The sequence below is a fragment of the Gordonia sp. 852002-50816_SCH5313054-c genome, from assembly GCF_001665925.1.
Classification (GTDB): Bacteria; Actinomycetota; Actinomycetes; order Mycobacteriales; family Mycobacteriaceae; genus Gordonia; species Gordonia jacobaea.
Map to the genome: position 1 here is coordinate 1 of NZ_LZTE01000053.1, position 57,671 is coordinate 57,671.

The window sequence follows — 57,671 nt, forward strand, 5'->3', positions numbered from 1 at the left end:
ATGCGATCGTCGGCAGCGTCAGATGTGTATAAGAGACACGGTGTTGGACGCGTGGGCCAAACCGGGCATGAACAATCCGGACGACCCGGAGTCGCCGGTCGGGCCGATCACGACCGCGAATGCTGAACAGGTCGCGGCGGCCGCGCTGCGTGATGAACGCTCACCAGCGCAACGCAACCACGACGCCTTCTCCGCACTCCTGCAGCAAGTACTTGAATCAGGGATGTTGGGCAACACCCACCGGGGGTTACCGATCCAGGTCATCGTCACCACCAGCCTGCACGAGTTGGAAGCGCAGGCGGGGATCGCGCAAACCACGTCCGGAACACTGCTCCCGATCGGTGATGTGATCGAGATGGCCGCCTCGGCCGGGGCGAGCCAGTATTTGGCGGTGTTCGGTGAGCACACCAGCGTGCCCCTGTATTTCGGTCGGTCGAAGCGGATCGCGTCGCTGGGGCAACGGTTGGCCTCGTTCGCCTCACCCGGCGGGAAGATGTGTTCGGCCCCGGGCTGTAATCAGCCCGCGAGCAGGGTGCAGATGCATCACGCCGCGAAAGACTGGGCCGACGGCGGCTTGACCGATATCGACCAACTCGTCCCGGCATGCGATGTGCACAACCGGAGAGTCGGCCCGAAACCTGGCCAGTTCACCACCCGCATGATCACCGACGGCCCCGACACCGGGCGGGTTGCGTGGCGGCTCAACGCCAAGCCCGGTATGCCGGAGAATCCGGAACGCATCAACCGCATCGCGGACGTTAAAGCTGATTTCCGCGACTACCTTGCCGCCGAACACACCAACAACGAAGCAGCAGCGGCTGCACGCGCGGCCGGTACCGGGACCGGGATCGCCTCGGACACAGCCGATACCGGGATCGTCGCGCGAGCCTCCGGTACAGCGGACGCCGAGATCGTCGCGGACGCAGTCGGCGCCTGGATGGTGTCGCCGACATCGATGCCGGACCCGCCCCGCGGGCGGGTCGAGCTCGCGTTGGTGGGCGCAATGCCCTCCGGCGACACCGTTCGTCTCAGCTCGCGGGTCGACATCCGATGGAACCTCGCTGATCCACCCGACCCCGAGCCACCCACAGACCCGGACGCGCCAACGGGCCCAGCTCCACCAGGCGGCCTCATCGCACCCCACGGCGTCGACCCGCCAGACAGCCTCGGCCCACCGCTGGCCGACGCCGCCTGACCACCGCGCCATCCCGGGCGAACCGTCGAATCTGGTTGTGCCGCAACCCGTCTACACCCCGCCACCACGCATCGGTGGCGGGGCAGACGTGGTCGCTCGGGGCAGGTCCCAGTAGAGGGAGCGTGGTCAGATGCCGTCCACGATCACATATTCGGCGTTGGCTGCGCCGTTCGATGACGTCGCGATTGCTGTCACGAGTGCGCCGTACGGGATGCGCCACGCGGAGTGTTGTCGCTTGAGCTCGGCTGCGGGAATCTCGACCGATGCTGTGAAGCTCGATCCCTCGCGGTCGATCGGAACAGCATCTCCGTCGACGAACACCTGTAGCAGGTCGGCGTCGGATGACCCCGAGATCTCGATGACCGCAAACTGCGCATCGCGTCGAGCGGATGCTGTCAGTTCTAGCGCTGGGACGTCGCCGCCGGCCTCGGCGCCCGGGCGCATCAGGGGGCGCATCAGTGAAGGGAGCTCCGGCGTCGAGGTAGGGGCGGTGCGGCGTCGAGACGCGTGCTCGTAGGCCCAGCCGTAGGCGAGTAGGGCGTTGTCGTCGTAGGCGCGTCCGGCGAATGTCAGGTTCACGGGCATTCCGATGTCACTCATCGTGCCCATCGTGACGTTGACAGTCGGAATGCCGTAGTGACGGATCATGGTGTTGCCGGTCGACACCCACACCCCGTTTGCCATGGCACGTTCGTGTGATTCCGGATTGGTGTCGGCGTCCGCGGGTCCGACGTCGAGCGCAGAGGGAAACACCAGTGCGTCGAGGCCGAGTTCGTCGAGCCACTCCTCGAGGTCGACGCGGCGCATCTCCTCGAGCCCGCGGATGCCCTCGGCCAGATCGGGAATCTCATCGAGCGTTGGGATTCCGCGTGCGGCGCGCTCGGGGTACTCGCTGATGTCCAGGTTGTACCGCGCGTAATACCCGTGCAGTTCATCGGGAATCGCGCCGTCGGGCAGTGGGAAGATCAACGGCCCGTCGACGTCGGCGAGGCGGTTCAGTGCGGGGTCGCCGTTGGCCTCCAAGAAATCGTTCCACGACCAGACGGTGAGGTCCCACATCTCCGCGTCGAAGAATCCTTCCGGGAGGATTCCGCGGGCATAGCCGTCGCGGGCGTCGGGTCGGTCGAGTTCGTAGTTGGTCAGGGCGGGGAAGTCGACGTCGATTATCTCGGCGCCCGCTGCCTCCAGGTCTGCTCGTGCGCGGTTCCACAGCTCGATGACCGAGGGTCGTGGTGTGATCGGCCAGCCCGCGTCGGGGTCGTCGCCCAGGATGATGCGGGGTATGCCGAAACGCTTGCCCCGCAGGGCATTGTCATCGCGGAGGTCCAGGTACGACTCTGGCCGCACCGACGATGCCGCGGGCAATTCCACCCATGGCTGCGTGCGCCAGAAGTCTCCTCGTGTGTCGTTGTCATCCGTGACGAGCACATCGAGCAGGGCGAGCATGTCGTCGACCGTACGAGTTTGTGGCACAACGACATCCATTGTCGGCGTCAACGGCCAGTTGCCACGCACCGAGATCACGCCGCGCGACGGCGTGTACGCGACGAGCGCGTTGTTCGACGCGGGGGAGCGGCCACTCGACCATGTCTCTTCGCCGAGGCCGAACGCCGCAAGGCTCGCAGCTGTCGACACGCCAGAACCGTTCGACGAGCCGGACAGGTACGCGGCCGCGAGATAGTCGCTGTTGTAAGGACTCTCGGCCCGTCCGTACACGCCCCGCTGCATACCGCCATTGGCCATCGGAGGCATGTTGGTGAGGCCGAGGCAGATTGCGCCGGCAGCCCGCAGACGTTCGACGGCGAACGCGTCTGAGCCCGCGACGAGATGCGCGAACGCAGGCGAACCCGACGCCACGGTGAGGCCCTGCACCCGGTAGCTGTCCTTCGCGGTGTACGGGATGCCGTCGAACGGACCGTACGCCTCGCCACGGGCACGACGTTCGTCCGATGCGCGCGCTTCGTCGAACATCGTCGGGTTGAGAACGGGAATCGCGTTGAGCGTCAACCTGTGTCTATCGTATCGGCCAATGCGGTTCAGGTACCCACAGACGAGTTCGACGCTGGTGACCGCGCCTGATTCCAGCGCGGCACTCAGTTCGGCTATCGATGCCTCCACCAGTGGTGGGGTTTGTGTCGGGGACGTCATGACGTGGCGCCGACGGCTGGTTGTTGCTGTGTGATGCAGTGGATTCCACCGCCGCGTGCCAGGATCTCGCGTGCGTCGATGGTCACCACGCGCCGGCCGGGGTAGACCGACGCCAGGATCTCGGCCGCGCGCGCGTCGGCCTCCGGTTCACCGTAACCACAGGCGACGACACCACCATTGACGACGAGGTGGTTGATGTAGCTGTAGTCGACGAAGCCCTCGGAGTCCCGAATCGTGTTGGGAGCGGGCAGATCGACGATGTTCCACGATCGTCCGGCTGCGTCGGTGGTGCCTTCGAAGAACTCGCGCAAGCCTTTGGTGACTGCGTGGTCGGGATGGTCGGGATTCGGCTGGTGGTGCAGCAGCAGCGTCCCGGGGGAGGGAATGGTCGCGACCATGTCGACATGACCGCGCGTGCCGAACCGCTCGTAGTCGCGGGTCAGGCCGCGGGGGAGCCAGATGACCTTCCTTGCGCCGATCGTGCGTTCGAGCTCGGCTTCGATCGTCTCGCGCGTGGCGTAGGGGTTTCGATAGGGGTCGAGTTGGACCGTCTCGGTGACGAGAACGGTGCCCTCGCCGTCGACGTGGATGGCGCCGCCCTCCTGGACGAGCATCGAGCTGACAACTGGGACACCTGCCCGGCCTGCGACCACGCGCCCGATCTGACGATCGTTGGTCCACTCGGCCCACTCCTGTGCGCCCCAACCGTTGAACGTCCATGTGACAGCGCCGAGTTGGCCTGCGTCGTCGATGACGAAGGTCGGCCCGATGTCGCGCATCCACGCGTCGTCGAGCGGCGCTTCGACGATCTCGATCTCCTCCGAGAGCATGGCACGCGCACGTGTCGTCTCTGTCGGGTCGACGACCATGACGACCTGCTCGAACTGCGCGACCGTATTGGCAACCTCGCTCCACGCGGCGTACGCGGTCTCGGCGTCGGCCGCGCTTTCGGCGAGGGTGGTGTTGGTCCGTGGAAACGCCATCCACACACGCTCGTGGGGGGCGGTCTCGGCGGGCATTGTCCAGGACATATTCGGAGCCTTTCGTTATTGATCGAGCAATCAATAACTAGAACGGTAAGGGGTGCGGGTCGGGCCGTCAAGTGGAACGAACGAATTATTGATTCTGTGATCAATAGCGGTTGACTAGGTGGTGGCCAGGCACGATGATCGCTGGGTGATGGTCTCGAAGAGCCGGACGCGCGCACCCCGCAAGTCGCCCGAGGAACGGACGGATGAGATCCGCACCGCCGCATGTCAGGTCGCTCGTGCCGATGGGCTTCCAGGGCTGACCCTGAGGTCTGTCGGCGCACGGGCAGGTGTGGCGCCCGCGCTCGTCGCACACTACGAGCCGAGTATGGACGAGCTCGTCGCGTCCACGTTCTCGGCGATCACCAGCGCGGAGGTCGACGACATCACCGAACTCATTGCCACCGAACCGAACTCAACGTCGAAGCTGCGGACCTTGATCGCGACGCTGACGGAGCCGGGCCGCGACGATGTCACGATCGTATGGGCCGACGCCTTCAGTCTTGGCAGGGTGAATCACCCTCTCGCTGCCGCAGTTCGGGACGTCATGGGCCGTTGGCAGTCACTGGTGTCCGAGCTCATCAGCGAGGGTGTCGACGCGGGCGAGTTCGTCACCGACGACGCGGCCGACGTCGCGTGGCAGTTCCTCGGGATGATCGACGGCGTCAACTCGCACGCGCTGGTGCACTACGCGGGTGCTCCCGACAGAGGGCGTCTGGTTCGGCGCGCGATGGAGAACGAGCTCGGACTCGCACGCGGAACCCTGCAGTAGGCCGGGCTGGGACATCACATCGAGTCGAGCCTGCCGGACAGCCGCTCGACCGTCCGAAACAGTGCCGCGTGATCGAGGCCGCCGTCGCCGTTGGCCCGCGCCGACGCCATGAGTGTCGCGACGAGGGAGCCGATCGGGAGAGCCAATCCTGCCTCGCGTGCCGAGGCGGTGACGATCCCGAGGTCCTTGTGGTGCAGGTCGATTCGCGCTCCCGGTGCGAAGTCTCGATCGATCATCCGACGTGCCTTGTGGTCGAGCACTGTCGATCCCGCGAGTCCTCCGCCGAGGACTTCGACCGCTGCGGTGGTCTGCACCCCGCTGGCCTCGAGGTAGACGAGTGCCTCGGCGAGTGCGGCGATATTGGCGGCCACGATCAATTGATTGGCCGCTTTGACCAATTGTCCACTGCCGCTTGGTCCCACGTGTACGACGGTCGAACCGACAGCATGCAGGAGGGGCGCCGCTGCCTCGACCGCCTGGTCTGAGCCGCCGACCATGATCGACAGGGTCGCATTGACTGCGCCCTCCTCGCCGCCCGACACCGGAGCGTCGAGAAACAAATGGCCGCGCTCAGCCGCCTGGTCGGCCAACCGGACCGCGACGTCGGGTCTGACGGTCGAGAAGTCGACGATGACGGTGCCCGGCTTGGCGTGCGCGAACACTCCATCTGGTCCATTCATCGTCTGCTCGACATCGGGGGAGTCGGGGAGCACCGTGGCGACGATGTCGGCATCGGCGACCGCCTTGGGGACGGAGTGCACTGCGGTTCCACCGGCCTCGACGAGTGCCGCGGCTTTGGACGGTGTGCGGTTGTAGCCGACGACGCGGTGTCCTGCGCGAACCGCGTTGACGGACATCGGACTGCCCATCACGCCGAGTCCGATGAACGCGAGGGTTGTCATGATGAGGTGCTCCTCCGTGGTGCGGTGATCCGAGTGCCGTGTCTCAGTGTGCGCCGTCTGCGAACTCCGCGATCCACGAGAACGGGTCGGGCAGCGTCGGGCGATACTCGAGACTGATCCATCCCTGGTATCCGGCTTCGTCGAGCGCACCCAGGTATCGCGCGAAGTCCATTGTGCCCGTGCCTGGTTCGCCACGGCCAGGGGCGTCGGCGATCTGCACATGACCGATCCGCCCGGTGTGGTGCGAGAGCACGTGGTCGAGGTCGTCGCCGTTCGTCGACAGGTGGTAGAGATCAGCGAGGAGCGCGACGTTGTCAATCCGGTGCTCGCGTCGAACGGCGTCGGCCACTGCGAGCGCATCATCGGCGAGGCGGAGCGGATAGTCCGGGATCGCACTGAGTGGTTCGAGGAGGATCTGCGCGCCGATCGTCGCAGCGGCACGAGCCGCGATGGCAAGGTTGTCGACTGCCAGTGAGTCTTGTTCGGCGATGTCGAGTCCTGCCATGCGGTTGCCGTAGAGCGAATTGAAACCCACGGTTCGCAGACGTGCACCGATGCCGACCGCGACGTCGATGCTGTCGACGAACTCGCGCGTCCTGGGCGGATGCGACAACAGCCCACGCTCACCCGCCGCGAGATCACCCGCTGCGAGGTTGAGGTGGGTGAGGCGTACCCCGGCGTCGTCGATCGCCGTCACGAACTCGTCGACCTCTCGATCGGCAGGGACAGCGTCGTCGAACGGCCACCAGAATTCGACGGCATCGAAACCCGCATCGCGCGCCGCCTGGGGTCTGCGCAGCAACGGTAGGTCGGTGAACAGCATCGAGCAGTTCACAGTCAGTCGGTGGGGGTTCATCGCGGCTCCCTCGTCTGGGGTCAACTCGGCTGACGTGACGTTGCTCGCGACTGTTTTACCGTCATTGGTGGGCGTCTCCCAAATGGCCCAAATGGTTAGCCTTGCTGAGGTTGTCCAGGGCCCAATCTGACGGTGTGCGAGGTGGCCATTTTCAGCGAGGGAGTCGGTGTCCGCACTCGGCGCGGTCTGAGATCGTGGCTGTCGACCAATCAGTAGAGATTGCCTCCGCTGCCGGGCAGAAACCGCGTGCGGCCAGGGCGTTCCGCGTATCGTGCTGCCATGCGACGGTGGCGGGTCCTCCTCATCCTCAGCGCTGCACAGTTCATCATGGTGCTCGACACAACGGTCATGAACGTGTCGGTGTCGCAGGTCGTTGCCGACCTCGGCACGACGTTGACCCAAGTCCAACTCGCGATCACCCTCTACACACTGGTCATGGGATCGTTCATGCTCTTCGGCGGTCGCCTCGGCGATATGTTCGGCAGGCGGAGGGTTTTCGCCATCGGGCTCATCGTGTACGGAATCGGTTCGCTCATCACGGCATTCAGCCAGAACATCGGCATGCTGTTGTTCGGATGGTCCTTCGTTGAGGGCGCCGGAGCCGTCATGGTGATGCCTGCGATCATTTCGTTGACGGCGTCGAACTATTCGGGTCGCGACCGCGCAACCGCCTATAGCGCCCTCGGCGGTATTGCCGCAGCCGGCGCGGCGGCCGGTCCGTTGATCGGCGGATGGGTGACTGAAGCACTCACCTGGCGGGTGGTGTTCGCCGCGGAGACCGTCGTGTGCATCCTCGTCGTGCTTGCGGTGCGCGCCATCGCCGACGACGAGAAGGCCGAGCCCGGGGGGATGGACTGGGTCGGAACCGCGTTGTCGGTAGCGGGACTCGGGCTCATCGTGATCGCGCTGCTGCAGGCAGGCACCTGGGGCTTCATCAGGCCGCGAGGCGCACTGACAATCGGTGACGTGAGAGTGACACCGTTCGGTTTCTCGGTGGTGCCGTTCATGATTGCGCTCGGCGTCTTTGTGCTCATCGGTCTTGTCTCCTGGGAGCGTCGTGTCATCGACCGTGGCGGCACACCGCTGCTTCACCCCGCGTTGCTTCGAAAACTGCAGCTGCGCAACGGATTGATCATGCTGCTCGCGCAGCAGACCATTATCGGCGGGATGTTCTTCATCATCCCGATCTACCTGCAGTACGCACTGCAGATGAACGCGTTCGAGACAGGAGTGAAGCTCGCGCCCATGTCGGTGGCCATGCTGATCGCGGCGTTCGCCAGCCCGAAACTGGCTGCGACGCAGTCGCCGCGGCGGATGGTCAGAATCGGTCTGGTGCTTGTGATCGTCGGTTGCGTACTTCTGGTGACCACCATCGATCCCGAGCTCAACAGTGTTGTGTTCGCCATCGGCATGGCCATCTTCGGCGCCGGATTCGGTTTCATAGCAGCACAACTCGGCAACGTGATCATGTCGTCGGTGGGCAATCGTGACCGTGGTGAAGCGGGCGGCTTGCAGGGCACGGCCCAGAACATCGGGACATCCGTGGGCGTTGCGCTGCTCGGTGCGCTACTTGTCGCCGCGCTCAGTTCGGGCTTCAATACGGCAGCTCAGGCAGACTCGACGATTTCGGCGCAGACGAAGAGTCAGATCAACGACGCGACGGCGAACGGCGTCGAAATCCTCGGACGAGACCAGCTCGAGGCGGTTGCTCAGGAGCACGATATTCCCGCCGGTGAGGTGTCGACACTTGTCGACGACTACGTCAACGCCCAGTTGGAGGCGATCAAGATGGCGATCCTGCTGGCCGTATTCTTGGCGTTGCTCGGACTAGTTGTCGCTCAACGACTTCCGACGGTTCCCGGCGCAGAATTGGGCAAGGATGAGCCAGCCGCGGCGGGAAAGTGATCGCGGCTCGAGTCTCATCGCAGGTGCCTCAGGACTCATCGCAGGTGCAGTGTGCGACCCGAGAGCGATCAGTCGTTGCTCGAATCCGAAGGGTTCGAGCCCGTGCTGTCGTAGCTGATCATGCCGTCGTGATCCTGCGGCTTGTCGTGCTTGAGCTTGTAGATGAGGCCGATGACGCCGGCAACGACGAGCAGTGTGAAGAAGATGAATCCCATGGCGATCTCCAGGGGCCTGCGACGATGTGCGCCGATCAGCGCACATCGTCGAGAATACTGCCCCGAGGGGTCAGGGGTTGGAGGTCAGGGGTTGACCCCGCGCGATGCCAACCACGCCTGCGGGTTGATCTTCTGCTGGTTCTTGTCCCAGACCTCGTAATGCAGGTGCGGGCCGGTGGACTGTCCACGATTGCCGACGGTGGCGATCGTCTGGCCGACGTGAACCTTCTGGCCCGCCCTGACGAAGCTCTCGTTGACGTGTCCGTAGACACCGGTCGTGCCGTCGTCCTGGCGAACACGAACCCACATCCCGAAGCCCGACGCCGGGCCCGATTCGAGGACGGTGCCGTCGGTGACGGCGTGGATCGGAGTGCCGACGCGGTTGGCAATGTCGACGCCGTTGTGATGCGATCCCCAGCGGGCGCCATACCCGGAGGTCACGGTGCCGGTGGTCGGTGCAACGGCACGCTTCTTGCCCGGGACCCCCGCATTCGGGGGCAACGCGTTGCGGGTGAGTTCCTCTAGCTGCGGTGGCAGCTTGATGTTTTCCGGAAGCTTGATGTTCTCTGGCAGCTTGATGTTCTCCGGCAACGCCACGGTCGGTGCTGCGGGCTTCGGAGCCGGCTTTGCGGCGGCCTGCGCCGCGCCAACGGAACCGAGGCCGATCACTCCGGTGATCGCGGCGACGGTCGCGGTCTTCAGCTTGAGGGTGTGCGCGTTGTTGGAAGCTGCGCGGTGCTGACCACGGCTGGCGCGAGGTGGCGAGTCAAAGACCGCACGCGTCGCGTTCGGGATCGAGTCACGGTCGGTCAATCGGTGGTGAGGCACTGCTATACGTCCGCTCTGGGGTTGGTAACGCTTTGATATCGGAATGGACACGGCGAGACTATCAGACGCGCGGCTTGGGCGACATGTCGTGTTTGCCGGAGAGGCTCAGATCCGGTATCGTCGCAGGTCAAGGCAGTGGAGGGCGTTATGAATCGTTCGCGCGGCCAGGTTGTGCCGGCTCCTTCGCCGGTCCCGCCCGTGACCACCATCGACGACGTGGTGGCTGCCCTCGACGACATCATTTCGTGGTCGGTGAGCACACCGAGTCGTCTCGGCTACTTCGCTGCGCTCTACAAGCGCATCACTCTTGCCGTGGGTGCTGCCATAGAGCGCGGGTATTTCGACGACGGCCCGCGGATGGAGCGTCTCGATGTCGCTTTCGCCGCCCGATACTTTGAGGCTTTCAACGGCTATCACCATCCCGGCACCTTCTCGAAGCCAACTCGCTCCTGGCGCATCACGTTCGACCATGCACCCGATCCCGCGCCGATCATGGTGCAGCACATGCTCGCCGGGATCACTGCACATATCGTGTTGGACTTGGGAATCGCGGCGGTCGAGGTCGCCGGCCGACGCGGGCTTCGGGATATCGAGCGCGATTTCACGACGATCAACGCGGTGCTTGCGAGCCAGGTCAATGGTGTTGTCGACGACATCAACGAACTTTCGCCCGCGCTGGCCGAGATCTATACCGTCCTCAAGCAGAATCAGATCTTTGCGATCAATGAGGCGATCAAGGTCCTCCGCGACAGTGCGTGGCGGTTCGCGTTGCTGTTGGCAGTCGAGCCCGGGTTCGCCCGTGGCCCTACCATTCTCGCGCGCGACCTGGTGGTCGCACGCCAGTGCTTGGCCGTCTTCGATCCGACGGGCGTCGTCGGCGTCCTTGATAGCGCCGTCACCCGGATCGCCGCTCGGGAGAGCCGGGGTGTGGCGCACAACGTCGAGGTGCTTGCCGACGTGGCCGCGACGCCCGCTCCGATCGAGACGGAACTGTAGGGGTCAGAGCCCGAGTTCGATCATCCGCTTGGTGATCCGATCGTCGGTGGTCGCGACCGGTTCGCCGGTGGCCACCCAGGGGTCGCCTCCGAAGTAGGTAGCCATGATCTTCTCCGCGGTGCGGGTGGCGAGCGCCTGGGTGGTCAGGGTGGGGTTGGGTCCGCCGAGTGAGTTGGCGAGAACCGAGTTGTCCGCGATGAAAATTCGGTCGACGAATCGCGCCTCACCGCTGGGGCGCGTCACGGAATTGCGGGCCGACTCGCCCATGCGCATCGACGAGTGCACGTGGAGGAGCAGGGGAGCCCAGTCCAGCCGATATACCTTTCGCGCGCCGGCTTTCCGGAGGAGTTGCGCCGCCTTCGTCGTGATGTACTCGCGGTTGCGTCGGGTCGGGGCCGACCGCTTGCGAATGTCGATGTCGACTTTCGCGACAGCACCGTGGGAGTCAGCCGGGAAAAGTGAAGGCACTATTCGACATTCGGGCTCGACGTGGTCGTCGGTGATGCACAAGACGTTCAGCATCCGGTCGATTCCGTGGGCCATGAAGTCGCGGAGTTCGTCCCCGGCCAGTCGTCCGGTGGGGCCGTCCCATGCGCCCCGCATCCCGCGGCCGTTGGTGTACTGGCCGCGAATACCGCTGTTGGACAACGTCATCGTGAACGCCTGGATCGCCGGGGTGACTCCGGAGTTCTCCAAGCATCCATATCCGGGGAACTCGACCCGTGCACAAGAATTGGCACCCCGCGTGTTGCCGGTGTCCTCATCGAAAAGACCTACCACCCAGTCGAACCAGTGGTCGGTGTGTCCGCGACCGACCCAGCCGTTCGGGTTCGGCAATCCACTGTTGAACCACAGCCGCGGGCTCTCTGTAGCGCCGCCGGCCATCACCACGACCTGGGCGTCTTCACGATGTCGCACCCCGGTGACGTTGTCTCGCCATGTCACTCCGGTGGCGCGGACGCGTCCGCGGCGTTCCTCTGTGTGAATTTGCTCGACGAACGACTCCGCGCGCAGTTCCATGGCCTTGCCGCCGCGACGAACCGCATCAGCGGCAAGGCCGAGCGGAACGTAACTGTTGTCGGTCGATCGGCGGGCGAAGAGGTTCCGTGGTGCGCGCGCTGGTTGGTAGCAACCCTGAAAACAGTGGCCGCAGAAGGTGCAACCCGTTGCCTGCGGGTAGGCGAGAAGGTTGGAATCTGTTGTGCGGCCGGCATTTCCGCCTGGATGCAAAATACAGTTCGGCTGCGGTCGAAAAGCTGCGCGGGTCGTGTCCCGTGATCGTTGCAGCGGCAATCCCAAGCCTTCGCAGCCTCGGAAGAAGAGCGCCTCTTTGGTCCCCATCGGGGCAGGCTTGACCGGCAGGCTCGCTTCCACCCACTCGAGATACGGAACGAGTTCGCGGTAGGTGAAGGGGAAGCGATGCGCGGTGTCGTACAGGGCGGCGTCGGCACCGCGGTAGCCGGCGAACACGCCGGGATACGGTCGCGGACTGTTGCCGAAGAAGTGTTGAGTGGTGCCGCCCACCCCACCCAATTCCCAGACGAAGCTGTTCTGTGCCCATTCGCGGTGCCAGTACGGTGTGGACCGGTCGCCCGGTCCGAAGCGGAGGAAACCGGCTGTGGGGTCGTTGGCGTCGAACTCGAGATGCGACCACTGTTTGGCGGGGTTCGCGTGGCGCGGACCACCTTCGAGCAGCAACACGTCGAGGCCCTGTCCGGCGAGTTCGGCGGCGACCACCGGGCCACCCCCACCAGCGCCGATCACAATGACGTCACGCACTCAGAACTCCTCGAATCCCTTGTAATAGCCGATGAAATCGTCGTGGCCGTCTACGAGCCCGTTGGGCCGGTATCCGGTGATGTTCCAACTGACAGGACGCCGAGAGACGCCGTGCGGTGTAGTCGTAGAGCCGATGCTCGCTCCACACGGTGAACGCCGAACCGTCGAGCAGGATGCCCCCGACGAAGCGCAACAGGCCCGCGCCGGACCCGCGCAGCGGTTGCGGTAGCGCATTGTCGAAGACGGCGAGTAGATCGGCAGCAGGTTGTTCGACCAACTCGAACGCACGGGCTTTCGTCTGAAAGTTGGCGTTGGCGAAGGGTGAGGCAAACGGACCCGCAAGCGGTGCGCCGACGAGTAGCGCTGCGACATCCATGACCAACCCGGCGATCAGGGACAGCGGAAAGGTGCGGTCGTTGTCGCTGACGCCGAGCGCGCGGTCGACTGCCGAGGCCACCTTGTCGTCGGGAAGCTGCAGCGGCGTGACGGCCAGGTCGGTGAGCGTCACCGACAGTGCCACTGCCAGTGGCCGGAGAAGCTGGTCGCCCTGCGGTAGAAAGCGGTCCACCAGGCCGACGAATTCGTCGGCCGCACCATCAGACATCGCACCGGGGCCGCGCCCGGTGACACCCTGCTGCTTCGAGTACCGGTCGTCACCTGGCATCACCATGACCGACACGCCACGGAGCGCATCGCGCGACGCTATGCGCAGCCCCCCCGAGTATCTGTCTCGCGATGGGCGGCATGTCCAGATAGCCGTCGGGCGGGGATGGCGCGGCGCGCGCCGCGGGTGTGCGCGACAACGCGAGAACCACTGTGGCAAGACCAGACGCCCCTAACAACTGACGCCGACTGATCCCGCGGGAACCCGCGGAAGAATCGGACATCTACAGCATCGCCGTGTTGTGGGTCACATTGCGAGGCTACGGCACGAGCGCCGGGAAAGTCGCTTTTGCCGCGGGGCGTCGTCGGAACTCAGGTGAACTGATCTGACGTCGAGACAGTTCGGAACTCGTTGACGGCGGTGGGCGCTGAGGCGCGAGTCAGCCGACGGCCCGCACGAACTCCTGTGCGGCCGGTGGCACCGGTGCGTCGTCGACGAATTCTTCACGCGCGCTGATGATCAGTGCGACGGCAGCCAGGGCTATCCACAACCCGGAGATGACGGCCTAGGTGAGCACATTCTGTTTGCGGTAGTGCACGACGGTTGCGGCAAATTCCCGGAGGAATCCCGACGGCAGGTAGTACCAGGCGGTGGGGGAGCCGACGACGATCGCCCCTGGAATGCCCAACTCACGGCTCAGCGATGCGCTACGCAGTACGTGGAAATTGTTCGTCACGACGATCATCTGGGCGGAGTTGATTCCCTGATCGGCCAACAGCTGTAGCGAATTCTCCAAGTTCTCGCGGGTGTTGGTCGATGCGTCCTCGAGGAGTACCGCGTCGGCCGGTACGTGAGTTTCCTCAGCGAGGTACCGGGCCATGGCAGATGCCTCGCTGACCACCTCGTCGTTGCCCCTGCCTCCGGACACCACGATCCATGGCTGACGGCCTGCCGCGACCAGATCGTCGTAGACGCGTACCGCTCGGTCGAGCCGGCTCGCCAGAAGCGGGGTAACGCGATCGCCGTTGAGCCCTGCACCCAGTACGACGATCACTTCGCTGTCAGTGATACGCCCATTCACCCTCGGATATACGACCGCGTAGGTCGTGTACGCCATCAGTTCGGCGACGATGATTGCCCCGGGAATGATGCCCAGCGGTACGACAACCAGCTGCCAGTCACCGTAGATGGCGGAAAACATCCACCACCACACAAGAGCCAGGGTCGCGATGATGGCCAATCCGAGGGCGGCCGGGACCAACGTGGCCATGCGCAATCCCTCGCGGCGGACCACGATGGGCGTATTGGCTGCCAGCAGTAGTGCGCTCGCGGCCAAGCCCAGAATCACGACGAGCACCGGCAACACCGCGACCAACAGGGAGAATGAACCCTCGGGAGCGATGATCACCGCGATCGCCGTCGCCGAGATCCAGATCATGGTGAGGCTCGCCATCAGCCACAGCCCGTGCGTGGAATGTCGGGCGTCGCGTCGAATCCGAAACCACGTAACGGCTATCAGTATCGCGGTGAGGACGAATATGACTCCGACGACAATTCGCACTGCGGTGCCTCTCTGACGTTGCGCGGCCACCCACGTTTCCGGTGAGCATGAACTGATCCCATTAGACAGACTCTCAGCAGAGCGATGGCCCGGGACACACAGTCCCATTCATGCAGCCCATCTCAAAGCTGATCTCGTTCGCCGGGATGATGGCTCGCAAGTTAGCGCCCGTTATTGGGCGGATCGAGGCCTATTTCGGGCGCGTGCACGACACTGAGTGGCGTGTCGACGTTCCTCCACCGGCTACCGCAACCGGTACAGATCTGGAATCCGCGGCATCTGCTGCGACTGGCCGACGCGGCAGATCCCGGACGGCAGCGGCTGCACGACGCGACTCTGGTCACCTCCGCGGTTGCGTTGTCGACCGGCGCCACCTGGGTTCTGGTCGCCACGGGCCACGCGGACCAGTCGATGCTCGTCGTCCCCATCATCACCGCTTTGGTGTGCACCAACTCCACCAAGGACCCCACTCCCCGGGCGCGGCTCGTCACCGCGAGCCTCCAGCTCATCGTCGCGCTGCTCTCTGCGACGCTCGCCGCGCTGCTCGAGCCGTACCGATTCGCGGCGGTCTCGGTGTTCGTCGCGGTGTCGGGAATCGCCGTGTGGGTTCGACGATTCGGTCCTCGGGGTGGAGCGCTGGGATTCGCGGCCTTCTTTCCGTACTTCCTCACTCTGCTGTTACGCCTGGATCACGGTCAGCTGCCCGTCCTGTGGCTGGTGGTCGGCCTCACCATGGGCACCGGAGTGCTTCTGCGTGCGGTGGCGCTTCGTCAGCGGCCGCGGCGTCAGATCACGTTGCTGCTCAAGGAGTTTCGCATCGCGGCTGACACCGCCCTACTCGCCGCACAGCGCGCCACCGGCCGCCCGCGCATCGAGCGCGACCTCGCCCGGCTCGGTGGAATGTCCCTCGCGATCGACGACTGGCAGTCACGGTTCGACACGCATCGCTACCTCGATTGCGAACCACAGACTCTCGCCGACCTTGTAGTGGATGCGCAGATCTCGGTGGAGCAGGTGTGCAGTCAGCTCGTTGCCGACAGGTTCGGCGACGCGTCGCAGTCAGACGACGGCGCACTCCCACGAAACACATTGCTCGTCAACGCGATCACCGATCTGCACACCGTTCTGGGCAAGGATGTCGACGTCGAAGCAAGCCGCGTCGCGGCACGTCGGGCGAAACGAACCGAGTCCCTCGTCGACCTCAGCGAGGAGGGGGGACTGGCCACGCTGGAGATCTCGCGCTGCGTACGTACGTGGCATGCGCTCAATGAACTGACCGCTTCGGTGCGCGACTCCGAGGCGATGCCCCCTGCCGACCCCTCCGACCCTGCCGACGGTCATCGCGAGCGCCACCGTCCACGTCTCGGGCCGGCCTCCCTCTGCATCTCGGCACCGCCCTGGAAACTGCAGCACTGGCGCAACTGGGAGCCTACGTCGCGGCTGGCTGTTCAGGTGATGTTCGCCACCGCACTGGCTTCCGTCGTAGGCGAGGCTATTTCCGCTTCCCGCTGGTACTGGGCCGTTCTGACCGCGTTCATCGTCTTCATCAAGGCCAGCACGCGTGCGGCCGTGCTAACTCGCGCGATGGACCGGATCGTCGGCACCGTGCTGGGAGTCGTGATCGGGGCGCTCGTGGTGGTGGTCGCGAACCATCACGTGATCCCCGAACTGATCCTCGGCGTGCTCTGCGTCTTCCTCGCAAGCTATTTCGGCCCGGTTCAGTACACCTACCTGGTGGCGTTCATCACCGTGATGGTCGCTGCGCTGTTCGATCTGCTCGGCGTCTTCGACATGCGACTGCTCGTCGTTCGCGTCGAGGAGACCGTGGCGGGATCGCTGATCGGGGTGGTCTGCGCCTACTTGATTCTCTCGACCAATTCGCGGCCCATGCTCATCGATTCCATCGCCAAGTACTTCGACGCCCTGGACGACGCCCTCGTCTGTGTTGCCACCGGACTCACCACTGCGGGGGAGCGTCATCAGATCACCGAGGCCACTCGACGCCTCGAGCAAGCCAAGGTCAACGTCGAATCCGCCTGTTCGTCAACACGAGCTGTCGCACTTCTGGAGCCACGGTCATCAACCGCGGCAGTCCGACAACCGATCGTGGCGATTCATCATTGCGCACACTCGCTGTTGATCGCGGCCATCGTTGTCTCCGGGTCCGAGCCACCACAGGTCTTCACAGGTACCGACGCCACCGATATCCGCGAGGCACTGGACCGAATCCGTGAGCGGGTCAAGATGACTCGAGCAGCGCTCAGTGGCGAAGCGGAGTCGGCCGTCGACCCCGCCCGCATCCCCGTCATCTCACTACTCGCCAAGCTGAACGTGGAGCCGGATACTCCTCGCGGCGAGGCGATCGTGGCAGCGTCGCGCCTCAATCAGGTGCTCGAGGATCTGGACCAGGCAGCGACCAAGGTGCCGGATGCTGCCGAACAGCAATGAGACCAGCGACAGAAACCAATAAACCCCTGCTGAACAGGGGTTTCGTGGTGCCCTCGGTGAGACTCGAACTCACACTGGACGGGTTTTGAAAAACCTGCGATGTGCGTTTCGGGTGACTTGGTGACCAGTGCAGACGAGGCTGATTGTTTGGAATCGATTCGGGACCGCATAAACCCCCACCTATTGCTCAGTAGCGACTACTGCTGGATCACGACCTGATGACCCGCGAGCGCCGGGATGTTGCCGGGGTGGTGGTGACTCGCGGGCGGGGCATAAGGCGGCGGGCAGTGCGGTATCGCTCGGCAGTGCCCGGCATCGTCTCGCGGATCGTTTGGTGAGCGTCCGCAAGTTCCACGGCGTGAACAGACTTCCGCAGGCAATTTCACGTCCAGTTCGGTGGGGACGAGCTTTGGTTGGCGTGTCCGCCGACGTCAAGCCGTCCCGATACGCCACCCGTGCGACGTTCTGTGAGCGTGTGCCCGCACGTCGGACCGAGCTTGGGCTGGGCCAAGAGCAGGATGCCGAGAAGACCGGCATCCACCTCACGTATCTCGGTTGGGTCGAGCGTGGTCAGCGCAGCCTTCGCTTGGAATCGGTGCTGAAGTTCGCGGCCGGTCTGGAGACGGCGCCAGGCTACTCGGCAGGCGGTCCGCCAACCGAGTAGATGTCGTATGGTCTAAGTGCGGCTCCTGCAAGATGGATAGATCGCCCGGGGTGCGCACGATCTCGGGCCGCCAGCGTCCCGGCGTCGTAGGGGCCGACACTCAGAGCCGATCGAGTACCTGCGACTCGCGGTGCGTGCGACCGCTGGAGTTGCCGTGCTCGATTACGCTTTCCTCTGTTTGGTTCTTGCCGTTGTCGGCCTTGTCCGCTACGCGCTATGGCTTCGATTCTGCCGCCGCATCGCGCAGACTCGCGACGATGCCCCGGCGGTTATCAACGCCGCTAAGGCGTCGCGTCCGGCATTCTGGGCTGCCAATCGATCGCCGTAGCGAGTACCCCCGCCTCACCGGAGCAGGACAGGTCGATGAGGGGGTCTCGGTGAGGACGCACTCTCTGCACGGTGCATGTCCGCCGAACCAAGGACCGTAAGGGTGGTCAGTGGGTGACGAGCACGCCCAGGAGTCGCAAGGTGCGTTGTTCGTACCTTTGCCGCCGTGGATGGCCGAAGGGATGTGCGTCTACGTTGCCGAGCATCCCCGCGCCGCCGAGTTGACAGCGCCTTTGCGGGCCTCGCTAGAGAGCGGTGGACGGCGGATGAAAGGCGAGCGCACCGTAGCTGAGTTGGACTGGTCTCAGCCTCCCGAGATGGGGACGAGGTTCGAGACGATTTTGGCTCCGGCGCTGGTTGAGGTCGGTCCGCCAGTACGCTGCCCCGCCCGCAACGGCCAGCCAGTCCAACGAGGCATCAGGCTGCACGACTATAGCCGCCACACGTTCGCCACCATGCAGTTGTCGGCGGGCGTCCACTTTATGCAGGTTTCGCAGTGGCTCGGCCATGCGCAATATTCGCTGACACCTACGGCGACTGGATACCGAGCGAAAACGGAGGCGCGCTGAAGTCCCCCGCTTGAACCCGCCCCGGCTCCTGCGCCAACGGTGTCCGAGCGGAACGTCGTGCAGCTATTCAGTCGCTAGGCGGTTTGACCGGCGGAGCTAGATCAATGCCAATCTCCGAACGGGTAGACCCCATCAGATTCATCTCAGCTCTATAGACCGAGTCCATAGCTGCTCTATAGGATGCCTCCGCCTCGGTGCGTTCCTCGGCCGTCATAGTTCGTCCAAGCTCGCCGCTGCGCTGTGATGTGGCTTCATCGAGCCCTTCGTGAAGTGCGTCGATCAATCTAGTTGCATCGTCCGCCAGACCATTACTCACAAGGAATAGCCTGCCTAGCAGTGTTCGGCCGTTGCTAACTCGCACACTTAACTCGTCGTTGACATCAGCCATTTCGTGGACGGTCCAACTGTCGTGCCGCCAAATTCGTTGGCAGACTTCGTTTGACAGGACAAGTAGTTCCGCAACGGTTTCCAGGACGATCTGTTTTCGCCACGCATCGTGGTCACGGGATCGAGCTTCCTCCCGGTCGTACTCGGCGCGAGCGTCAGCCTTGGCGATCGCTAATCGATTTGTGCTGTTGTTGACGACTACGCCGACCACCGCACCGATAGCAACGAGTAGAGAGCCGAGGACAGGTAGCCATGCGAGCCACCACGCGGTTTCGCTCAAGACTTGAACTTGCACTGGTTCCATGCGTTGGATTCTGGCAGCTGAGTCCGACAATCCGTGCGGTGCCGTGCCGCGTGGGTAGCACGGGTGGTATTGACACAGTTGGACGACACTCAGATGGCAGAAAACCCCTGCTGAACAGGGGTTTCGTGGTGCCCTCGGTGAGACTCGAACTCACACTGGACGGGTTTTGAATCCGTTGCCTCTGCCAATTGGGCTACGAGGGCATCTGCCGCCGCGAGCGGCTGCAACAGACAACTGTAGATGATCGGCCGGAAGCCGCGTGAGCCGGTACTCTTCGGAGCATTGGTGCTGGTCGTGAGCGAGTGGGTGCGGCCGGTTGTGACCGCTCTGGTCAACTCGATGTGGAGGAGGGATTGGTGACTGTGGTGGAGAATGTTCCGGCCCAGGCCGAGGACAAGCAGACTGCACACAAGGTGCTCGTCGCCGAGGACGACTCGCTGATCCGGATGGATCTCATCGAGATGCTCCGCGAGGAGGGCTACGACGTGGTGGGCGAGGCGCCCAACGGGCAGGCGGCCGTCGATCTCACCGAGAAGCTCTCGCCCGATCTCGTCATCATGGACATCAAGATGCCGGTACGCGACGGGATCGACGCCGCCACCGAGATCGCACACAAGCGGTTGGCGCCCGTGGTGATGTTGACGGCCTTCAGTCAGCGCGACTTCATCGAGAGAGCTCGGGATGCCGGCGCAATGGCGTACTTGGTGAAACCGTTCTCCAAAGCCGATCTCGTTCCCGCCATCGAGGTTGCGGTCAGTCGCTATCACGAACTGAAGATGCTTGAAAAAGAAGTTGCGACAATGCAGGACCGGCTCGAAACACGCAAGCTGGTCGAGCGCGCAAAGGGATTGCTCATGGAGAAGCAGTCGTTGTCAGAACCAGAGGCGTTCAAGTGGATTCAGCGCGCGGCGATGGATCGTCGTACCACGATGAAGGCCGTCGCGCAGGTCGTCGTCGAAACGTTGGGACCCACAGACTGACCCCTGAGTCGGCCGCGTTAAATCTGTGAAAACGCGTCGACGGTGACTAGCGGATTTCTCTTTCATTGCCCCACGCAAACTCGTATCTCGGTCTATGTTTTCTCAAGGTCTCCTCAGTAGACCTCCCGGCCACAGGGGGTCGGGTGGCTGGACGAGAGGTAGTAAAGATGCATCGTCGCGTGACGACCGCAGCGCTAGGGGCGACGCTGGCCGCTGTGCTCGCCGTTTCGGCATGTAGCAGTAAGTCCACTGACTCGGATTCGTCATCGAGTGGGTCGGCATCAGCGGGGTCGGGGCTCACCATTTCGGCTCTCGCCCAGATCGATACGGAGGGCAAGGAACAGCCGAAGGCATCGGACGCGGAAGCTCTCGATCCGGCCTCGCCGAGCGGAAAGAAGTGCGACCCGGCGACCATTGCAATGGCGGGAGCATTGACCGGCGCCGACGCGGCACTCGGTATCAACATCGTCGACGGCGCGCAGCTCGCCGTCGACCAGCACAACAAAGCGAATCCCGACTGCAAGATCACCCTCAAGCGTTTCGACACCGAAGGTGACCCGCAGAAGGCAACACAGGTTGCACCGACCATCACCAACGACGACTCGATCATCGGATTGATCGGTCCGGCGTTCTCCGGTGAGACCAAGGCGACCGGCGGCATCTTCAACCAGGCAGGACTCGTCTCGGTGACCGCTTCGGCCACCAACCCGACGCTCACAGACAACGGGTGGAAGACCTTCTATCGCGGCCTCGCCAACGACGACATTCAGGGCCCCGCCGTCGCGAAGTACCTGACCGGGGCAAAGGGCAAAAAGAAGGTCTGCGTCATCAAGGACGACACCGACTACGGCGCCGGCTTGGCCAAGGCCGTCACCGGCGCACTCGGCTCCGCCGCTGACGCCGACTGCTCGGGCGACGTCAAGAAGGGTGAGCGCGACTTCTCCGCGATCATCTCGAAAGTCACTGCGGCACAGCCGGATGCAGTCTTCTACGCGGGCTACTACGCGGAGGCCGCGCCGCTCGCGCAGCAGCTCAAGTCGGCCGACTCGAATGTTCTGTTCGTCTCGGGTGATGGTGCGAACGATCCGCAGTTCACCGCGCAGGCCGGCGATTCCGCCAAGGGCGCATTGCTCTCGTGCCCGTGTGGTCCCGCTCCCGACAAGTTCGCTTCGGACTACAAGGCTGCGTTCAACCAGCCGCCGGGCGTGTACTCGGTTGAGGCGTACGACATCGCGACGATCATGATGAAGGGCATCGAGGAGGGCAACAACACCCGTCCCAAGTTGCTCGAGTACATCAGCAAGTACAACGGCACCGGTCTTGCCCGTAAGTACTCGTGGACACCGAAGGGTGAACTCACCACATCACTGATCTGGGTATACGAGGTCAAGTAAGTACGACACCACCGCGCCCGGCCGTCGATCACGGCGGCCGGGCGCGGTTCGTGTCTGCGATTTTTCGACGATTGAGGGGATCGTATGACCACCACACTTCTGGTGGCACAGACGTCGACCGCAGTGGCATCCACCATCGGGTTCGACTATCACGCACTGTTCGACGGCTTCTGGGGCCTGACCATCGAGGGGCTGACCTACGGATCGGTGTACGCGCTTGTCGCGGTGGGATACACACTCGTCTATGGCGTGCTCCGACTGATCAACTTCGCTCATTCCGAGGTTTTCATGCTCGGCATGTTCGGCACCTACATCGGACTGCTGTTGTTGGGCTTCACGCCGTCGGGCAACACGTACTCCGAGGGAACGGTCATGACGGTCGTCTATCTCGTGCTCGCGGGCCTGTGCGGCATGATCGTGGCGGGCGGAGCGGCGGTCGGACTGGAGTTCGTCGCGTATCGGCCCCTACGTCGACGCGGCGCGAAGCCGCTCGCGTTCCTCATCACCGCGATCGGAATGTCGTTCGTACTGCAGGAATTCGTGCATTACGTGCTGCCGAAGTTCCCGGTCGACCCGCCACTCGGCGGCTCCACGGCACAACCGACGATTCGCCTCGTGGAGCCCGTGAAGGAGTTCACGATCTTCGGCGCCCCGGTATTCAACATGACGGTGGTGATCATCGGCTCTGCGTTGGTGCTGGCGCTCGGCGTCGACTTCATGATCAACAAGACACGTCTGGGACGTGGAATCCGTTCGGTGGCACAGGATCCCGATGCCGCGCTGCTGATGGGTGTCTCCCGCGATCGCATCATCCTGGTCACCTTCCTCATCGGTGGTCTGCTGGCAGGCGCTGCGGCGCTGCTCTACACGCTGCGTGTACCTACCAACATCGTCTACAACGGCGGCTTCATTCTCGGGATCAAGGCGTTCTGCGCCGCGGTGCTCGGCGGAATCGGCAACGTTCGTGGCGCGCTCTTGGGAGGCTTGCTGCTCGGTGTAATGGAGAACTACGGTTCCGTGCTCTTCGGAAATCAATGGAAGGACGTCGTCGCGTTCGTTCTCCTGATCCTCGTATTGATGTTCCGTCCAACCGGAATACTCGGTGAGAAGCTGGGGAAGGCGCGGGTATGACGACATCAGACAATGAGGCGTCAGACAGCGTGGCGTCAGACAAGGTGGCGTCGGCGAAAGTGTCTTCGACGCAACTGACCACGCCGCCGCCGCGCGGTCTCGGCGACCGTATCCGCACCTGGTGGGACAGCCTGCCTCGCGTGCAGCAGTGGCTACTCGGCGTCCCCCTCATCATTCTTCTCGCGCTGCTTCCGGTCATCAAACCGCCACTGATCACGACGACGGCAACCAACTTCGGTGTGGTCATGGCGACGTTCGCCATGACGGCATTGATTGCCATCGGACTCAACGTCGTGGTCGGCCAGACGGGTCTCCTCGACCTCGGCTACGTCGGCTTCTACGCGGTGGGCGCCTACGTCGTCGCATTGCTGACGAGTCCGGCGAGTCCGTTGTGGAACAGCGAAGATCACGGGTTCTTCTCGGGGCCGTGGGCGTGGCTCGCCTGCGTTCCGCTCGCGATCATCATCACCGGACTCACGGGGTTGGTCCTCGGTACCCCGACGCTGCGCGTCCGAGGCGACTACCTGGCGATCGTCACCCTGGGATTCGGCGAGATCGTGCGTCTGCTCGCCGACAACCTCACAGACATCACCAACGGTGCGTCGGGACTGCAGGGTGTCCTGTTCCCCGAGCTCGGGCGGTCCGACGCGCATCCCGACGGCGTGTTCTCCGTCGGTAACAACAGCCCGACCACGAACTACGGTGTCTGGTGGTACTGGCTGGGAATCGTCGCAGTCATCCTCGTACTGATCATCATCGGCAATCTGGAACGCAGCCGCGTCGGACGCTCGTGGGTGGCGATTCGTGAAGACGAGGACGCTGCCGAGATCATGGGCGTGCCCACGTTCAAGTACAAGCTGTGGGCGTTCGTGATCGGCGCGGGTATCGGCGGGCTGTCGGGCGCCGTCTACGCGGGCCAGGTGCAGTACGTCGATCCCAAGGCGTTCACGGTCATCAACTCGATGCTTTTTCTCTGTGCCGTCGTGCTCGGCGGACAGGGCAACAAGCTCGGCGTGATCGCCGGCGCGTTCATCATCGTCTACCTGCCTGCGCGGGTGCAGGGCATCGAGGTGGGCGGGCAGTCGCTCAGCGAGTTCAAGTACCTGTTCTTCGGCATCGCCCTCGTGGTGCTGATGATCTTCCGGCCGCAAGGCCTGTTCCCGGCACGAGCGCGACTGTTGACCTTCGGTCGGAAGGTTTATGCCGCTGTCCGTCGTAACCCCAACCCGCTACCGTCGGGAAGTGAGGAGGCGCACGCATGACGCACAGGACACCTGACGACGCCGCGGACGATCGCGCCGACGACACCACTCCGCGTGTCGACATCAGCAAGGCGCAGACCGGGCAAGATAACGTCGAACAGGTCGAGGAGGTGCTCGCCGACCCCGAGTCGACGGCCGTCGTCGACCCGGCAGCGGTCGATCCGCAACTCGCTGATCCAGAAGCTGTCGCCGAAGCCGTTGCGCCGCAACGGAACATCGAAACTGCCGAGGGTGAACCGCTACTGAAGGTCACCGGTTTGACCGTCGAATTCGGTGGCCTGGCTGCACTTGACGACGTCACGTTCGACATCAAGCGCGGCGAGATCCTCGGCCTGATCGGACCCAATGGCGCGGGCAAGACCACGTGCTTCAACGCGATTACGGGCGTCTATCGTCCGACGCGTGGAACGGTGGTCTTCGACGGTGCGCCGCTCGGCAAGATGTCGCAGCACAAGATCACTCGCAAGGGGATCGCGCGTACCTTCCAGAACGTGCGGCTCTGGGGTGAGATGACCGCCCTGGAGAACGTCTCCGTCGGCACCGATGCCCGACACAAGACGTCGGTCTTCGGAGCAATCATGCGCACGCCGCGGCTGTACCGCGAAGAACACGACGCCGTCGACCGCGGGATGGCGCTGCTCGAGTTCGTCGGTATCGGTGCCCGCGCGGCGGAGAAGGCGTCGAATCTCCCGTACGGAGATCAGCGTCGTCTCGAAATCGCTCGGGCATTGGCCACCGAACCCAAGCTGCTGTGCCTCGACGAGCCTGCGGCCGGCTTCAATCCGAGCGAGAAGTCGGCGCTGATGGAGTTGATCCAGAAGATCCGCGAGGACGGCTACACCGTGCTGCTGATCGAGCACGACATGCGCTTGGTCATGGGTGTGACCGACCGCATCGTCGTCCTCGAATTCGGCCGCAAGATCGCTGACGGCTCACCGCGCGAGGTTCGCGAGAATCCCGCGGTCGTCGCCGCCTACCTGGGAGTTCCCGATGACCAAATCGCCTGATCTCAGCAAGGATTCGGCCTCGACGACCACCAAGACACCGGTGCTGGAAATGACCGACGTCGTCATTCACTACGGCCGAATCCAAGCGCTGCACGGCATCTCGCTACACGTCGACGAGGGCGAGCTGGTGACTCTCCTCGGAGCCAACGGCGCGGGAAAATCGACCACGATGCGCGGTATCTCCGGTCTGCTCAAACTCAGTCAGGGCGACATCAAGTTCCATGGCGAGTCGATCACCAAGCTGGCCCCGCACGAGCGTGTGTCACGGGGAATCATCCAGGTTCCCGAGGGCAGACACATCTTCCCGGGAATGACGGTGCTCGAAAATCTCGACATGGGTTGCTATGGAAGGAAATTCGAGTCCAAGGCTGCCTACAGTCAGGCCCTCGACCAGGTCTTCGAGTTGTTTCCGCGGTTGGCGGAACGGCGCAAGCAATACGGCGGCACCATGTCCGGCGGCGAGCAGCAGATGCTCGCGATCGGTCGTGGACTGATGGCGCGTCCCAATCTGCTACTCCTCGACGAACCGTCAATGGGATTGGCGCCCATGGTGATCCAACAGATCTTCTCGATCATCGCGCAGATCAACGCGGAGGGAACCACGATCCTGCTCGTCGAGCAGAATGCGCAGCAGGCCTTGAGCCGCTCCGATCGGGGCTACATCCTGGAGACCGGCACGATCCTGAAAGAGGGTCCGGGCAAAGAGCTACTCGTCGACGACGCGGTGCGTGAGGCGTATCTCGGCGTAGCCTGACGCGGTGACCGCCTACGCCATCGAGGGCTCAACGGACAACAAGCTCGTCAGCGAGATTCTCGGAGAGGCGTTTGCCGACGACCCGGTGATGCGGTGGTTGCAACCCGACACCACCCGGTACGCGGCCCTGTATCGCGCATTGTTGACCGCGGGTCACGGGTCGCGGGGACGTATCGACGTGTGCTGTGACGGTGGCCGGGCAGTCGGCGCCGCGGTGTGGGACCCGCCGGGATTTCACCCCTCGAGCGGCCGCCAACTGTTGGCGGTGCCGCGGTTCCTGTCGGCGCTGGGCGGTCGGTACCGTCGCGGCCAACAGATCGAGGAGATGTTCGCGGGATACCGTCCGCGCGAACCGCACTGGTATCTGGCATTCGTCGGCGCCACACTGCAGGGGCGCGGCGTCGGAAGTACGTTGTTGCGCACCGGGATGGAGTCGGTCGACGGCCCGGCGTATCTGGAGAGCTCCAACGAGGCGAATATTCCGCTCTACGAGCGATTCGGTTTCACGGTGACCGCCGAGGTGACGTTGCCGGAGAACGGACCTACGGTGTGGCCGATGTACCGCAGCGCGCCTGGCTGAGGATTCGCGAGGGGCCGTGGGGTTGCCGGGGATGGGTTGCCGGGGATGAGGCGTGTCGGGGGGCGTCACTAGACTCGGCGGTGTGAGTCCTGCGCAAAGTGCACCCGTGAAGAGTTCCGACGGCACACCCGCTGACGGCAAGGCTGCGCCGTCGACGTCGTCGCGATCGAGTCAGAAGGGTGGCAAGGGTAAGCGTCAACCGACGTTGATGCTGCTCGACGGGCACTCGCTGGCCTATCGGGCGTTCTTCGCGCTTCCTGCCGAGAACTTCAAAACGGCGACCGGCCAGACGACCAACGCGGTGTACGGCTTCACCTCCATGTTGATCAACCTGCTCCGCGACGAGGAACCGACGCACGTCGCAGCGGCGTTCGACGTCTCGCGCAAGACCTTCCGCTCGGAGATGTTTCCCGAGTACAAGGCACAGCGATCCAAGTCGCCCGACGAGTTCAACGGTCAGGTCGATCTGACCAAAGAGGTGCTCGATGCGCTCGGAATCCCCGTGATGGCGATCGAGGGCTACGAGGCCGACGACATCATCGCGACGCTGGCAACGCAGGCCGAAGCGGAGGGCTACAAGGTTCTCGTCGTCACCGGCGACCGGGACTCGCTGCAGCTCGTCGACGACTCGGTGACGGTGTTGTACCCGCGCAAAGGCGTGTCGGAGCTGACCCGCTTCACCCCCGAAGAGGTCGAGAAGAAGTACGGACTCACACCCACGCAGTATCCCGACTACGCGGCGCTGCGCGGCGACCCGAGCGACAACCTGCCCGGCATCCCGGGCGTGGGGGAGAAGACGGCGTCGAAGTGGATTCGAGAGTACGGCTCTCTCGCCTCACTCATCGATCACGTCGACGAGGTCAAGGGAAAGGTCGGCGACGCATTGCGCGCGCACCTGGCCTCGGTGCAGACGAATCGCCAGCTCACCGAGCTCGTCCGCGACATGCAATTGCCTGCCACGCCCGACGAACTGGCGATGGTCGGCTGGGACCGCGACCGCATCCACCAACTCTTCGACGACCTCGAGTTCCGTGTCCTGCGCGATCGTCTGTTCTCGACGCTCAGTTCCGTCGAACCGGAGGCCGAATCAGGGTTTGAACTCGACGGGTCGGTCCTCGGCGAAGGTGAGGTTCGCGACTGGCTCGACGCGCACGCCCGCACCGGCCGCAGCGGACTCACCGTCACCGCTCCGCACCAGGTCGTCGGCGCAGACGTGACGGGCGTCGCGATCGCCGCGGCCGACGGTACGTCGGGCTACGTCGACGTCACGGTGCTCGGCCCCGACGACGAGAAGGCGCTCGGCGATTGGTTTGCCGACTCGACCATCGACAAGGCCCTCCACGAGACGAAGTGGGCCATCCACGCGCTGCGGTCTCGTGGGTGGACGCTCGCCGGTGTCACCAGCGACACCGCCCTCGCCGCGTACCTCGTCCGGCCCGGCCAACGAACCTTCAACCTCGACGATCTCGCGCTGCGCTACCTGCGACGCGAACTGCGCGCCGACGATGGCGCCGACTCCGGGCAGCTCTCGCTCCTCGACGACGACGGGGGCGCGGGCAAGATCGCCGAGCAGGCGATGCTCGAGGCGCGGGCTGTCGCCGAGCTCGCCGACACCCTCGACACCGAGCTGGACCGCATCGACTCCAAGCCGCTGCTGACCGAGATGGAGCTGCCACTGCTCTTCGTGCTCGCCGACCTCGAGGCAGCGGGGATCGCGGTCGACGTCGAGCACTTCGGTCAGCTCGAAGAGACGTTCTCCGAGCGCATACGGACGGCCGCGGAGGCCGCCTACGAGGTGATCGGCGAGCAGATCAACCTCGGCTCGCCCAAGCAGTTGCAGACGGTGCTGTTCGACAAGCTCGACATGCCCAAGACCAAGAAGACCAAAACCGGATACACGACCGACGCCGACGCCTTGCAGACCCTCTACGAGAAGACCGAGCATCCGTTCCTCGCGTATCTCCTCGAGCACCGTGATGCCACGCGACTCAAGGTGACCGTCGACGGTCTGCTCAAGTCGGTGGCCGACGACGGCCGCATCCACACGACCTTCAACCAAACCGTCGCGGCGACGGGTCGGCTGTCGTCGACCGAACCCAACCTGCAGAACATTCCGGTTCGTACCGAAGCCGGCCGCGAGATCCGCCACGGATTCGTCGTCGGGTCGGACAACGGACCCGGTGGCACCGGCAAGCCGTACGAGACCCTCATGACGGCCGACTACAGCCAGATCGAAATGCGCATCATGGCTCACCTCTCTGGCGACGCGGGCCTCATCGAGGCGTTCAACACCGGAGAAGACCTCCACAACTTCGTCGGGTCACGGGCTTTCGGAGTGCCGATCGACGCAGTGACCACAGATATGCGGCATCGTGTCAAAGCGATGTCGTACGGTCTCGCATACGGACTCTCGGCGTTCGGGCTCGCGGCGCAGCTGCGGATCAGTCGCGACGAGGCCAAGGAACAGATGGAGGCCTACTTCGACCGCTTCGGTGGCGTGCGGGACTACCTTCATGACGTCGTCGTCGAGGCACGCCGAAACGAGTACACCGCAACGCTTTTCGGTCGACGCCGCTACCTACCCGACCTCAACAGCGACAACTGGCAACGGCGTCAGGCGGCAGAGCGTATGGCGCTCAACGCCCCGATCCAGGGCACGGCTGCCGACATCATCAAGGTCGCCATGATCAACGTGCACAAGCGACTCGTCGCCGAGAAGCTTGCCTCCCGCATGTTGCTCCAGGTCCACGACGAGCTCGTCGTCGAAGTGGCAGAGGGTGAGCGCGAACAAGCCGAGAAGGTCGTTCGCGAAGAGATGGGCAATGCTATCGATCTGTCTGTGCCACTGGAGGTTTCGGTCGGCTTCGGTCGCTCGTGGGACGACGCCGCGCACTGAGGAACGCAGTCCTGCGATAGAGCTGTCAGTTCTGCGACACGCGGGCCAGTTCGGTCTCGAGGCCGATGACGGCCAAGTCGACGGTCAGCTCGAACGCTTCGTCAGCGCGCACGCGTCCCGTCGGTGCTGCTGACAGCGCACGCCCGAGGGCGCTGTCGGCTGCGACGCCGTCGGCCGACCACACCTCCTCGGGTGCGCCGACGTCGAGCGCCGACCCGAGCGCGATGGTGTCGAGAAACGTGATGACGTGCAGCACCCGATCGATCGGGAACCCGGCGTCGACGAGCTTCTGCGCTAATCGGTCGTAGCCGCGCAGCACCTCGGGTGCGCGAACCGTTTGCGCCGTGAGTGCCCGCACCAGTTCGGGGTGGGCGCCGAAGCCCGCGCGGTAGCCGATCAGCCACTCTCGAACCACGTCGCGCCAGTCCTCCGGCCACTCGATCGACACCGAGAGTTCCTCGGCGATCACCCCGCGGATGAGCTCGAGGAGTTGCTCGCGGCTCGCCACATGGTGATACAGCGACGACACCGCTACGTTGAGGCGCTTCGCAACCCCGGGCATGGTGAACGAGCCGTCGGAGTCGAGCGCGTCGAGTGCCGCTCGGGCAATCGTGTTCGGATCGAGGATCGGTGTGCGCGGGCGGGGCATTCCGTAAGCCTAGTGACTCGCCGTATGCCTGATGCTCGCCGTTGCCTCGACGCTCGGGCGGGTCAGGCGTCGACGTGGTCGGCGCGATGCACCACGTCGCCTCCGACCATGGTGAGCACGATCGGGGCGTCGGCGAGTTCGTCGGGCGGGCACCGGAGCGGATCGACGGCGAACGCGGTGAGGTCAGCGCGACAGCCCACCGCGATGGCACCCGCGTCGCTCGCGCCCTGCGCTCGTGCGGCGTGGCTCGTATAGCCCTCGAGCGCCATGCGCGCGGTGAGTGCCTGTCCGGGAAGGATCGGAGCGTCGTCGAGATGTCCCGCGCGGCGTCGGAGCTGGGCGTCGGCCATGATCGAACGGGCATCGAAGGGTGCGATCGGCCAGTCCGAACCCAACGCGAGGATCGCTCCCGCGTCACGGATGTCGCGCGTACGGAATGCGCGGTCGGCACGTTCGGTCCCGAGTCTCTCCGACCAGTTGTCGGAGTGGTCGGCGCGCGTGTAGTGGGTGCAGTGGGTCGGCTGCATGCTCGCGACGACGCCCTGCCGCGCGAAACGGTCGACGAGGTCGTCGGGGAGTGTTTCGATGTGTTCGATCCGATGTCGTGCGCCCGACGGGAGTTCGGGTAGATCGACGAGACTGTCGAGTGCATAACGGATTCCGGCGTCGCCGATCGCGTGGGTCACCGTGGGGACACCTCGCTGTGCCAAGTAGCGCAGCGCGTGTCGGTACTCCGCCGGGTCCGGCCACAGCGGTGCGGTCGATTCGCCGTGGGAGTCGGGAGTCTCGAGCCACGCGGTGCCACCGTCGATGGTGCCGTCGACCATGAACTTGACGCCGTCGACACGCCACCGCCTGCCACCGCGACGCTGCAGTTCGACGATGTGATCGAGTTGCTCGGTGTCAGTGCCGGGCATGCAGAACGGAGCGAAGCGGAGCCGCATGGGAAGTTCGATGTCGGCTTCGAGTGCGGTGACGAGCTCGCCGCTGTCGCCTTCGAAATCCATGGCGTTCGCTGATGTCAGTCCGGCCGCTGCCATGGAGCCGAGGAGTTCGGTGAGGCGTCGTCGGCGTTGGTGTGCCGACTCGGGCGGTACGACCGCGGATACGACGCTGACCGCCTCCAACTCCAGCAGGTGGCCCGTGGGAATGCCGTCCTGGCAGACGATCTCGGCGTTGCCGCTGAATGTCCGCGGGCCATCGACGCCCGCGATGCGCAGTGCCGCCGGCGTGGCGAGTGCTGAATGACCGTCGAAGAGGTAGAGCAGGGTGGGCAGGTCGGGTCCCACCGCCGTCACCACCACGTCGGACGTGACGGGTCGGCCACCGAACGCGTTGGGATCGAGGCCCCAGCCCCGTACCCAGCCGTCGACGACCGGGGCGGTCCGCAGAGCCTCGACGAGTTGATCGAGGTTGTCGACGCCCGAGAGGTCGACGCCGGCCGAGATGTCCAGTCCGAGAACAGGATGGATGTGTCCGTCGATGAGGCCGGGGGTGAGTGTCGCGCCTCCCAGATCCACGATCTGAGTTGACGCAGAGATATAGGTGGCCAGCGAATCCGCATCGCCGAGTGCGCAGATCCGCCCGTCGGAGATGGCGACGGCGCTGTGGCCCTGTTCCCCTGTCAGTGTGTGGATGGTCTTGGCGAGAATCACCGTGTCGGCTCGCTGTGTCATTGTCGTCCCTGTGTCATGGTCGTCCCTGCGTATGTCGTTGAGTGCGGTCTGGTACGTGATTGAGTTGTGCCACTGCGTGTTCAGGTCCCTGGTGTCAGCGTTCGGTGCTGGCGTGCGGGTCGTCGTAGAGGCCGCCGATGCGGGCATAGGTGCGTGGTACCCGGGCGCGGAAGTAGAGTGCCGCACCGATTCCGAGGAGGAACACGACCCCGACGCTGCCGACGAGTGCCGCGTTGGCAGCGGTGCCCATATTGGTCAGCAGCTTGATGTTTGCCACGAGTAGTAGCAATGCGAGGCCGAGAAGGATGGTGCTCAGGACTCCCGCGATCAGTCCGACCCGCTCGGCCCTGACGTAGTGCTTGCGCACGAAGTACGCGACCACCGCGAGCGATGTGATCACCTGCAGCGCAATGATTCCCACGATTCCCGGGGTGTTGAGGACCAGCAGGAGTTGATAGTACGGATCTGCACCGGCCAGGCCGAACGCCGCGATGACGACGGCGGCGAGGATGGTCTGCAGATTGCCTGCGCGAGAAGGGGATTTGTACACAGGGTGAGTGCGATCGAGGATGCGGGGCAGCGCGCCGTCGCGTGCGAGTGCATAGGTGTAGCGGTTGATGGCGTTGTGGAACGCGATCTGCGATGCCAGTGCACTCGTGACGATGAGCAGCGACATCACGTCGGTCGCCCAGCTGCCCACATACGTCGTCATGGCGGAGAAGAAGAGGTCGGCGACGTCGTCGCCCGCGGCCTGCTGCACGTGAGCGGCGCCGAATGCCTGGACGATCGCCCAGACGATGAAGCAGTAGAAGATGGCCATGAAGCCGACTGCCCAGTAGGTGGCGCGGGGGATGGAGCGGTCGGGGTCGCGAGCCTCGGAGCGATAGAGGGCCGTCGACTCGAATCCCATGAACGCCGCGAACGCAAAGGCCAGCACGCCTGCCATTCCAGGAGCGAAGATCGCCTTGGGAGTGAAGGTGGAGAACTCGATACCGTGCGCTCCGCCCTTGACGAGGATCGCGACGGCGAGAACCAGCAGGATGCCGGTTTCGAGGGCGAGGAGGACTCCGAGGAATCGCGCCCCGACGTCGATTCCGCGACGGCCGACGAACCACACGATCGCGATCGCGACGAGTGCGAGTACGGGCCACGGGATGTCGACGCCGAGCACCCGCGAGATGGCGTCGTGCGTCTGAACGGCGAGGAGGCCGTACACGCCGATCTGGAGTGCGTTGTACGAGACGACCGCGAGGAAGCCTGATGCGAGTCCGGCGACCCGCCCGAGGCCAAGAGTGATGTAGGAGTAGAAGGCGCCTTTGCCGCCGGTGGCCCTGGTCATCGCCATGAACGCCACCGCAAACACCGCGAAGCTGATGCCGGCGGCGAGATAGGCGACCGGCGCGCCGACGCCGCCGATGGCCAGTGCCAGGGGCGCGACGCCCGCCATCACGGTCAGCGGGGCCGCCGCCGCGATCACCATGAAAGCAATCGACGGTGCGCCGAGTGCGTCCTGTTTGAGATCGATACCTGCGGGTGGTTGCGAATCGACAGCGGCAGGTGGAGTGCCGACTCGGGATGGATCTGCAGTGCTCATGGGGAGCCTTTCGAGAGCGACGCTACGAGAGCGTCGTCGAAGAGAATGGCGGCTGGCCTGCGGCGTTGAAAGCCAAACCGAATGTCATTCGGTTTCTAGCTATGCTGAGGTGGCTCGGCAGAGTTGTCAAGCGTTCTGGCAATATTTGCGAAATGAGTAGGGACAGTCGACTGGCGATCGGTGTACTCGACGGCGACGGGATCGGGCCGGAGATCGTGCCGATCGCCGTCGACGCGGCGAGTGCGGCAGGTGCGCGCGAAGACATCGAATTCGATTGGGTGACTTTGCCTCTCGGTCGTGACGCAATAGCCGAGCACGGCACGCCGACACCGCAATCGACGCTCGAGGGTCTCGACGAACTCGACGTGTGGATTCTCGGCCCGCACGACTCGGCCGGATATCCCGAGGAGTTCCGTGGGACGCTGACGCCTGGTGCGGTGATCCGTAAGCGGTTCGGGCTATATGCGAATATTCGGCCGTGTCGGGCCTATCGCGGCGTGGCCGCAACCGCGCCTGACATCGACGTGGTGATCGCGAGGGAGAACTCCGAGGGGCTGTACGCAGACCGGAACATGGCCGTCGGGAGTGGTGAATTCATGCCGACACCCGATATTGCGCTCGCGGTCGGAGTCGTCACCCGTGAGGCGAGTCGTCGAATCGCTCGAGAGGCATTCCGACTCGCGAGGCAGCGCTCGCGGCATGTCACCATCGTGCACAAGGCCAACGTTTTACGACTCACGACCGGCCTCTTCCGTGATGCGTGCCGCGAGGTGGCGGTGGACTTCCCCGACGTCGACGTCGACGAGCAGCATGTCGACGCGATGGCAGCACTGCTGGTTCGCAGGCCCGCGGACTTCGACGTGCTGGTCACCGAAAACCTCTTCGGCGACATCCTCTCCGATCTCGCGGGCGAGTTGGCGGGTTCGCTGGGAATGGCGGGTTCGGTGAACTGCTCGTCGACCAAGGCCATGGCGCAAGCCAGCCACGGTGCGGCCCCCGACATCGCCGGGCGCGGAATCGCCGATCCCGTCGGCATTCTCGCCTCGACCGCGATGATGCTCCGATGGTGGGGCGATCAGCGAGCCGACGATGCGCTCACGCGCTGCGCCGCGAGAATCGACGACGCCATCGACGTCACGCTGGCCGCGGGGATTCGCACGGCCGATCTCGGCGGGGCCTCAACCACGACAGAGTTCGGTGCCGCGGTCGTCGAAGCGATCGACCGCGGCACCGAACGGGCTGATGGGTCCTGACTAGCTGATGGGGCCCAGGGTGTTGCCGGTCGGAATTCCCGAGCAGTAGGTCGCGGGACGCCCGGCGAAACGGTCGGCGAGGAACTTCTCCGCATCGGGTGCCCAGGGCAGGAACGCATCGAAGTGACTGAGCTTGGGATAGGTCTTGTACTGCGTCGGTACTCCTTCACGGCAGTACTTCGTCGCCAATCCCTGCACGTCGCCGTCGATCATGATCCCGTCGCCGGTTCCGTCGACGTTGCCGACACCGAGGAACATCGGATTTCTCGGCTTGCCGACCCAACCCATGATGTTCTGGTTGAAGGCCTGCGGGATCCCCGGGACGGTCAACAGCCCCGGATACTGCGGTAGCAGCAATTGTGTGTCGGTCAGTCCCGGATATTTGGTCGCGAAGTTGATCAGGCACTGCCCCTGGGTCTGCGCGAGTGTTTGGGTTCCCTTGGGGGACAGGTACTGGCCGATGTTGAGGTCGAAGGTCGCGTTGTAGACATTCATGAGCGCGGGGATCACGCCGGCCCACTGCTTGCTGCCATTGACATAGGGCAGGTTGTGCGACGGCTGGACGAGGACTCCACCCGCGGCGGCGCCGACGATGTGGAGTTCGGGAGCGTAGCTCGCGGCCAGGTCGGCGCCGAAGCCGGTGGGCACCGATCCGCCCGAGTAGCCGAAGAGCCCGACCGGCGTCGACGAGGGCAGGCGCAGGTGTCGCTCAGCGGTACGGATGCTGTCGAGAGCGGTCTGCGCGGACTCGCGCCCCATCGTCCAGCGCATCTTCAAGCCTTCGTAGTCGGGGACTACGACGGTGTATCCCTGCGCAAGAAATGAACCGATGATGATGTCGTCGAATTCCGGTCCGCGGCCGGTATTGCCACCGCGGAGAGCGTACGAGGGATCGCATTGTGACCCGAGTGCGTCATAGGGGGAGTGATACGAGATCAGTTTTCGCGGCCCGGATGTCACCGGTTCGAGTATCGAGGTGACTGCTGCCGTCGGCTTGCCGAATTGATCCGTGGTGCGGAACAGGATCTGCGTCGCAACTGCCGGAAACCTCTTGTCGCCGTAGGCCACTTGGACGACACGAGTCTTCAGTGGCGTACCGGGTGCGACGTGGGTAAGACTTCGCTGCGTGCCGTAGAAGGGGTCCTGGGACGGAGGCTTCAATGGACTCGCGGAAGCTGTTGCAGGCACGAGGAAACCCGTGAGCGTCGCTGCCAACAGTGCCGCAACAAATCCGGACAATGCGACCCAGAATGGCCGAGTGGGGCGAATCACGGTCGGAATGCTAATGCGAAGAAGGGCTCTTCGCAAACTTTATCTTGAATCCATCAATTCACGTTTTCTCGAAAATGTTCGCGTGGAGAAGTTTATTGATCGGACACGTTGTGTTCATGCCCGACCGTGCGACTCGGGCCGGTCTGACCTAAGCGCCCGGCAGTACCGGTACTCGGATGCGTCCTCGAGCCGAGCGCAGTTAATCCTGCGTAACTACCGGGTGGATTCAACGCTGAGCCAGTAAGTTACTTCGAAGTGCCGACGGTGTGTCGGTGTGTGGTCTCGAGGCGCCCACAGGGGTGCCGGGGGAAGGATTTCGATGCGACTTCAGCGATCGACACGTGCGCGATCATGGCGATTCGGTGGCCTGTTCGCCGCACTGGTGGCAGTGCTGGCTTTGGTACTCGCCGGATGTACGAACAACGAGTCCGACGAGGGGTCGGCCGGCGGCGCGGCCAGCTCGTCGAAGGCCGTCGAGGCGACCAAGGTCGATTCCATCGCCGCGCTTGTGCCTGAACCGATTCGGCAGTCGGGCCAGCTCATCGTCGGTGTCAACGTTCCCTATTCCCCCAACGAGTTCAAGGATCCCTCCGGCAAGATCGTCGGGTACGACGTGGATCTGATGAACGCGGTCGCCGCAGTGCTCGGTCTCAAGCCGGAGTACAAGGAAGCCGACTTCGACAAGATCATCCCGGCGATCCAGCAGGGCACCTACAACGTGGGCATGTCGTCGTTCACCGACAGCAAGGAGCGCGAGCAGCAGGTCGACTTCGTCACCTACTACAACGCCGGTGTGCAGTGGGCGCAGCAGGCGGGCGGCAACATCGACCCGAACAACGCCTGCGGCAAGCGGGTCGCGGTGCAGTCGACCACCGTCGAGGACACCGACGAGGTTCCTGCCAAGAGCAAGGCGTGCACCGACGCGGGTAAGCCTGCCATCGAGAAGGTCAAGTTCGACAGCCAGGACGAAGCGACCAACGCTCTCGTGCTCGGCAAGGTGGATGCGATGTCGGCGGATTCGCCCGTGACCGCCTACGCGATCAAGCGCTCGGACGGCAAGCTCGAGGCCGCAGGCGGAGTATTCGACTCGGCACCCTACGGCTACCCGGTGCAGAAGGGGTCGTCGTTGACCCAGGCGCTGCAGCAGGCTGTTCAGCACCTCATCGACAACGGTCAGTACAAGCAGATCGCCGAGAACTGGGGCGTCGAAGCAGGCGCGATCCAGAAATCTGTGATCAACGGCGCGGTCAGCTGATCCGTGTCGACGCCGTCTGACGGCAGAGTCGGGGTCGACTCCGCGAAAGCGGAGCCGACCCCGATCAAGGCCGTACCGCTCAAACATCCCGGTCAGTGGATCGCCGCGGCGATCGTGCTCATCCTTGTCGCCCTGTTCATCTACGGCGCGGCCACCAACAAGGCCTACGCGTGGGACACCTACGCCAAGTACCTGTTCGACACCCGCATCATGTCGGGTGTCGGGTACACACTCGCGCTGACGGTCCTGTCGATGGTGATCGCGATCGTGCTGGGCGTCGTGTTGGCGATCATGCGACTGTCGCCGAATCCGGTACTCCGTTCGACGTCGTGGGTCTATCTATGGGTGTTCCGCGGTACGCCGGTGTACGTCCAACTCGTGTTCTGGGGCTTGTTCCCCTCGATCTACAAGCGCATCGACCTGGGTATCCCGTTCACAGTTCAGTTCGCGCACTTCGATATCCAGTCGCTGAATGCTGCATTTCTGTTCGCGGTCATCGGCCTGGCCCTCAACGAGGCCGCCTACATGGCGGAGATCGTGCGCGCGGGTGTGTCGTCGGTGGGTGAGGGGCAGACCGAGGCGTCGGTGGCGCTGGGTATGACATGGTCGCAGACCATGCGCAGAACGGTGCTCCCGCAGGCGATGCGTGTGATCATCCCGCCGACGGGCAACGAAGTCATCAGCATGCTCAAGACCACGAGCCTCGTGGCGGCGGTGCCGTTCAGCCTCGAACTGTACGGTCGTGCTCGTGACATCTCGGGCGTGATCTTCCAGCCGATCCCGCTGCTGATGGTCGCGTCGACCTGGTACCTCGTGGTCACGAGCATCCTGATGGTCGGGCAGTACTACCTGGAGCGGCACTACGCGCGGGGTGCGACACGTGCGCTGACAGGTAAGCAACTCAAGGCACTCGCCGCAGAGGCAGAGGTGACCGATCCACAACACGGGGGTGGGGGAGCATGACGGTGGTCGAAGAGACGTCGGCGACACCGATGGTGCTGGCCGACCGGGTGTGTAAGAGCTTCGGTACGACGCAGGTGCTCAAAGGCATTTCGTTGGAGGTCGAGCGCGGCGAGGTCCTGTGCATCATCGGTCCGTCGGGCTCTGGCAAGTCGACATTCCTGCGTTGCGTCAACCATCTCGAGGAGGTCAACGCGGGACGGCTGTACGTCGACGGCGACCTCATCGGTTATCGCGAACGTGGCGGCAAACTGTATGAGATGAGTCCGAAGGATGCGGCCAAGCAGCGTCGTGACATCGGCATGGTGTTCCAGCACTTCAACCTGTTCCCTCACCGGACGGTAATCGAGAACGTGATCGAGGCGCCGACGCAGGTCAAACGAAAGAACAAGGCCGAGGCCACGTCTCGCGCCGAATACCTGCTGGAGCGCGTCGGACTCGCCGACAAGGCGCAGTCTTATCCGTCGCAACTCTCCGGCGGACAGCAGCAGCGCGTCGCGATTGCCAGAGCACTGGCGATGGAGCCGAAACTGATGCTCTTCGACGAGCCGACGTCGGCGCTCGATCCCGAACTGGTCGGTGAGGTGCTGGGCGTCATGCGCGAACTCGCGGCAAGTGGAATGACCATGCTCGTGGTCACCCACGAGATGGGTTTCGCCCGCGAGGTGGCAGACCAACTGGTGTTCATGGACGGTGGCGTCGTCGTCGAACAGGGCGATCCACGAGAGGTGCTGGCCAATCCGCAGCACGAGCGGACCAAGACCTTTCTGTCGAAGCTGTTGTGATCGATTCCGCTGTCACCAATTGCTCTGTGATCAGCTGGGTTTGACGCAACAGAACACCGCGGTGCCCGGAAAGTACTGTCCCCGAAGCGGACTCCACTGACCCCACTCATCCTCGAGGTCGTCCGGCCATTCCGGCTCGACGATGTCGTCGAGGATCAGTCCGGCAGCGCGGATGTCGCGGACTCGATCGCCGATGGTGCGGTGATGCTCTACGTAGGTCACCGTGCCGTCGGCGTCGACCTCGGAATAGGGCGTTCTGCTGAAGTACGGCATGGTGACGGTCAGCCCGGCGGGCCCTGGATCGTCGGGAAACATCCAGCGCATGGGGTGATTCACCGAGAAGACCCAGCGGCCGCCCGGCCGCAGGACGCGTGCGGCCTCGGCCATCACCCGGGCGGGTTCGGCGACGAAAGGCACTGCGCCAAACGACGAGAACGCGATGTCGAAGCTCTCGTCGGCAAAGGGCAGCGACTCCGCGGTCGCCTGAACGAGCGGTACGCGCGGTTCGTCGAATCGCTTCATGGTGGCGAGCCCGTGCGCGAGCATCTTCTGCGACAGATCGAGTCCGACGGTGCGCGCACCTCGGGCGACGAGCCACCGTGAACACGGCGCGGAACCGCACCCGATCTCGAGGATGTCGCGGCCGGCGACATCGCCGAGCAGGTGAACGTCGGCCTCTCGCAACCGTTCTGGTCCCCACACGAACTCGCCGCCACGGGAGTCGGAGCCGAGGAACCCGCCGTGTTCGCGGTGATAGTCCTGCGCCTCTGCATCCCACCAGGCGCGGCTCGCGGCATCGCTCGTCGACGAATCGATACGGCCGAGCAGTCGCGGCGCGTGGGGAGTCTCGTCGTCGCCGATCACCTGACTGAGTTTAGAGATGGCGGAACCATCGGCCGGCCGGGAGTCATGAGGCCGAACCCGAACCGTCGGGATGCTCATCGAAGACGACATCTGTTCGACTGTCGCCGTCCCAGCGTCGGATCGCGGTGATGGTCGCGCGAATGCCTCCATCTTCGGTAGCACCGGCGCGAATGCCGTGAGGGGGCAGATCGAGCGCGGCCACGACGTCGGGGAGGACGTCGGAGTGCACACGGCGTGCCATCGTGACGTGTGGGGTCCAGGAGCCCGGGAGTGAGTGGGAGAAGACGCCCGGCTCGTCGTCGGCGGTGAACGCATATCCGGACAGCGCCTCGACCAGCTGCAGATGGGCGGTCAGCAAGCGGGCGGTCGGCACCACCAGCAGTGCGACGACGAGGCGGTCGCCACGGCCGAAGATCAATGGCGCGCCGACGGTGACCGGGATCGGAAGTGTTGCGGTGCACTGGCGTACTGCCCGGTCGGCGGCCGGGTCGATCCGTCGCGTCGCGACGGCCGTGACGTGCGGGCGGTTGGTGGGCGAGGGGTTCGTGCCTGCGTTGGGCAGGTGCGACGCCGCGAGGGCTTCCCAGAACATGCGCAGGCGAACCTCTGACTCGTCGTCGAAGAGGAATTCCACCGAATGCGCCAACGTTGCACCCCTCGCCTGTCGTGGTGTCCCGGCCCGTGTCATTTGCGCGGTGGCGGGATGCGCTCAGAAGTGGTATTTGCCCAGCACAACGCCGCTAGAGTAAGGTAGACAAAGCGCGTGGAGGCATCTTTCGCGCAGTTCAGCTTGTCGTCACCTGGACGTCACCCTCGTGTGATGACCTGGGAGGACGCAGCTCGGTGGCACTGTGATCGAGCCGCGCGTCGCCTGACATCGCTGTTCAAACAATGTGAACTGTACCTACTACATACCTGTCCGGAGCAACTCAACATATGTCGTCCCCCACGATCACCTCGCCGCAAGTAGCCGTCAACGATATCGGCTCGGCTGAGGACTTCCTCGCAGCCATCGACTCCACGATCAAGTACTTCAACGATGGCGACATCGTCGAAGGGACCATCGTCAAGGTCGATCGTGACGAGGTTCTGCTCGACATCGGTTACAAGACCGAAGGCGTGATCCCTTCTCGCGAACTGTCGATCAAGCACGACGTCGACCCCTCTGAGGTCGTCAACGTCGGTGACGAGGTCGAGGCCCTTGTTCTCACCAAGGAGGACAAAGAAGGCCGCCTCATCCTGTCCAAGAAGCGCGCGCAGTACGAGCGTGCCTGGGGCACCATCGAGGAGCTCAAGGAAAAGGACGAGGCCGTCAAGGGCACCGTCATCGAGGTCGTCAAGGGCGGCCTGATCCTGGACATCGGCCTGCGCGGCTTCCTCCCGGCATCGCTCGTGGAGATGCGTCGTGTGCGCGATCTGCAGCCGTACATCGGCAAGGAGATCGAAGCCAAGATCATCGAGCTCGACAAGAACCGCAACAACGTGGTGCTGTCGCGTCGTGCATGGCTCGAGCAGACCCAGTCCGAGGTCCGCAGCGAGTTCCTGCACCAGCTCCAGAAGGGCCAGGTCCGCAAGGGCGTCGTGTCCTCGATCGTCAACTTCGGTGCGTTCGTCGATCTCGGCGGCGTCGACGGTCTGGTCCACGTTTCCGAGCTCTCCTGGAAGCACATCGATCATCCGTCCGAGGTCGTCACCGTTGGTGACGAGGTCACGGTCGAGGTTCTCGACGTCGATCTCGACCGCGAGCGTGTGTCGTTGTCGCTCAAGGCAACTCAGGAAGACCCGTGGCGTCAGTTCGCCCGGACCCACGCGATCGGTCAGATCGTGCCGGGCAAGGTCACCAAGCTGGTTCCGTTCGGTGCGTTCGTCCGCGTCGACGACGGCATCGAGGGCCTCGTCCACATCTCCGAGCTGGCCGAGCGCCACGTCGAGGTCCCTGACCAGGTTGTCGCCGTCGGCGACGACGCGATGGTCAAGGTCATCGACATCGACCTCGAGCGTCGTCGTATCTCGCTGAGCCTCAAGCAGGCCAACGAGGACTACACCGAGGAGTTCGACCCCTCGAAGTACGGCATGGCCGACAGCTACGACGAGCAGGGCAACTACATCTTCCCCGAGGGCTTCGACGCCGAGACCAACGAATGGCTCGACGGTTACGAGAAGCAGCGTGAAGAGTGGGAGAACCGCTACGCCGAGGCCGAGCGTCGCCACAAGATGCACACCGCGCAGATCGAGAAGTTCGCTGCTGCCGCAGCCGAGGCCGAGAAGGCCCCGCAGGACTACTCGTCGGCATCGTCGGAGAGCCGCAGCGCTTCGTCGAGCAGCGCTCCCGCATCGTCGGGCGGCTCGCTTGCCAGCGACGAGCAGCTCGCCGCACTGCGCGAGAAGCTGTCGGGCAACGCCTGATAGTTCGGACCTGACGGTCTGACACAGCACCAACACAACGCTCCCCGGCTCATTGCGAGCCGGGGAGCGTTGTGTTGTTCGGAATGGCCAAGTCGGTGGGCGTTGAACGCTATCCGTCTATGCGTCGGATGGCGACAGGTGGTCACCCGCAGGGCATCAACTAGATGCCGCCAGAACGCGCGCGGCCTCGCGAACGGCTCCGGCATTGGCCTTGCCCTGCCGTGATCCGGCGAGTTTTGCCTTGATGTGATCACGTACCGTGATCGGCTCGTACGCAAGGCCCGAGTCTGCATCGAGGAATGGCTCCGCGGTCTCGACCACGGCATCAACGTTGCCGTCATGGAAGAAGGCTGCGGATCGACGGCGTGCGACTATCCCTTCGATTACAGGTGGCTTGACTCGGTGCAGCGTCGACATCCAACGATCGTTGGTGATTCTGGCGGTCAGGTCGCCAAGATTGACCAGGAGCGCGTCATCGGCCGGCTGGGCGTTGTGCCACCGATTGTCTGTGCCGAGAATCTGCAATCCTGCGACTTGGTCGGCCCAGAGTACCGTGACGATGCCGAAGTCAGTGTGCTCACCCATGCCAGTGATGTCGTCGGTTGGTGCCGCCATGCCCTCGGTGAGGGCATAGTTGTTCATGCGCAGCACGTCGATCGAGTGATCGGTGAGGCGGTCAAAGTAGTCTGTCGGCAGACTCAGTGCATCGGCGAAAATCGTCGTCAGAGTTCGGGCAACGCGTCCCGCTTCGGCGAAGTAGGCCCGGACCTGCTCCTCGAACCCAGCGGTCTCAGTGGGCCAGACGTTGATGCCGTAGTCCGACTCGTCGAGGTCGAGACCTACGAACGAGCCTGCTTCCACACCGACGTTGAATGCTTCGAAGAAGTCATTCATCCGCGACGACGGTTCGATTCCGACGCTGAGGCTGAGGGATTCGGACTTGGGCGGGGTGTAGCCGCGGTTGGCACCGACGATGCAATACTGCTTTTTGGTCTCGAGCGGGAGTGCGAAGAACGCGTCGATGGCGTCGCCGAGGCCGCTCAGAACGCCTCGAGGAATGCCGTGGCCGACAATCTGCATGAAGCCGACCCGAGTACATGCGGCGTCTACGGCGTCGGCAACCCTGCGGCGGTCGGGGTCGTAACCGTTACTCACGTACGGCGTGATGTCGATCGTCGGTATCTCAAAAGATCTGGTGCTCATAACGTTTCAGCAACCTTTGCGGTGGATTGGTTGGCATAGGCGTGCAGCCAGTCAGCCAAGTCGTTGCGAAGAGTGACTTTGTCGGAATCATCGAGCCAGCACGCCGTGATCGCGTTGTGGGTGAATTGGGCGAGTTGGGTGGCGTCATACCCCAACGCTGTGCTGAGCGCGTAGTAGTCGTTGGTGGGATCGGTGCCGAACATCGGCGGATCATCGGAATCGATACACACAACGATGCCACGGTCGACCATCTCCCTGATCCGTCGATGACTGCCGTCACCGGACCCGCTGTAGCGGCCGATGTCGGAACTGACCGGGGTCGCCGTGAACGGAATCTGCTCGTCGACACACCTTTGTGCAATCCGGTCGTCGGTCACCACGTGGTATCCGTGATCGATTCGGCTGCAATGCAATTGATCGAGAAGGACCTCGATCGCCGATGGTGGGCCACTCTCGGAGTGCGCGGTTCGGTGCAAACCCGCCCGGCCTGCACGCTCGAACGCGGGAGCAAACTGCGCCGGCGGTCCGTTGACCTCTTCGTAGTCGAGTCCGATGCCGACTACTTCGTCGACTCGGTTATCGATCACGAGATCGACGAACTCGATCGCCTCAGCGACTGTGTGTTCGCGATTTATGGCCATGATGATCCGGCTGTCGATACCGCAGTCGCTGCGCGCATCGTGCATCCCGTCGACGATCCCGGCGAGTGCCTCAGCGTATGGCAGGGGACTCGGCTGCGGGGACACGAAGATCTCGCGGTAGGTCACGCCGTGGTCGGAACCGAATACGGTCAGCGATTCATACGTGACTCGACTGAAGTCGTCACGCGTTTGCAGCGACTGGCCCACCAAGTCGTACACGGACAAGAACTGCCCGAGATCGTCGTACGACTGACTGTCGTAAATGCTTGCTGCGTCGGGATTTCCAGGGATCTCGACGCCGTGCCGTCGCGCGAGCTCGACTGCTGTGGCTGCCGGTACTGCGCCTAGGAGGTGGCAATGCAAGCTCACTTTGGGGATCTCGCGTGCCAGCTCCCTCGACACCGACATCGGATGCGCAGCCATCACGGTACCGCGATCGCGCTGTAGCGAGACCGGAGGTAGTCGCTGACGGTGACGGGTTCGTAGTCGTTGTCCCGGCCCAACGGCGGCGGGAACGACTCGATCACCTGATCCAGATCTGCCTCGTAGAAGAAGATGAGCGAGATCAACTCTTCGTCGGGCGCCAAGGGCGAAGGCGGAAGCACACGGTGGCGGGTGGATGTCCAACGGTCCCCTGTCCAGCGCGCCATCAAGTCTCCGATGTTGATGGTGTAGGCGTCCCTCACCACAGGCGCATCGATCCAGTTGCCAGAGCGGGTGCATACCTGCAGGCCCGCGTAGCCGGGTTGACGGTCGAGGATGGTGATCGTCCCGAAGTCGGTGTGCGGCGCGATGCGGTACTGGCCCTCGTGGACCGGTCCGGTCAACCGCAGTGCAGGATAACGGTTGATGTTGAAGGAATGCGGGGACTCGGCGCACCGCTCGGCGAACCATCGCGGATGCAGGCCGGCCGCGGTCGCCAGGAGTTCGAGTAGATCGTCTGCGAATTCACGCATGTTGGCGGCATAGGTCTCGCACAACTGTTCCAGTTCGGCCACCTCGGTTGGCCAGACATTCGCGGGAAACCACTCGGCGTTGACTTCTGCGTCTCCCGAGTCGAGTTCGTGGCCAGACACGAACGTCTCCTTGAGGTCCGGCGGGAGGTCCATCCCGAGCAGGGCACCATTGGCCTCTTTACCCGGCGGAATCCAACCGCGTCCGCCGACCGCGGACGCATAGCGTGCCTTGACATCGGCCGGCAGTGAGAAGAATCGACGGGCGGCGGCGCGTAGGTCGTCGCGCAGCGCGCCGGCGACTCCGTGGCCGCCGACCAGGAGGAATCCGCTTTCGACGAGAGCTGCGTCGACAACTGCCGCAAGTTCATCCCTCTGAGCGGTAGATCCGTTGCGCCACAACGCTATATCGATCAATGGAATTGGCGTGGTCATGCGAGTTCTCCTTCTTTCGCCGCGACGGGTGCGGCGGTAGTGGGTGGTGCGACGATCAGGTCGCTGGTGTGGTCAAAAGGGTGAGGCGTCGTTCGGTCGCTTCGTGATGTCAGCAGGCCATACGAGATCGCTCCGACGACGAGCCCGGCGATGACGCTTAGGTCGGCGCCGCCGAGAGCGGAAGCGAGCGGCCCGGTGTAGATCGACGTGTGGATGCACGCGGTTGCCGCGACCATGCCCAGCAACTGAGCTGTGCAGGCAGGCAACGACCAGGCAACCCGAAGTGGTTGTGTCACTTCTGGATACTGCGCGCGACGGAGCCAGAGGTCCGTGCAGAAGATGCCGGCCCATGGCGCGAACCAGATGATCATGAACAGAAGGAAGTTGTTGACGAAGGTGTAGAAATCGCCGGAAAAGACGACAATGCCGCCGATGACTCCGCAGATAACGCCGTCGAGCATTACTGCTTGCCAGCGCTTTAGGCGAATTCCCATGGCCTGCAGGGTGACACCCGACGAATAGAGATCAACAGCATTGAGCGCGACCATCTGCACGATCACGAGCAGTAGATAGATGACGACCAACCACGTAGGAAACACCGTCGACAACCCGCTCACCGGATCGGTGGCGTCTGGCATGGCGATGCCGATGGCCACACCGAGGGCCATCAGAAACATCTGCGGAATCGCGCCGCCCGCAGTGACTGCTCCAACGATCCGACGGCGTTTCGTCGCTGCCGGGAGATAGCGAGAGTAGTCCGCAGCAGACGATGCCCAACCAAGCCCGGAGCTGCTCGCGACCAAGGCGACTCCGCCGAGGAACACAGCAAGTGAACCTGGTGCGCCGACGCCTGTGCTCACCTTGTCCGCAATCAGCCATGCCATGATCAGGAAAATGGCGGCGAAGGGTAGGACCAGCACTCGGAGAACAGTTGTCACTGCGGAATGGCCGAGTAGCGGCAGGATCGCTTGCAGCACCGACAGTCCGACGACGAGTGCGACCTGGATCGGATTCGACACCTGTACGCCGCCCATTTTTAGTAACGCACTTGCCGCGAGGACCATCACCACCAGGTCGAGGACCTCGTAGCCGAGCATCATGATCCAGTTGAAGAAGGCAACAGGTCGCACTCCGCGACGGCCGAACACAATTCGTGAGACGCCGAATGTGGTCGTTCCGGCAGCCGGGCCGGCCAGCGAGACTACGCCGGTGACGATCCAGGTCAGGTTCCCGAGCACGATCGCGAGTAGCGCTTGCCACACGTTGAGACCGAGGGCCACGAGGATGCTGCCGTAGACGACTGACAGTACGTTGAGCACGAGACCGGACCACATCACGCCGACCTGCCAGGGTCGACCGTGTCGCTCGGACTCGGGTATGTGCTCGATACCTCGTTGTTCAACGGAAATGAGCGACTTCTGATCACTCCCGTCTATCGGTGGTTGGTCTATGCTTGCCATCTGCACGTCCTGGGGTTGTGGTTGGTGTGACGTTCAATTCCAGCGCTCGGGAGGAACAGACTAAGCGCAGCGGTGATTACTCACACCTATAAGACTGAGGCCTTGATACTTCTCAGTTATATTCCGAGTGTTTCTGGCACGTAACGCAGAACCACGGCAACTCAGGAAAGTTCACAGCGGAAGGATGTGGTCATGGTGTCCGAGGCGCTCGATGAGGAGGCGTTGGCAGTCCGTGCCGGCGCTGCGATCCGAGCAATTCGTGAAAGGTCGGATCTATCAATGCGCGAGGTTGCTGCGCGCGCGGGTATCAGCCAGCCGTTCCTCAGCCAGATCGAGCGCGGACTGAGCATGCCGTCGATGATCACGGTCTACCGGTTGGCCGAAGCTCTCGGAGTTACTCCTGGAGACCTCCTTCCGGCCAGCACCGACGACCAGGTCGAGGTCGTCCGCCGCGGCGATGGCCAGATGCTGCCAGTTTCTGATCGTGCTGATGCCGCAATTGGACGCGTGATGCTCATGGACCCGCAGTCGCGATTGCAGATCATCGAGTACTCCATCAAGCCTGATCAGTACATCGGAGAATGGTTCCAGACGCCCGGCGTGCTCGCGCTCTACCTCATCGGCGGCGAGTTGGACGTCACCGTTGAAGGTGCCGGCACGTATCGGATCGGGGCGGGCGAACTCATCACCCACCCCTCGCCGTTGCGGCATCGGTGGCTACTGGTCGACAACCAGCCCGCAGACGCGCTATTGATCATCAGCGGTGATCGGTGAGTGTGGGGTCGTATCCTTTTCGATGATGGCGGAAATGCTCATGCCGCCGGCGACACAGCGTCCATGGGTCTTGTCGAGGTGACGGTGTTGTCGATGTCGCGCAAAAGCTCTGGCGGTCGTTTGCCACACTGGACCTCGTGATCCGTGTAGGGCTCTCCGGCGGCATCGGAGCCGGCAAATCGACCGTGGCCAAGACCTTCGTGGAGCGGGGTGGATATCACATCGACGCCGACAAGATCGCCCGCGAGGTCGTCGAACCCGGAACGCCCGGTCTGACGCAGTTGGTTGAGGCTTTCGGCGACGACATTCTGGCCGCTGACGGGACGCTCGATCGGCCAGCACTGGCGGCCAAGGCGTTCGTCGACGACGAGAGTCGGCAGAAGCTGAACTCGATCACGCACCCGCTGGTCGGTGCCCGTACGCAGGAACTGCTCGCCGAGGCGCCGTCGAATGCGATTGTGGTGCAAGATATCCCGCTACTCGTCGAGGGCAACATGGCTCCGTTCTTCCATCTCGTCGTGATCGTGGGGGCAGACGAGGAACTGCGCGTCCAACGGTTGACCGAGTTGCGCGGCATGCCCGAGGACGACGCACGCGCCCGAATACGCGCCCAGGCCACCGACGAACAGCGACGGGCCGTCGCCGACGTCTGGCTCGACAACTCGGGCACACCAGACGATCTCGCGGACGCTGCCGCACACCTCTGGGACGAGCGGTTGGTGCCATACGAGGAGAATGTGCGTTCCCGGACGATCGTCCCCGGCCCGTTGGCACTGGCCGATCCCGAGCCGGCATGGGCGGCCACGGGTGTGCGACTGGTCAATCGCCTGTGGGCGATCGTCGGCGACAAAGCGTCGGCGATCGATCACATCGGGTCGACGGCGGTGCCGGGGTTGATCGCGAAGCCGACGATCGACATCCAGATCACCGTCGCCGACCTCGACGTCGCGGATGCTCTGGCCGACGTGCTGGCCGACGGCGGGTTCCCGCGTAATCCAGAGAATACGAGCGACCGGCCGAAGCCGGACCCGGAGACCGGCTCGGTCGATGACGGCCTGTGGGGCAAGAGGTTCCACGGTTCGGCCGATCCCGGGCGGTCGGTCAATGTGCATGTGCGGGCGCAGGGATCACCGGGCGGTCGGTTCGCCGTCGAGTTCCGCGATTGGTTGAGGTCAGACGCCGCAGCACGTGACGAGTACGCCGAGATCAAGCTGGCCGCAATGGCCGCTGCAGACGGCGACCGCGACGCGTACGTCGCGGCGAAGGAACCCTGGTTCGATCGGGCATATGCGCGAGTCGCCGCCTGGCGTGCCGGTCGTCGGGAGACCTAGCGCGACGTCAGTCGTCGAGCCACGACACGCGGCCGCCGTTCGCGGTGTCGAGCCACTTCTGGATGTCGTGGTCATGTTCGGCCGCACCCACCAGTGCCCGCCGTGCGATGTGGACGGCCTCCTCGCACTCGGCGGTCGACAACAGGCTCGCTGCGTGTGCGTCGAACAATTCGTCGACGTCGATGAGTTCGAGTGGGCGACCGGGAACATCGACGAGGTCGAGGTACCAGTCCTCGGCGTGCCAGCGGCCATCGTCGTCGGGACCGTGGAAGCGTCCTATGTCGAGGTAGAGGCGCTGCCCGGTCCGATGCCCATCGACGAAGTGGAAGATGTTCGCGCGAAGTCCGAGTGCGGGGAGCAGCCAGGATTCGAGGTGCCTGAATCTGGGGTGATCGGCCGTGCGCGACATGTAGAGACCGAACGCGGTCTCCTCGTATCGGTCCACCGGTCGGACGAACCCCTTGTTGTCCGTATTGGTCATTGCAGGAACGTCGAAGATCTCCCGCTTCGGCGGGTGCAGATCGGACATCGTCACACCTTAACCGCAGGTCACGGGGTGTGCGTGAATCCGGAACAGATTTGTCATAGGTCGCGTTTACCCTGGCACTATGGCTTTTGCTACCGAACACCCGATTCTCGCGCACTCCGAGCACCGTCCTGTCGGCGCCGTCGAACGTACCGAGGGTCGATTCGAGGTGGTCAGCGAGTATGAGCCCGCAGGTGACCAGCCCAAAGCCATCGACGACCTCGAACGTCGTATCGGGGCGGGGGAGCGCGACATCGTCCTACTCGGCGCCACCGGCACCGGTAAATCCGCGACCACCGCGTGGTTGATCGAGCGGGTCCAGCGCCCGACGCTCGTGATGGCACCGAACAAGACACTTGCTGCGCAGCTCGCCAACGAACTTCGAGAAATGTTGCCGCACAACGCTGTCGAGTACTTCGTCTCGTACTATGACTACTACCAACCCGAGGCGTACATCGCCCAGACCGACACGTACATCGAAAAGGACTCGTCGATCAACGACGACGTCGAACGCCTGCGGCACTCCGCGACGTCGAGTCTGCTGTCACGGCGCGACGTGGTGGTCGTGGCATCGGTGTCGTGCATCTATGGCCTCGGCACGCCGCAGTCCTACCTCGACCGTTCGGTCGAGGTGGAGGTCGGCGACGAGATCGACCGCGACGCACTGCTTCGATTGCTGGTCGACGTGCAGTACACCCGTAACGACATGTCGTTTACCCGCGGAAGCTTCCGTGTCCGCGGCGACACCGTCGAGATCATCCCGTCGTACGAAGAGTTGGCGGTGCGGATCGAGTTCTTCGGCGACGAGGTCGAGGCGCTCTATTATCTGCACCCACTGACCGGTGATGTGGTCAGACAGGTTGACACGCTGCGCATCTTCCCCGCGACGCACTATGTCGCGGGACCTGAGCGCATGGAGAAGGCGATGACGAGCATCGAGGAAGAGCTCGAGGCGCGCCTGGCCGACCTCGAGGGCAAGGGCAAACTCCTCGAGGCGCAGCGCCTGCGCATGCGCACCAGCTACGACCTCGAAATGATGAGGCAGGTCGGGTTCTGCTCGGGCATCGAGAACTACTCGCGCCACATCGACGGCAGGCCGGCGGGCAGCGCCCCCGCAACGCTGATCGACTATTTCCCCGACGACTTCCTCCTCGTGATCGACGAGTCGCATGTGACGGTCCCGCAGATCGGCGGCATGTACGAGGGCGACATGTCGCGCAAGCGCAATCTGGTCGACTTCGGGTTCCGGCTACCGTCCGCGGTCGACAACCGTCCGCTCACCTGGGACGAGTTCGTCGGTCGTATCGGGCAGACGGTCTATTTGTCCGCGACGCCGGGCGCGTACGAACTCGGCCAGTCCAACGGAGAGTTCGTCGAGCAGGTGATCCGCCCGACCGGGCTGGTCGATCCGCAGATCGTGGTGAAGCCGACCAAGGGGCAGATCGACGACCTGGTTCACGAGATCCGTGATCGCACAGAGCGCGACGAACGCGTGCTGGTGACGACATTGACCAAGAAGATGGCAGAAGATCTCACCGACTACCTTCTCGAACTCGGTATCCGTGTGCGCTACCTGCATTCCGAGGTCGACACGCTACGAAGGGTCGAGTTGCTGCGGCAGCTCCGATCGGGTGAATACGACGTGCTGGTCGGTATCAACCTGCTGCGCGAGGGACTCGACCTTCCCGAGGTGTCGCTCGTCGCGATCCTCGACGCCGACAAGGAGGGATTCCTGCGGTCGACGACATCGCTGATCCAGACTGTCGGGCGTGCTGCCCGTAACGTCTCGGGTGAGGTGCACATGTACGCCGACACGGTTACCGAGTCGATGCGCAACGCGATCGAAGAGACCGAGCGTCGTCGTGAGAAGCAGGTGGCCTACAACAAAGAACACGGCATCGACCCGAAACCACTGCGCAAGAAGATCGCCGACATCCTCGATCAGGTGTACCGCGAAGCGGAGGATTCGGCAGTCGACGTCGGTGGCTCCGGCCGCAACGCCAGCCGTGGACGGCGAGCGCAGGGAGAAGTCTCGAAGGCGAAGGGCGGCTCCGCGGGGGTCGTCGAGAAGCGAGATGTGGGATCGATGCCACGAGCCGAGCTCGCCGATCTCGTCGCGCAACTCACGGAGCAGATGATGAGCGCGGCTCGCGATCTGCAGTTCGAACTCGCCGGAAGGCTGCGCGACGAGATCGCAGATCTGAAGAAAGAGCTGCGCGGCATGGATGCCGCCGGAATCAAGTAGTTGGCACTCCCCATTGGGACGTTCGTCCCACTCGGGTGCGCGGTGTAGCGATCGCCGTGATCATCGGACAAATGTTGCGTGGCACACTATCCTGCCGATTCAGGTGACTCTAAAGTTGTCGTGATCGATGAAGTCCGCGAATGTGCGGAATCAGACATGTGTGGAGGTCAGGGATGGGCGCTTACCAGACGATCGTCGTCGGAACGGACGGATCGGAATCGTCGTTGAAGGCGGTCGATCGCGCGGGTGCGATCGCGGGCGATTCGAAATTGGTGATCGCATGTGCATATTTTCCGAACGATCGCGGCGCCGGTGAGGCTGCGGACGTCCTTAAAGACGAGGCTTATCAGGTGACCGGAAGTGCCCCGACCGACGAGATTCTGCGTCGGGCGAAGGAGCGGGCATCGAAGTCGGGGGGCACGCAGATCGTGGCACGCCCGGTGAAGGGCGCACCCGTGGATGCTCTGCTGCAGTTGGTCACCGATGTTCAAGCTGATCTTCTCGTCGTCGGCAATCGTGGACTGAATTCGATTGCGGGACGTCTGCTGGGTTCGGTGCCGGCCGACGTCGCGCGTAAGTCTGCGTGCGATGTGCTGATCGTGCACACCACCTAGTTCGCTTCTCCTCGAAACCAACAGCCGGGCAGACGGATTCGTCTGCCCAGCTGTTGCGCGTGTGCTGGTGGTTCGACGTATGCCGCCGTGATGAAAAGTCGTCGTGATGAAAGCCGTCGCGATGTGCTGTGGGGAGCGTGACTCCCGATCCGCCGTGGTCACTGCTGCGTCCCTGCCCTTTTCACTATAACGCGAGGTAGGGGCCTTGCCGCAAGGCCCCCATCCGGGTGCACAATCGGTGATTCCGCCCCCCGCCCAGCCTTTTTCGGAGTCGCCCAGTGCCCGCAGTGACCGACCATGTCTTCAATCTTCCGCCCGAGTCACCGAAATCCGTCCCGACTCGTATCGAGAGCGACGTGCGCCATTTCGAGGACACCACTGCATCCCTCGCCGGCACGGTCGATGCGCTCTCAGCCAGGCTCGACGCCGCGCGCAGGGCAGAGGGTGGAGGTGGGCAGCGCGCATCGGATCGCGACCTCGAGATTCATCAGTTGACCAGCCGTCTGCGGACGCTGCGTCGCTATGGCCTCGACCTGTGCATCGGCCGGATGACGCTGATCGACGAGCCTGACCCCGTCTACATCGGTCGCGTCGGGGTGACCGATCAGTCGGGCCGCCAACTGCTCGTCGACTGGCGGACCCCCGCCGCTGCTCCGTTCTTCAACGCGACCGCGGCGCAGCCGATGGGCGTGCGTTCCCGCAGACGCTACCGATGGACGCGCGGGCAGATCACCGACTACTGGGACGAAGTGTTCACCGCGGACGCCGCCGACGATGGGGTCTGGCTCGACGGCGATTCGGCGCTGCTCGCAGGCCTCTCCGCGAGCCGTTCGCCACGCATGCGTGACGTGTTGTCGACGATCCAGGCCGACCAGGACGCCATCATCCGCGCCGACTCGGCAGGCGCGCTGGTCGTCGACGGCGGCCCCGGCACCGGAAAGACCGTCGTCGCGCTGCATCGCGCCGCTTACCTGCTCTACTCCGACGCGCGGCTCACGCGCGGACGTCTGCTGATCGTCGGACCACACGAGCAGTACCTCTCGTATGTCGCCGATGTCTTGCCGAGTCTCGGTGAAGAAGGCGTGCAGACGTGCACGTTGCGCGATCTGGTCGCCGAGGGCGATACCGCGGTGCGAGAGGCCGACGATGTGGCGGCGGCACTGAAGTCGACGGCGGGGATGGTCGACGCGATCGAGACGGCGGTGCGGTGGTACGAGGAACCGCCGACGGAACCGCTTCTTGTCGAGACCGAGTGGGCGGATGTGACTCTGCGGCGGCGGGATTGGGCCGAAGCATTCGCGGCGCCCGAGGCCGGCATGCCACACAACGAGGCGCGCGGCGCGATCTGGCAATACCTGGCCGAGACGGTGCGGCGACGCATCGGCAACGATGACCTCGACCTGGACGACGTGCAGGAATCGTTGCGGCGCAACGACTCTCTTGCGGCGGCAGTGGGGCGCGCGTGGCCGATGCTCGACGCGACGGATCTCGTCGGCGACCTGTGGTCGGTTCCCGCGTTCCTCCGAATGTGTGCGCCGTGGTTGGCGCCGGATGACGTGCGACGGCTCCAGCGCGAGCGTCCGGATGCGTGGACCGACGCCGACCTCCCGCTTCTCGACGCCGCGCGCAACCGATTGGGAGACCGCAGTGCGGACGATCGGCGTCGCCGCCGGTCCGCCGCGCTGCGAGCCGAGCGCCGTCGTATGGACCTCGTCGTCGACGACCTCATGGCGTCGACGACCTACGACGACGGCGAGGGCCTGATGTCGATGCTTCGGCAGAAAGACCTGCGCGACGTTCTTGTCGACGATTCGGCCGCGCCGGACATCGAGCCCGGCACCTTCGACGGGCCGTTCGCGCACATCATCGTCGACGAGGCGCAGGAACTCACCCCGGCGCAGTGGCGAATGGTGCTGCGGCGCAACCCGTCCGGAAGCATCACGATCGTCGGCGACAGGGCGCAGGCGCGGGCGGGGTTCGCCGAGTCGTGGTCGGAACGGCTTCGCAGCGTCGGATGCCGGGACGTGCGCGTCGAGTCGTTGTTGATCAACTATCGAACGCCCGCCGAGGTCATGGAGGCGGCCGAGCCGGTGATCCGAGCTGCCATACCGGATGCCAACGTGCCGTCGTCGATCAGGGAATCGGGACTGCCCGTTCGACATGCCTCGCACGGTGACCGAGATGTGATCCTCGCCGAGTGGCTCGCGCGCAATGACGAGGGCGTCGCGTGTGTGATCGGTGATCCGGACTTCACCAGCACGGGCCGGGTGCGCGCACTCGATCCGATCACTGCGAAGGGCCTCGAGTTCGATCTGGTCGTGGTTGTCGAGTCCGAGGTCTTCGGCTCGGGGATCACCGGGGCCGTCGACCGCTACGTATCGATGACTCGTGCGACCCGCGAACTCGTCATCCTGCACCCCGAGGGCGACCATACGGGCGATCAGGATGAGCGATCAGGAGTGTGACGGGCGTCGTCGAAAGCCGTTCAGCGACGCGGCATGTCGTCGAGCTCTGTTGGCAGCGGGTCGGCGTTGACCACGACGAGGCGCTGCGTGCTGCGGGTCAGCGCGACGTAGAGATCGCTGTATCCGCGCGGCGACTGAGCGATGAGTGCGCTCGGTTCGACGACGACAGTCGTGTCGAACTCGAGCCCTTTACAGGTGGTGACCGTGTGGACGCGGGGGAGCTCGTCGACGCCGAGTGTCGTCGGGTCGAGGCCGGCGACCAACTGCGAGGTGGCGTCGAAGAGGCTGTCGGGCACCACGATTCCGGTCAGCCCGCGCAGTTCCGGTCGCGTGGCCTCCTCGATCGCAGTCGCGACGAGCTCGGCAGTTGACACCGAACGGGCATACGGATCGATTCCGTTGCTGCGCAACGAGGTCGGCGGTGTCAGTGAATCGCCGACGTGCGCCAGGACGCGCGCGGCGTAGGTCATGATCTCACTCGGCGTGCGGTAGTTGACGGTCAGCTCGCGCAACTGCCAACGGTTCGCGACGTAGGGTGTCAGTACCTCGCTCCACGACGTCGTGCCCGCAAGGTCGCCGGTCTGTGCGGTGTCGCCGATGATGGTCATCCACCGGTTCGGGATTCGGCGCATCACCATGCGCCACGCCATACCGGACAACTCCTGGGCTTCGTCGACGATGACGTGGCCGAATGTCCAGGTGCGGTCGTTGAAGGCGCGCTCCGCGGTGGTCGCGCGTTGTACGTCGGTCTGGCGCGCGGCGAGTTGCTCTGCGTCGATCAGGTCGTAGGCCATCAGGATCTCCGGGTCGAGTTCGTCCTCGAGATCCTGTGGTGCCGAGCCGGTGAGGATGTCGAGCGCATCCTGGGCGTCGGCGAGTTGTCGACGCCACCGCTCGCGTTCGGCACGTTCGGCCTCATCGGTGCCGTAGCCGACGAGTTCGGCCAGTTCGTCGAGCAACGGAACGTCGGCGGGAGTGAACTCGTCGCTCTCGCTGCCCTTTTCCGCTTTGCCGACTGGCCTGCGGCGTGCCCGGTGGAGCGCTGCGCGATCATCGTCGGACCAGCCCGGCGTGGCCTTGCGGATGGCGGCGGGGTCGTCGTAGAGGTCGCGGAGAACGTCCGTCGGAGTGAGCGTCGGCCAGAAGGCGAGCACCGCCTCACGGATATCCGGATCGCGACCCATGTCGTCGCGAATGTCCTTGAGGTCGGCGGGCGTGAGGAGTTGCGACCCGTCGAGCAGACTGGCGCCGATCGCCGCCGAGTGTCGGGCGGCGAGTGCGTCGAGTGCCGAGCGCAGGAATACCGGCTGCGCCTGGTTGTGCGCCCTGCGCGACCCGCGGGCCGCCGTACGCGCTGCCTTGACGAGTGCACTGTCGATTTCGACCCGGTAACCGTCGAAGTCCACGGATACCGGCTTGGTCGGCAGCGACTCGTGTGCCCGAACCGTGCGCTTGAGCACGTCGAGCATCTGTAAGCGCCCCTTGACCTCTCGGGTGCGTCGAGGTTCGTCGGCGGTCGCGGTGACGCCGGGGAAGAGCTCGCCGATCGTCGCGAGGAGCACTCCGGACTCACCGAGCGAAGGCAGCACCTGGCCGATGTAGTCGAGGAAGTCGCTGTTGGGGCCGATGATGAGGATTCCACTGCGCGAGAGGATGTCTCGATGTGTGTACAGCAAGTATGCGGCGCGGTGGAGCGCCACGGCGGTCTTGCCGGTGCCGGGGCCGCCCTGGATGACCGTGACGCCGCGGTGCGGTGACCGGATGATGAGGTCCTGCTCGCGCTGGATGGTCTCGACGATGTCGGTCATCTCGCCGGTACGTGCGGCGTTGAGGGCAGCTACGAGCGCGGACTCGTTGACCACGTCGCCGTGCGCTGACTCGTCGATCGAAGCCTCACCCGCGGTGAGGAATTCGTCGTTGACCTCACGGACGCCACGATTTCGCGTGCGGATGTGTCTGCGGCGAGCGACCTCTTCCGGCGCTGCAGGCGTTGCGAGGTAGAACGCTCGCGACAGGGGCGCCCGCCAGTCGAGAAGCAGTGTCGTGTCGCCGTCATCGTCGTCGAGGACTCCGATGCGTCCGATCCGCCGGGTTTCGCCGTCGTCGAGGTCGAGGCGGCCGAAATACAGATTGTGTTCGGCGGCATCGTATTTCGCGAGGTCGTCGACGTACATGCGTTCGTAGGACTCGCGTTCGGACAGCGCCTGCGGGGTTCCCGCGGACTCGCGCAGGGTTGCGGCGAGTCGACGACGGGTGTTGGCACGCATCCTGTCCAGACGCCCGTACACGGCGTCGAGGTGTGTCTGTTCCTCATCGATCCGGGGATCGGTGCGTTCGGTGTGTGTCGGCGAGGTACTCATCGGATCTCATCGTCGGGTTCGGCGTGCGTACCGAATGCGGTATGTGCGGTGCTGTCGGGATGGTGGGGTGCGGTGTCGCGGCTGAGGCCGTCGGGACGGCACTGTCCGCGGCTCTGGATGCGCCGTGTCAGATCCTTGCCCGCTGTCAGATCCTTGCCCGCGTCGGTGTCGCCGAGTCGCGCGCAGACGATCGCGGGCGGCTCCGCCAGCGACGGGTCGTCGAGCGCTTCCGCAAGGTGCGCGAGGACTGCGGACTGGGTCGAGAAGGGGAGCGGGGTCGAGCGTCGATCGGTGAGGATTCCGTGTCGTGATGCGTATATGGCGAACTCGCGCACCGGCATCGGTGAGCGGAGGGGAGCGGAGTCGACGTCGTCGAGGAGTTCACGCAGGGGATGAGAAGTCGTGGTCACTGTCAATCGATGGTAATTGGGTTCGGTGCGGTCGAGTGCGGCGAGTTG

Annotated in this window: 48 protein-coding genes and 2 tRNA genes (1 of these 50 running past the window's edge); 25 read left to right on the forward strand and 25 right to left on the reverse strand. The window is 64.1% G+C overall.

All coding sequences use genetic code 11. The features are described 5' to 3' along the window. A partial coding sequence (locus A5788_RS12325) for an HNH endonuclease signature motif containing protein (RefSeq protein ID WP_156525512.1) occupies positions 1-1,195 on the forward strand: 1,195 nt, incomplete at its 5' end. Positions 1,196-1,321: 126 nt separating this feature from the next. Here the strand turns inward: A5788_RS12325 and A5788_RS12330 are convergent. Next, positions 1,322-3,343 (reverse strand): amidase, encoded by a 2,022-nt coding sequence (locus tag A5788_RS12330; RefSeq protein ID WP_049698177.1) that lies wholly within the window; start codon positions 3,341-3,343, stop codon positions 1,322-1,324. Further along, positions 3,340-4,374, reverse strand: coding sequence for an agmatine deiminase family protein (locus tag A5788_RS12335; protein ID WP_049698176.1), 1,035 nt, complete (start codon positions 4,372-4,374; stop codon positions 3,340-3,342). Before A5788_RS12335 ends, A5788_RS12330 begins: the two co-directional genes overlap by 4 nt. A 148-nt stretch (positions 4,375-4,522) precedes the next feature. Here A5788_RS12335 and A5788_RS12340 point away from each other — a divergent pair, with 148 nt between their 5' ends. Then, positions 4,523-5,143 (forward strand): TetR/AcrR family transcriptional regulator, encoded by a 621-nt coding sequence (locus tag A5788_RS12340; RefSeq protein WP_064866932.1) that lies wholly within the window; start codon positions 4,523-4,525, stop codon positions 5,141-5,143. A gap of 14 nt (positions 5,144-5,157) precedes the next feature. Here the strand turns inward: A5788_RS12340 and A5788_RS12345 are convergent, their stop codons facing one another. Both A5788_RS12345 and A5788_RS12350 read right to left on the reverse strand, forming a co-directional pair. Continuing rightward, the gene (locus tag A5788_RS12345; protein WP_049698174.1) at positions 5,158-6,045 is read right to left on the reverse strand and encodes a 2-hydroxy-3-oxopropionate reductase; all 888 of its coding nucleotides are present in this window, start codon (positions 6,043-6,045) and stop codon (positions 5,158-5,160) included. A gap of 43 nt (positions 6,046-6,088) precedes the next feature. Next, on the reverse strand, positions 6,089-6,901 hold the full coding sequence (locus tag A5788_RS12350; protein WP_064866930.1) for a hydroxypyruvate isomerase family protein: 813 nt from the start codon (positions 6,899-6,901) through the stop codon (positions 6,089-6,091). 279 nt (positions 6,902-7,180) lie between these two features. Here A5788_RS12350 and A5788_RS12355 point away from each other — a divergent pair, with 279 nt between their 5' ends. Next, positions 7,181-8,806 carry an MFS transporter gene (locus A5788_RS12355; protein ID WP_064866928.1) on the forward strand — a complete coding sequence of 542 codons (1,626 nt, stop codon included), beginning with the start codon at positions 7,181-7,183 and terminating at the stop codon, positions 8,804-8,806. A 68-nt stretch (positions 8,807-8,874) separates the two neighbouring features. Here A5788_RS12355 and A5788_RS23850 read toward each other — a convergent pair whose 3' ends face one another. Both A5788_RS23850 and A5788_RS12360 read right to left on the reverse strand, forming a co-directional pair. Beyond that, positions 8,875-9,021, reverse strand: coding sequence for a hypothetical protein (locus A5788_RS23850; protein ID WP_156525513.1), 147 nt, complete (start codon positions 9,019-9,021; stop codon positions 8,875-8,877). 84 nt (positions 9,022-9,105) lie between these two features. Further along, positions 9,106-9,849 (reverse strand): M23 family metallopeptidase, encoded by a 744-nt coding sequence (locus tag A5788_RS12360; protein ID WP_082937798.1) that lies wholly within the window; start codon positions 9,847-9,849, stop codon positions 9,106-9,108. 198 nt (positions 9,850-10,047) lie between these two features. Between A5788_RS12360 and A5788_RS12365 the strand changes: the two genes are divergently transcribed. Beyond that, complete coding sequence (locus A5788_RS12365; RefSeq protein ID WP_231894044.1) at positions 10,048-10,845, forward strand: DUF5995 family protein; 798 nt, start codon at positions 10,048-10,050, stop codon at positions 10,843-10,845. Between the two features lie 3 nt (positions 10,846-10,848). On the opposite strand, the gene A5788_RS12370 is transcribed toward A5788_RS12365, so the two are convergent. From A5788_RS12370 to A5788_RS12380, 3 genes are all read right to left on the reverse strand, one after another. Then, the gene (locus A5788_RS12370; protein WP_064866924.1) at positions 10,849-12,624 is read right to left on the reverse strand and encodes a GMC family oxidoreductase N-terminal domain-containing protein; all 1,776 of its coding nucleotides are present in this window, start codon (positions 12,622-12,624) and stop codon (positions 10,849-10,851) included. Continuing rightward, the gene (locus A5788_RS12375; RefSeq protein WP_231894043.1) at positions 12,617-13,294 is read right to left on the reverse strand and encodes a hypothetical protein; all 678 of its coding nucleotides are present in this window, start codon (positions 13,292-13,294) and stop codon (positions 12,617-12,619) included. Before A5788_RS12375 ends, A5788_RS12370 begins: the two co-directional genes overlap by 8 nt. A gap of 499 nt (positions 13,295-13,793) precedes the next feature. Further along, positions 13,794-14,681: a YdcF family protein gene (locus A5788_RS12380; protein WP_064866921.1), complete on the reverse strand. Its 888-nt coding sequence runs from the start codon at positions 14,679-14,681 to the stop codon at positions 13,794-13,796. A gap of 330 nt (positions 14,682-15,011) precedes the next feature. Here A5788_RS12380 and A5788_RS12385 point away from each other — a divergent pair, with 330 nt between their 5' ends. Further along, entirely contained in the window at positions 15,012-17,237 is a 2,226-nt protein-coding gene (locus A5788_RS12385; RefSeq protein WP_064866919.1) for an FUSC family protein, read from the forward strand. A 45-nt stretch (positions 17,238-17,282) separates the two neighbouring features. On the opposite strand, the gene A5788_RS23855 is transcribed toward A5788_RS12385, so the two are convergent. Then, positions 17,283-17,377 (reverse strand) — tRNA-OTHER (locus tag A5788_RS23855). A 278-nt stretch (positions 17,378-17,655) separates the two neighbouring features. On the opposite strand from A5788_RS23855, the gene A5788_RS12390 reads away from it, so the two are divergent. Together A5788_RS12390 and A5788_RS12395 are read left to right on the forward strand one after the other, a co-directional pair. Further along, positions 17,656-17,901, forward strand: coding sequence for a helix-turn-helix domain-containing protein (locus A5788_RS12390; protein ID WP_064866918.1), 246 nt, complete (start codon positions 17,656-17,658; stop codon positions 17,899-17,901). A 437-nt stretch (positions 17,902-18,338) separates the two neighbouring features. Beyond that, the gene (locus A5788_RS12395; RefSeq protein WP_231894042.1) at positions 18,339-18,797 is read left to right on the forward strand and encodes a hypothetical protein; all 459 of its coding nucleotides are present in this window, start codon (positions 18,339-18,341) and stop codon (positions 18,795-18,797) included. Positions 18,798-18,864: 67 nt separating this feature from the next. On the opposite strand, the gene A5788_RS12400 is transcribed toward A5788_RS12395, so the two are convergent. Next, positions 18,865-19,488 (reverse strand): hypothetical protein, encoded by a 624-nt coding sequence (locus A5788_RS12400; protein ID WP_064866916.1) that lies wholly within the window; start codon positions 19,486-19,488, stop codon positions 18,865-18,867. A 126-nt stretch (positions 19,489-19,614) separates the two neighbouring features. Continuing rightward, positions 19,615-19,691 (reverse strand) — tRNA-Leu (locus A5788_RS12405). 153 nt (positions 19,692-19,844) lie between these two features. On the opposite strand from A5788_RS12405, the gene A5788_RS12410 reads away from it, so the two are divergent. The 8 genes from A5788_RS12410 to polA all read left to right on the forward strand — a co-directional run bounded on the left by A5788_RS12410 (position 19,845) and on the right by polA (position 29,492). After that, positions 19,845-20,468, forward strand: coding sequence for an ANTAR domain-containing response regulator (locus A5788_RS12410; protein ID WP_197494438.1), 624 nt, complete (start codon positions 19,845-19,847; stop codon positions 20,466-20,468). Between the two features lie 167 nt (positions 20,469-20,635). Next, positions 20,636-21,862, forward strand: a complete 1,227-nt coding sequence (locus A5788_RS12415; protein WP_064866914.1) for a branched-chain amino acid ABC transporter substrate-binding protein — start codon at positions 20,636-20,638, stop codon at positions 21,860-21,862. Positions 21,863-21,946: 84 nt separating this feature from the next. Then, a complete protein-coding gene (locus tag A5788_RS12420) occupies positions 21,947-22,993 on the forward strand; it encodes a branched-chain amino acid ABC transporter permease (RefSeq protein ID WP_064866912.1) in 1,047 nt (348 codons plus the stop codon). Then, positions 22,990-24,255 carry a branched-chain amino acid ABC transporter permease gene (locus A5788_RS12425; protein WP_064866910.1) on the forward strand — a complete coding sequence of 422 codons (1,266 nt, stop codon included), beginning with the start codon at positions 22,990-22,992 and terminating at the stop codon, positions 24,253-24,255. The genes A5788_RS12420 and A5788_RS12425 overlap by 4 nt, the downstream gene beginning before the upstream one ends. Continuing rightward, positions 24,252-25,262 (forward strand): ABC transporter ATP-binding protein, encoded by a 1,011-nt coding sequence (locus tag A5788_RS12430; protein WP_064866908.1) that lies wholly within the window; start codon positions 24,252-24,254, stop codon positions 25,260-25,262. The genes A5788_RS12425 and A5788_RS12430 overlap by 4 nt, the downstream gene beginning before the upstream one ends. Then, positions 25,246-26,016 carry an ABC transporter ATP-binding protein gene (locus tag A5788_RS12435; protein ID WP_064866906.1) on the forward strand — a complete coding sequence of 257 codons (771 nt, stop codon included), beginning with the start codon at positions 25,246-25,248 and terminating at the stop codon, positions 26,014-26,016. Before A5788_RS12430 ends, A5788_RS12435 begins: the two co-directional genes overlap by 17 nt. A gap of 4 nt (positions 26,017-26,020) precedes the next feature. After that, positions 26,021-26,596, forward strand: a complete 576-nt coding sequence (locus tag A5788_RS12440) for a GNAT family N-acetyltransferase (RefSeq protein ID WP_064866904.1) — start codon at positions 26,021-26,023, stop codon at positions 26,594-26,596. An 82-nt stretch (positions 26,597-26,678) separates the two neighbouring features. Further along, entirely contained in the window at positions 26,679-29,492 is a 2,814-nt protein-coding gene (gene polA / locus A5788_RS12445) for a DNA polymerase I (RefSeq protein ID WP_442902853.1), read from the forward strand. Positions 29,493-29,517: 25 nt separating this feature from the next. Here polA and A5788_RS12450 read toward each other — a convergent pair whose 3' ends face one another. From A5788_RS12450 to A5788_RS12460, 3 genes are all read right to left on the reverse strand, one after another. After that, positions 29,518-30,141: a TetR/AcrR family transcriptional regulator gene (locus A5788_RS12450; protein ID WP_064866901.1), complete on the reverse strand. Its 624-nt coding sequence runs from the start codon at positions 30,139-30,141 to the stop codon at positions 29,518-29,520. A gap of 62 nt (positions 30,142-30,203) precedes the next feature. Continuing rightward, entirely contained in the window at positions 30,204-31,817 is a 1,614-nt protein-coding gene (locus A5788_RS12455; RefSeq protein WP_064866899.1) for an amidohydrolase, read from the reverse strand. A gap of 94 nt (positions 31,818-31,911) precedes the next feature. Continuing rightward, on the reverse strand, positions 31,912-33,411 hold the full coding sequence (locus tag A5788_RS12460; RefSeq protein WP_064868166.1) for an APC family permease: 1,500 nt from the start codon (positions 33,409-33,411) through the stop codon (positions 31,912-31,914). Between the two features lie 152 nt (positions 33,412-33,563). On the opposite strand from A5788_RS12460, the gene A5788_RS12465 reads away from it, so the two are divergent. Continuing rightward, positions 33,564-34,664, forward strand: a complete 1,101-nt coding sequence (locus tag A5788_RS12465; protein ID WP_064866895.1) for an isocitrate/isopropylmalate dehydrogenase family protein — start codon at positions 33,564-33,566, stop codon at positions 34,662-34,664. Here the strand turns inward: A5788_RS12465 and A5788_RS12470 are convergent, their stop codons facing one another. Further along, positions 34,665-35,936: a lipase family protein gene (locus tag A5788_RS12470; RefSeq protein WP_442902852.1), complete on the reverse strand. Its 1,272-nt coding sequence runs from the start codon at positions 35,934-35,936 to the stop codon at positions 34,665-34,667. 319 nt (positions 35,937-36,255) lie between these two features. Between A5788_RS12470 and A5788_RS12475 the strand changes: the two genes are divergently transcribed. Genes A5788_RS12475 through A5788_RS12485 form a run of 3 tightly spaced genes read left to right on the forward strand, consistent with a single transcriptional unit; the run spans position 36,256 to position 38,936 of the window. Then, positions 36,256-37,191 (forward strand): ABC transporter substrate-binding protein, encoded by a 936-nt coding sequence (locus A5788_RS12475; RefSeq protein ID WP_197494437.1) that lies wholly within the window; start codon positions 36,256-36,258, stop codon positions 37,189-37,191. A gap of 3 nt (positions 37,192-37,194) precedes the next feature. Then, on the forward strand, positions 37,195-38,154 hold the full coding sequence (locus A5788_RS12480) for an amino acid ABC transporter permease (protein WP_064866893.1): 960 nt from the start codon (positions 37,195-37,197) through the stop codon (positions 38,152-38,154). After that, complete coding sequence (locus tag A5788_RS12485; protein WP_269449552.1) at positions 38,151-38,936, forward strand: amino acid ABC transporter ATP-binding protein; 786 nt, start codon at positions 38,151-38,153, stop codon at positions 38,934-38,936. Before A5788_RS12480 ends, A5788_RS12485 begins: the two co-directional genes overlap by 4 nt. Before the next feature lie 30 nt (positions 38,937-38,966). Here the strand turns inward: A5788_RS12485 and A5788_RS12490 are convergent, their stop codons facing one another. Together A5788_RS12490 and A5788_RS12495 are read right to left on the reverse strand one after the other, a co-directional pair. Continuing rightward, positions 38,967-39,878: a class I SAM-dependent methyltransferase gene (locus A5788_RS12490; protein WP_442902850.1), complete on the reverse strand. Its 912-nt coding sequence runs from the start codon at positions 39,876-39,878 to the stop codon at positions 38,967-38,969. Next, the gene (locus A5788_RS12495; protein ID WP_064866891.1) at positions 39,844-40,446 is read right to left on the reverse strand and encodes a 2'-5' RNA ligase family protein; all 603 of its coding nucleotides are present in this window, start codon (positions 40,444-40,446) and stop codon (positions 39,844-39,846) included. The genes A5788_RS12490 and A5788_RS12495 overlap by 35 nt, the downstream gene beginning before the upstream one ends. A 290-nt stretch (positions 40,447-40,736) precedes the next feature. On the opposite strand from A5788_RS12495, the gene rpsA reads away from it, so the two are divergent. Further along, a complete protein-coding gene (rpsA, locus tag A5788_RS12500) occupies positions 40,737-42,206 on the forward strand; it encodes a 30S ribosomal protein S1 (protein WP_049698146.1) in 1,470 nt (489 codons plus the stop codon). A gap of 156 nt (positions 42,207-42,362) precedes the next feature. On the opposite strand, the gene A5788_RS12505 is transcribed toward rpsA, so the two are convergent. Genes A5788_RS12505 through A5788_RS12520 form a run of 4 tightly spaced genes read right to left on the reverse strand, consistent with a single transcriptional unit; the run spans position 42,363 to position 46,898 of the window. Beyond that, positions 42,363-43,409: an isopenicillin N synthase family dioxygenase gene (locus A5788_RS12505; protein ID WP_064866889.1), complete on the reverse strand. Its 1,047-nt coding sequence runs from the start codon at positions 43,407-43,409 to the stop codon at positions 42,363-42,365. Further along, positions 43,406-44,473 carry an adenosine deaminase gene (add, locus tag A5788_RS12510; RefSeq protein WP_197494436.1) on the reverse strand — a complete coding sequence of 356 codons (1,068 nt, stop codon included), beginning with the start codon at positions 44,471-44,473 and terminating at the stop codon, positions 43,406-43,408. Before add ends, A5788_RS12505 begins: the two co-directional genes overlap by 4 nt. Then, a complete protein-coding gene (locus tag A5788_RS12515) occupies positions 44,473-45,438 on the reverse strand; it encodes an isopenicillin N synthase family dioxygenase (RefSeq protein ID WP_064866886.1) in 966 nt (321 codons plus the stop codon). Before A5788_RS12515 ends, add begins: the two co-directional genes overlap by 1 nt. Further along, a complete protein-coding gene (locus tag A5788_RS12520) occupies positions 45,435-46,898 on the reverse strand; it encodes a purine-cytosine permease family protein (protein WP_064866884.1) in 1,464 nt (487 codons plus the stop codon). Before A5788_RS12520 ends, A5788_RS12515 begins: the two co-directional genes overlap by 4 nt. A gap of 192 nt (positions 46,899-47,090) precedes the next feature. Here A5788_RS12520 and A5788_RS12525 point away from each other — a divergent pair, with 192 nt between their 5' ends. Continuing rightward, the gene (locus A5788_RS12525) at positions 47,091-47,672 is read left to right on the forward strand and encodes a helix-turn-helix domain-containing protein (RefSeq protein WP_064866882.1); all 582 of its coding nucleotides are present in this window, start codon (positions 47,091-47,093) and stop codon (positions 47,670-47,672) included. A 137-nt stretch (positions 47,673-47,809) separates the two neighbouring features. Beyond that, positions 47,810-49,003 (forward strand): dephospho-CoA kinase, encoded by a 1,194-nt coding sequence (coaE, locus tag A5788_RS12530; protein ID WP_064866880.1) that lies wholly within the window; start codon positions 47,810-47,812, stop codon positions 49,001-49,003. Positions 49,004-49,010: 7 nt separating this feature from the next. Here the strand turns inward: coaE and A5788_RS12535 are convergent, their stop codons facing one another. Further along, positions 49,011-49,532, reverse strand: a complete 522-nt coding sequence (locus A5788_RS12535; protein ID WP_064866940.1) for a DUF402 domain-containing protein — start codon at positions 49,530-49,532, stop codon at positions 49,011-49,013. A 79-nt stretch (positions 49,533-49,611) separates the two neighbouring features. On the opposite strand from A5788_RS12535, the gene uvrB reads away from it, so the two are divergent. The 3 genes from uvrB to helR all read left to right on the forward strand — a co-directional run bounded on the left by uvrB (position 49,612) and on the right by helR (position 54,853). Continuing rightward, entirely contained in the window at positions 49,612-51,774 is a 2,163-nt protein-coding gene (uvrB, locus tag A5788_RS12540) for an excinuclease ABC subunit UvrB (protein WP_049698144.1), read from the forward strand. A 173-nt stretch (positions 51,775-51,947) separates the two neighbouring features. Next, entirely contained in the window at positions 51,948-52,388 is a 441-nt protein-coding gene (locus tag A5788_RS12545) for a universal stress protein (protein ID WP_049698143.1), read from the forward strand. A 278-nt stretch (positions 52,389-52,666) separates the two neighbouring features. Further along, positions 52,667-54,853, forward strand: a complete 2,187-nt coding sequence (helR, locus tag A5788_RS12550) for an RNA polymerase recycling motor ATPase HelR (protein WP_049698142.1) — start codon at positions 52,667-52,669, stop codon at positions 54,851-54,853. 20 nt (positions 54,854-54,873) lie between these two features. On the opposite strand, the gene A5788_RS12555 is transcribed toward helR, so the two are convergent. Both A5788_RS12555 and A5788_RS12560 read right to left on the reverse strand, forming a co-directional pair. Beyond that, a complete protein-coding gene (locus tag A5788_RS12555; RefSeq protein ID WP_049698141.1) occupies positions 54,874-57,213 on the reverse strand; it encodes a HelD family protein in 2,340 nt (779 codons plus the stop codon). After that, positions 57,210-57,671, reverse strand: the 3' portion of a protein-coding gene (locus tag A5788_RS12560) for a hypothetical protein (protein ID WP_049698140.1). It continues 306 nt past the right edge of the window; 462 of the gene's 768 nt are visible here — the last part of the coding sequence; the start codon falls outside the window, past its right edge; it ends in the stop codon at positions 57,210-57,212. The genes A5788_RS12555 and A5788_RS12560 overlap by 4 nt, the downstream gene beginning before the upstream one ends.

What these genes read in the sequence shown, in the direction of transcription:
- A5788_RS12330 (WP_049698177.1), bottom strand. Translation starts at nt 3,343, where the DNA reads ATGACGTCCCCGACACAAACCCCACCACTGGTGGAGGCATCGATAGCC.
- A5788_RS12335 (WP_049698176.1), bottom strand. Translation starts at nt 4,374, where the DNA reads ATGTCCTGGACAATGCCCGCCGAGACCGCCCCCCACGAGCGTGTGTGG.
- A5788_RS12340 (WP_064866932.1), top strand. Translation starts at nt 4,523, where the DNA reads ATGGTCTCGAAGAGCCGGACGCGCGCACCCCGCAAGTCGCCCGAGGAA.
- A5788_RS12345 (WP_049698174.1), bottom strand. Translation starts at nt 6,045, where the DNA reads ATGACAACCCTCGCGTTCATCGGACTCGGCGTGATGGGCAGTCCGATG.
- A5788_RS12350 (WP_064866930.1), bottom strand. Translation starts at nt 6,901, where the DNA reads ATGAACCCCCACCGACTGACTGTGAACTGCTCGATGCTGTTCACCGAC.
- A5788_RS12355 (WP_064866928.1), top strand. Translation starts at nt 7,181, where the DNA reads ATGCGACGGTGGCGGGTCCTCCTCATCCTCAGCGCTGCACAGTTCATC.
- A5788_RS23850 (WP_156525513.1), bottom strand. Translation starts at nt 9,021, where the DNA reads ATGGGATTCATCTTCTTCACACTGCTCGTCGTTGCCGGCGTCATCGGC.
- A5788_RS12375 (WP_231894043.1), bottom strand. Translation starts at nt 13,294, where the DNA reads ATGGTGATGCCAGGTGACGACCGGTACTCGAAGCAGCAGGGTGTCACC.
- A5788_RS12380 (WP_064866921.1), bottom strand. Translation starts at nt 14,681, where the DNA reads ATGGCGAGCCTCACCATGATCTGGATCTCGGCGACGGCGATCGCGGTG.
- A5788_RS12400 (WP_064866916.1), bottom strand. Translation starts at nt 19,488, where the DNA reads ATGGAACCAGTGCAAGTTCAAGTCTTGAGCGAAACCGCGTGGTGGCTC.
- A5788_RS12415 (WP_064866914.1), top strand. Translation starts at nt 20,636, where the DNA reads ATGCATCGTCGCGTGACGACCGCAGCGCTAGGGGCGACGCTGGCCGCT.
- A5788_RS12420 (WP_064866912.1), top strand. Translation starts at nt 21,947, where the DNA reads ATGACCACCACACTTCTGGTGGCACAGACGTCGACCGCAGTGGCATCC.
- A5788_RS12425 (WP_064866910.1), top strand. Translation starts at nt 22,990, where the DNA reads ATGACGACATCAGACAATGAGGCGTCAGACAGCGTGGCGTCAGACAAG.
- A5788_RS12430 (WP_064866908.1), top strand. Translation starts at nt 24,252, where the DNA reads ATGACGCACAGGACACCTGACGACGCCGCGGACGATCGCGCCGACGAC.
- A5788_RS12435 (WP_064866906.1), top strand. Translation starts at nt 25,246, where the DNA reads ATGACCAAATCGCCTGATCTCAGCAAGGATTCGGCCTCGACGACCACC.
- A5788_RS12450 (WP_064866901.1), bottom strand. Translation starts at nt 30,141, where the DNA reads ATGCCCCGCCCGCGCACACCGATCCTCGATCCGAACACGATTGCCCGA.
- A5788_RS12455 (WP_064866899.1), bottom strand. Translation starts at nt 31,817, where the DNA reads ATGACACAGCGAGCCGACACGGTGATTCTCGCCAAGACCATCCACACA.
- A5788_RS12460 (WP_064868166.1), bottom strand. Translation starts at nt 33,411, where the DNA reads ATGAGCACTGCAGATCCATCCCGAGTCGGCACTCCACCTGCCGCTGTC.
- A5788_RS12465 (WP_064866895.1), top strand. Translation starts at nt 33,564, where the DNA reads ATGAGTAGGGACAGTCGACTGGCGATCGGTGTACTCGACGGCGACGGG.
- A5788_RS12475 (WP_197494437.1), top strand. Translation starts at nt 36,256, where the DNA reads ATGCGACTTCAGCGATCGACACGTGCGCGATCATGGCGATTCGGTGGC.
- A5788_RS12485 (WP_269449552.1), top strand. Translation starts at nt 38,151, where the DNA reads ATGACGGTGGTCGAAGAGACGTCGGCGACACCGATGGTGCTGGCCGAC.
- A5788_RS12490 (WP_442902850.1), bottom strand. Translation starts at nt 39,878, where the DNA reads ATGAGCATCCCGACGGTTCGGGTTCGGCCTCATGACTCCCGGCCGGCC.
- rpsA (WP_049698146.1), top strand. Translation starts at nt 40,737, where the DNA reads ATGTCGTCCCCCACGATCACCTCGCCGCAAGTAGCCGTCAACGATATC.
- A5788_RS12505 (WP_064866889.1), bottom strand. Translation starts at nt 43,409, where the DNA reads ATGAGCACCAGATCTTTTGAGATACCGACGATCGACATCACGCCGTAC.
- add (WP_197494436.1), bottom strand. Translation starts at nt 44,473, where the DNA reads ATGGCTGCGCATCCGATGTCGGTGTCGAGGGAGCTGGCACGCGAGATC.
- A5788_RS12515 (WP_064866886.1), bottom strand. Translation starts at nt 45,438, where the DNA reads ATGACCACGCCAATTCCATTGATCGATATAGCGTTGTGGCGCAACGGA.
- A5788_RS12520 (WP_064866884.1), bottom strand. Translation starts at nt 46,898, where the DNA reads ATGGCAAGCATAGACCAACCACCGATAGACGGGAGTGATCAGAAGTCG.
- A5788_RS12525 (WP_064866882.1), top strand. Translation starts at nt 47,091, where the DNA reads ATGGTGTCCGAGGCGCTCGATGAGGAGGCGTTGGCAGTCCGTGCCGGC.
- A5788_RS12535 (WP_064866940.1), bottom strand. Translation starts at nt 49,532, where the DNA reads ATGTCCGATCTGCACCCGCCGAAGCGGGAGATCTTCGACGTTCCTGCA.
- uvrB (WP_049698144.1), top strand. Translation starts at nt 49,612, where the DNA reads ATGGCTTTTGCTACCGAACACCCGATTCTCGCGCACTCCGAGCACCGT.
- A5788_RS12545 (WP_049698143.1), top strand. Translation starts at nt 51,948, where the DNA reads ATGGGCGCTTACCAGACGATCGTCGTCGGAACGGACGGATCGGAATCG.
- A5788_RS12555 (WP_049698141.1), bottom strand. Translation starts at nt 57,213, where the DNA reads ATGAGTACCTCGCCGACACACACCGAACGCACCGATCCCCGGATCGAT.